The following is a 45,383-nucleotide window of genomic DNA, read 5'->3' as shown; positions in this document are numbered from 1 at the left end:
GCCGCTTTCAATGCCGCTTTCTCAGCTGGGGTTGGGGTATAAACCGTGGTTTTGCCCGATTTCTTCACCGACTCGAGATCACGCAGGTTTTGTTGTTCTGCAATTTGGTTAGCGTATTTCGTTGCATCAACCATTGCACCTTCTAAGGTGGTACGCACATCCGCTGGCAAACCGTCCCAGAATTTCTTATTCACAATCACCGCATAACCCAAATAGCCGTGGCATAACCCAAATAGCCGTGGTTAGACAGGGTCAGGTGTTTTTGCACTTCGTGCATTTTTTGGGTGTAGAAGTTAGAAATTGGGTTTTCGGTGCCATCAACCACGCCAGTTTGCAAGGCTTGGTACACTTCGGAGAATGCCATCACCTGCGGCAAAGCACCCAAGGCGCGCACTTCTTCTTCCAAGACTTTGGAAGATTGAATCCGCATCTTCAGGCCTTTGAAATCAGCAGGGGCTTTCAAAGGTTTGTTGGCGGAGAAGGCTTTGAAACCGTTATCCCAAAACGCCAAACCGGTGATGCCTTTGGTTTGCAATTTACCCAGCAACTGTTTACCGACTGGGCCTTCGGTCACTTTATGCAGGTCTTTGTAATCGTCAAAGATATAAGGCAAATCAAAGACTTCGAATTCTTTCACACCCAATGGGCCGAATTTAGCCAAGCTGGGTGCCAACATTTGCACCGCACCTAATTGCAGGGCTTCCAGTTCTTCTTTGTCCTTATACAACTGGCTGTTTGGGTAGACTTGGACTTTCACTTTACCCTTGGTGCGCTCTTCAGCCAGCTTTTTGAAATGTTCAGCGGCTTTGCCTTTTGGGGTGTCTTGTGCCACCACATGGCTAAATTTGATGACAATTTCAGATGCCATCACCATCGGTGATGCCAACACGCCAACGGCCAAGGCCAGTGCACTTAACTTAAATTTCATCTTGCGTTCTCCTCTGTGAGATTTTGTTGTGCGATGGCTCAACCTTAGCTTGCTCTTGCCATGCTCGCTATTAGGGAATTCCGCATTAGGGAAAACCCTAATTGGGCACTATCGCGATACCGAGAAGCGACAAAATGGGCCATGATAGGCACAGCAATGAAGCACAAGAAGGCAAAACCAGAATGAAAAAGCCGTTAACGGGGCGTTGGTTATGGTGGGGACCAGCCTTCGCCGTGGTGGGGTTGTTGGTGTTATTTAGCTTATTGATTGCATTTAGCTTATTGATTGCACTGATTTATCGCGACACCCAAGACGAACGGCGTGATGGGCTAATTCAAGATATTTTGTGGTTAGAACAAACACTGCGCCTGCATTTTCAAAGCCATCAAGATTGGGCAGCGGCCATCGCACAAGATCTTGCTCGCGACAATATCAATGCCGTGCATTTCAAATCAGCCGCCCGTTTGTTGCTACGGGAAAACCGCGAACTGGTGCAAGTCGATTATCTCGATCCCAAACACCAATTGATTTGGCACGTCAGCCGTGTCAGTGATGAAGTCACCGCCAACGACAGCGCCAGCGAATTTGCCCAACAAGATGCCCTCGACAGTGGCCGTAAAATGCGTGGTGCTGCCTATAGCATTCTTTATTCGCCCATTCATAAACGCCCGTTGGTCGATATGGTGATGCCGATGTATCGCCACGGGGAATATGCTGGCACTGTACGGCTCACTTATGCGCTCAATGGTTTGCTCTACCATCATGTGCCGTGGTGGATTGCACAAAAATATCAAATCAGCATCGTCAATCTCGATGGCGCTGTGTTAGCCAGTAAATTCAATATTGGTGAACGCGCCGCCGCCTTAAGCCATGAAATTGACTTTACCCCCCCGGGGCATGGCCTACGCCTACGCGCCACCGCCTATCGTGTCGGATTGGGATTGAGTTTGCCCTTACTAGGTGGGGGGATGTTGTTATCATTGGTGTTTCTGCTGTTGAGCCTATGGCGCGTGCGGCAACATATCCGCCATCGGCAACAGGTCGAGGCGCATTTACGGGCAGAAATGGAGTTACGCGCTGCCATCGAAGACACCATGCAAAATGGCTTATTAGTCCTAGATGAACAGGGACGAATTGTGCGGGTCAACCGCGCCTTAGGTGATATGCTGGGGTATAGTCAAACCGAGTTGATCGGCGACGCACCGCCTTATCGTTTTGTTCATCCAGAACAATATCCCGCGTGGCACAGCGCGCTGAATGCCATTCAAGCTGGTGAAGTGCCAAAATTTGGTTTTGAATTGCGCTGTCAACATCGGCAAGGCGAGGCACTCGATATTCGTCTGTATGCCGCCCCGCTCCCACCACAAAGCCGTGGCCGAGGGGTGTGGTTGGCGTCGTGTTATGACATCACCGAATTAAAACGTAAACGGGAGGCAATTCAGCTGGCGCATAGTCGGTTAGAAAATACCGCCCGTTTGGTGGCATTGGGCGAAATGGCATCGAGTTTGGCACACGAGCTTAACCAGCCTTTGGCTGCAATCACCACGTATTCCAAAGGTTCGCTGCGGCTATTAGAACAAGAAGCAGGCCATACTAAACTGCGTGAACCGTTGGAAAAAATGGTGGCGCAATCACAACGGGCAGCGGATATGATTCGTGGCATTCGGGGATTTGTGAAAAAACGGGCGCCCCGTTTGCAACTCAGCGAGCCGGCCCGTGTCATTCAATCGGCGTTAACCCTGACCCACTCCTTGCTCACGGAACGAAAAGTGCAAGTTGACACTCGATTGGATGCCGTTCCTGCCTTAGAAATGGATCCGGTGTTAATTGAACAAGTGTTAGTGAATCTATTACGCAATGCCATTGATGCGGTCAGTGCAACAGCACAACAGGAACGGCGGGTGCATGTTGCCAGTTATGTCGAGGCCGACCATTGGCGAGTCGAAGTCGCCGACAATGGCCCAGGTTTGAGCACAGAAGCACGGCAACAGTTGTTTACGCCATTTTTTACCAGTAAAGAAGAAGGCATGGGCATGGGCCTAAATATCTGTCGTTCAATTATTGAACACCATCGCGGCCAATTTGCCTTGTATGACCTTGATTGCCTACCCAACTGTGGTTTAGGCGGGGCTTGTTTTTATTTCACCTTGCCACTACAAGCAAACACCACCGAGCCATGCCAAAGCACAGCAACGGCATGTTAAAATTATTTTTTGCCCACCCCTTTTGGAGTAAAACCTGAATGAGCGCCTCTTTGTTTGCCGCCGTCGAAATGGCCCCTCGCGATCCTATCCTCGGCTTAACCGAAGCGTTTAATGCCGATACCCGCAGCACCAAAGTCAATTTGGGCGTAGGCGTGTATTACGACGACAACGGCAAAATTCCGCTGTTGGCCGCAGTCAAAACCGCCGAAGAAGCGCGTCTGAAAGCCGCCCCACCGCGTGGCTATCAGCCTATCGAAGGCAATGCCGCCTACAACACGGCGGTGCAAAATCTGTTATTTGGTACCGGTTCTGAATTAGCCACCTCTGGCCGTGTGGTGACTGCACAAGCCTTGGGTGGGACAGGTGCCTTGAAAATTGGTGCTGATTTCCTCAAACGCCTGAATGCCGATGCCACCGTGTATATCAGCGATCCTTCTTGGGAAAATCACCGCGCTTTGTTTGAAGCGGCAGGTTTCCCTGTTGATACCTATCCCTACTACGATGCTGAAACTCGTGGTGTGAACTTTGAAGGCATGAAAGCCAAATTGTTGGCGATGGCCCCCGGTTCGGTGGTGATTCTGCATGCTTGCTGCCACAACCCAACTGGCGCCGATTTAAGCGATGCCCAGTGGGATGAAGTGGTTGAGGCTTGCCGTGAGCGTGGTTTGGTGCCGTTCTTGGATATGGCTTATCAAGGTTTTGCGGATGGCATCGATGCAGATGCTGTGGCTGTGCGTGCTTTCTCAGCATCGGGCTTGCAATTCTTTGTCTCTAGCTCGTTCTCGAAGAGCTTCTCTTTATATGGCGAGCGCGTTGGCGCCTTGTCGATCATCACCGCAGACAAAGAAGAAGCCGGCCGCGTGTTGTCGCAGCTGAAACGCGTCATTCGTACCAACTACTCCAACCCACCCATTCACGGTGGTGCAGTGGTGGCTGCGGTGTTGGGTAGCAGCGAACTGCGTCAAATGTGGGAAGATGAATTAGCCGGTATGCGTGATCGTATCCGTGCCATGCGTAGCAGCTTGGTCGAAAAACTGGCAGCTAAGGGCGTGAATCAAGACTTCTCGTTCGTGGTGAAACAACGCGGCATGTTCTCGTACACCGGTTTAACCTCGGCACAAGTCGATGTGTTACGCAATGAATTTGGCATCTATGCCGTCGGCACTGGCCGCATTTGCTTGGCTGCTTTGAATAGCAACAACATCGATGCGGTGGCTGACGCTATCGCCGCTGTCGTGAAATAATTTTTCACTCGCGCAGTCATCACACCGCCGGCATAGTCTGGCGGTGTTTTTTTATGCAAAACAAGGCGACAACGCCGAAAAAATACACTATGTAGAGAAAGGAGCCTTTGTTTAGATTCGCCATTTGCTTTTGAGAGGAGTTGACGCCATGCCTAGTTATTTTTCTCGCCAAGCGTATTTCAACGATACGGTGATGCTCACGCTGACTCATGGCCATGCCAATACGTGGACACTTGATGTCATCCACGCCTTTCAACAGCAGTTAAGCGAGTTACAACACCAGATTAGCGAACCCGATGCACCGTGGCGGGTGTTGATTATTACTGGCGCGGGTGAACGCTATTTCTCGGCGGGTGCCGACCTCGATCAGTTGGCACAACAAAACCAAAGCGAGCGTCAAGCAAGCCATGCCGCTTTTGCTGAGTTATTACAACAACTGTTGCAATTCCCCCTGCCAACGATTGCCGCTATCAATGGCTATGCACTGGGTTGGGGATTAGATTGGGCATTGGCGTGTGATGTCTGTGTTGCAGAAACACCGGCCCGCTTAGGCTATCCCGAAGTCACCCACGGTTTAACGCCCTACTTTGCTTCGGCCTTACTGGCTAGGCGGGTCAGTCCCATTTGGCAACAACGTTTGATGATCAGTGGACAAACAATCAGCAGCCAGATGGCGCAACACATTGGGCTGATTGAAGAGAAAGTGGAGAGCGGGTGCGCCAAAATTGCCGCACTGAGCTTGGCACAAGAATGGCGGCAAGGTGCACCGCATTTACAGCGCCAGCTCAAACAACAATCGCTCAACACCATGCCTGCGTTTCACCTGCTGTTTAATGCGTGGCCTGAATCACCACAAGAGGCAGAACAAGGCCTGCAAGCCTATCAGCAAAGGATGGCACCGTGGTGGCGGGAAACAGACGATTAAAGCCATCACCGCACAAAACAAAAACCCCAGTCAGCAATGACTGGGGTTTGTGTTCTTGGCTCCTCGACCTGGGCTCGAACCAGGGACCTACGGATTAACAGTCCGGCGCTCTACCGACTGAGCTATCGAGGAACAGATGCGTTGCATCGAGGAGGCGAATAATAGAGTAACCCGCCTCCGTTGTCAACAGGGGATCAACAAAAAGTTCATCCCCTTTTTCGCTTAGCCTTGCGTTTCGACTTGCACCAACGGTGTGGCAGTTGTCGCGGCTGCGTTTGGACGCGCCACATCGCGGCGGCGCACCACATTTGCCGGTACAGGCTCAACCATCACCACAGCAGGCGCAACCGAGGTTTCCACTTGCTGCAAGGCAGCAGGCGCACTGGCCGAGGCAGGTGCCGTAAACCACTGTGCTCGAGCTGCACGCCAGCCAGCGGTGGGTGCTGGTGCTGGTGCTGGTGCTGGTGCTGGTGCTGGTGCAACAGGCTCCGGCATTGCCTCAACCGCCGCAACAGCTGCCACAGGTGTATTGACCGCTTCTGGGACCGTCACTGCTGCAACTGTCTCAACCTCCACCACCGGCTGGGGTTCGCTGACCTCGGCAACCACTGATGCCACAGGTTCAATCACCGCAGGTGTCTCCATCACAACCGGCGTGACAACTTCTACCGGAGCCGGTGCGGGAACCGGTGCAGGCAGTGGCTGTTCCACCATTGGGGTAGATTCCACCACCACAGGGGCAGGCGCAACAACAACGGGAGTAGATTCAACTTGCGTTGCCACCGGTGTTGTTTCAATTTGCGCCATCACAGGAGCCGCTACCACAACCGCAGGCGGCGTAGGTTCGACAACCACGGCCGGCGCGGTTTCTACTACCGGCGGCGTTACCACAGGCTCAACCACGGCAACAGGGGCAGGGGCTTCCTCTACTGCTGGGGGTAAATCAGCCGTGGTGCTCATCACCGGTGCCGGTGCTGCAACAACTTCAGCCACAGGGGTAGGGACGGGCACGGGCACGACAACCGGAGCGGGTTCAACCACAGGCGCCACAACGGGTGTTGCGACCACCGGAGCAGGTGCAGGTGCTGCCGGCGCGGCTTCAACCACAGTCGGTGCCACCACTACATTAGTCGGCACAACGGGGGCTGTTGCTACCACCGGCGTTGCCGCAGATTCTTCAGCCGCCACCGTAGTTTGGTTTTGTGCATCGTCACGACGCTCACCACGGCGATTACGACGGCGACGGTTTGGCCGTTCGCGTGTTTCCTCAACCCGTTCTTCATGCTCTGGTGGCAAATCGGCAGTGGTCATGGCCATCATCGGCGCAGGGGCAGGTGTTACCACCGCTTCAGGTGCGGTATTAGCAGCTTGAGCCGCTGGTACAGGGTTAGGCTCACGACGAGGACGACGACGTTCGCGCGGTGCTTCCACCATATCGGCCGCTTCTTGCTCGACTCGTGGCGCGCGACGGTCGGTTTGACGTGGTTCACGCGGCTCTTTGGTCTCTTGCGGCGTACGACTTTCGATAGCAGGAGAAGGTGGCCGACGGCGTGATTCGCGCGTTGGTTCTTCTGCTACTGGCGCAGCGACGGGACGCTCTGGCCGTGGTGGGCGGGCAGCAGGCGCTGGACGACGAGGCTCTCGGCGGGGCGGCGGTTCGCGCTTCACTGGCTCAGCAACCGGCGGTGCAACCACCACCGGCGCCGGCGCGGGGCTACCTTTAAACCACGCCACAATGCGGTCGATCAAACCCATGGGTTGTGGCGCAGGGACGGGAGTCGGTGCAGGGGCAGGCGCAGCAGCAGCCTGATCGCGGCTAGAAATTGGCGCAGGTTGATCGGGAGTAATCCCTTGCACTGCTGCTTGTTGTCGCGCTGGCCGTTCACGCTCTTGGGTATAGCTAGTAGCAAGAGATTCGATTGGCTTGGCGGCACGGCGATAGCTCGGCAGATTGTCTTCCGCCTCGTTCATTTCATCTTGGCGAATGCGCGAGATTTGATAATTCGGTGTTTCCAAATGCATATTCGGAATCAACACCACACTGACGCGCAAGCGTGCTTCAATGCCAAACAATTCCGCCCGTTTTTCATTCAGTAAGAAAGTCGCGACATCCACCGGCACTTGAGCATGCACCGCCAAGCTATGGTCTTTCATCGCTTCTTCTTGAATGATGCGCAGAATGTGTAAGGCAGACGATTCGGTGCCACGAATAAAACCGGTGCCATGACAACGCGGACAAGGCATGTGGCTGGTTTCACCGAGGGAAGGTTGCAGGCGTTGACGCGACAATTCCAGCAGGCCAAAACGGGACAGTTTGCCCATTTGCACCCGCGCCCGATCGGTTTTCAGCGCGTCTTTTAAGCGGTTTTCCACTTCGCGCTGATTTTTTGGGTTGTCCATGTCGATAAAGTCGATCACGATCAAACCACCTAAATCGCGCAAACGTAACTGACGTGCAATCTCTTCCGCCGCTTCCAAATTGGTATTGAGCGCGGTGGTTTCGATGTCGGCGCCTTTGGTTGCCCGTGCCGAGTTGACATCCACCGACACCAAAGCTTCGGTATGGTCAATCACAATCGCCCCGCCAGACGGCAAACCCACTTGGCGCGAATAGGCGGTTTCGATTTGGTGTTCGATTTGGAAACGCGAGAACAACGGCACATCATCATGGTACAAGCGCACCCGTGCCACATTACCCGGCATGACATGGCTCATAAATTGGCGTGCTTGTTCGTACACTTCTTCGGTGTCGATCAAAATTTCGCCAATATCAGGCTGGAAATAATCGCGAATGGCGCGGATGACCAAGCTACCTTCTTGATAAATCAAGAAGGGTGCTGGCTGTGCGCCAGCAGCGCCTTCAATCGCACTCCACAGTTGCAAGAGATAGTTTAAATCCCACTGCAATTCTTCGAGCGAACGACCAATACCGGCGGTGCGGGCAATCAGGCTCATGCCACGCGGCGTGGACAGCTGGCTCATCAACTCGCGCAGTTCGTTGCGCTCTTCGCCTTCAATCCGGCGCGACACACCACCGCCACGCGGATTGTTTGGCATCAACACCAAATAACGACCGGCCAAGCTGATATAGGTGGTCAGGGCCGCGCCTTTGTTGCCACGCTCGTCTTTTTCCACTTGGACGATCAGTTGCATGCCTTCGGATAACACATCCTGAATGCGTGCATCACGACCAGCATCTTGGGTATGGAAATAGGCGCGAGAGATTTCTTTGAACGGTAGAAAACCGTGGCGTTCAGAACCGTAATCGACAAAACACGCTTCTAGCGAAGGCTCGATACGGGTAATGATTGCTTTATAAATGTTGCCTTTTTTTTGTTCTTTGCCGACGGTTTCAATATCTAAATCAACCAGTTTTTGTCCATCGACAATCGCCACTCGCAGTTCTTCTGCTTGAGTAGCATTAAATAACATACGTTTCATCATGTGTTCCTTGCGCGACACACACGCAAGGACGCAGCGAGTATTTGACACGTTCTGTTTCCGTTCAGAACGATAGATCGATCAAAAGATTTTCAGTAACAGACAATAAAGAGCAGGATCGAGGGTAATTTAGCGAGCCGCCAGCCTTGTTCACAGTTTTTTTGGGCTATGGCGCAGGGCTTCAACGCGGGGACTATTCCTATGTTGGGTCAAACTTTGCTGCAATGCCCTTGTCGATTCAAGACAGGGGACGGAAATCTCGTGAGTGCGTGTCGCGTGTAAATGCTTTACCATCGCTGCTTTTCGGTGAGCGAATACAACCGAGAACTGCCTAAACGATCACAATGAAGTTGGCAGGCCAAAGCATCAGGTCGATGAAACCGGAGGGAAAACCACTCTGTCATCGCCGGCTTTGTGTCGAGGTGTCGGCAGTTCTTGCATCATTGTGCATCACCCCAACCGCCAGATCGCGGTTTGCTTTTTTGCCGCGCCAACAGGGCAAAGGCAAGCAAAAGCCAACGAAGTATAAGCAAGATGACCCTCATAAGCAAAGACTCTGTCACATTGTTGACACTTGATGACAACGATGCCGGACAACGCATCGATAACTTTTTACTGCGCCACCTCAAAGGGGTGCCAAAAAGTCATGTCTATCGCATCCTCCGCAGCGGTGAAGTCCGCGTCAATAAAGGCCGAATTGATGCGAGTTATCGTCTCAATGCCGGCGATATTGTCAGAATTCCGCCGGTGCGCGTGGCCGAACGCAGCCAAACTGGCCCTATCGCGCCAGCCCAACAATTTGCCGTGGTTTTTGAAGATGACGCTTTATTGGTCATCAACAAACCAGCCGGCGTCGCCGTGCATGGCGGGTCGGGGGTGTCGTTTGGTGTGATTGAACAATTGCGTTCAGCCCGCCCTGAAAGCCACTTTTTAGAGTTAATCCATCGCCTCGACCGTGAAACTTCGGGTTTGTTGATGATTGCGAAAAAGCGCAGTTGTTTGGTGAAAATGCACGAAGTGATGCGTGGCCCACGCATTGATAAACGCTATTTGGCGTTGGCCTGTGGTCAATGGCCCGCTAAGCTAAAAGATGTGACCTTACCGTTGCATAAGTATTTGCTGCCAGATGGTGAGCGGCGGGTGCAGGTACAGAGTGATGGCAAAGCCGCCCATACCCGTTTTCGGATTGTGCAACCTTATGGTGATTTTACCTTGGTCGAAGCGCAGTTAAAAACTGGCCGTACCCACCAAATTCGGGTTCACATGCAATCCTCTGGCTATCCGATTGCAGGGGATGATAAATATGGCGATTTTTCTCTCAACAAACAGCTCGCCAAACAAGGACTGAAGCGGATGTTCCTTCATGCCGCCCGTCTGCAACTCAAACATCCACTGACTGATGAGCTGTTGGTGCTTGAAGCGCCGCTGCCTGATGATTTAAGCCGTTTCTTAACCGAGTTACAGCCATGATTGCCTCTCAATTTCGCCTTGTAGTGTTCGATTGGGATGGAACCTTGATGGACTCCACCGCCCACATCACCCGTTCGATTCAACTGGCTTGTCAAGATTTAGGCTTGCCCATTCCCTCGCGTGAGCGCGCCAGCCACGTGATTGGGTTGGGATTGGTTGATGCACTACAACATGCTTGCCCCGAACTTAAACCAACACAGTACGCTGAGATGGTCGCAGCGTACCGCCATCATTATTTGGCACGCGATACCGAAGTGGCATTATTTGATGGCGTGGAAGCCGCTTTGGCGCATTACCAACAACAACCAGATATTTTTCTGGCGGTTGCCACAGGGAAAAGCCGGATGGGATTGGATCGCGTGTTAAATAGCACCGGCTTAGACCGCGTGTTTCATGCCACGCGGACAGTGGACGAATGCCAATCTAAACCTCATCCACAGATGTTGTTAGAGTTGATGGCTTATTTCGCGGTTGATGCAACAGAAACGGTGATGATTGGTGATACCACACATGATTTATTGATGGCCCAACACGCGAACACCCACGGTATTGGCATTGCCTCTGGTGCACATCCTGCCGATGCCCTACAACAGACACAGCCACTGGCTTGTTTTTCTTCTTTTGTTGAGTGTGACCAATGGCTACGCCCTCGGCTCAGTGGCTCTGCAGCAGCGACAATCTAAGCGAGGGTGGGCTTGGCGTGCGCTTTGAAGTCGCAGGACAAGCTGCTTTTGCCATTCGCTATCAAGGCCATGTGTATGCCTACTTAAATCAGTGTCGGCATATTCCGGTTGAAATGGATTATCGTGATGGTGATTTTTTTGATTTATCAAAACACTATCTTATCTGTGCGCTACATGGTGCGACTTATCAACCAGACACCGGATTATGTGTGCGAGGGCCATGCCGTGGCAGCCGGTTACACTCGGTCAAGGTTGAAGAACGTGATGGGCAGGTCTATCTGGTACCGCCCGCTTGCAATGGAGAGAATTCGCAATGAATGACCCAAATTGGGAACGCAGTGTATTAGAACGGGTGGCGCTGGCCGCCGTTACCGAACAACGCCGTGCCCGTCGGTGGCAAATTTTCTTTCGTTTTGTGTGGCTGAGTTTGATTGCTTTGCTGGTATTTAGCAGTCTGTTTGGTACCAAACCAGAACACCTTGCCAGCAGCATCAACGGCCACACGGCGCTGATTCGTTTGGAAGGGGCGATTTCCAGCGAAAACCAAACCGCCGACTATCTGATTGAAGGCCTCGACAGCGCCTATCAAGACAGCAACACCAAAGGCATTATCATCCAAGCCAACAGTCCAGGCGGCAGCCCTGTATTGTCAGGCCGCGTCTTTGATGAAATCCGCCGCCAGCGACAAAAACACCCTGAAATTCCAGTGCATGTAGTGGTTGAAGAAGTCTGTGCCTCCGGTTGTTATTACATTGCCAGTGCTGCTGATAAAATTTTTGTGGATAAGGCCAGCATTATCGGTTCGATCGGGGTGTTGTCCGATGGCTTTGGCTTTACTGAAGCGATGGCGAAATTAGGCGTGGAACGTCGCTTGCAAACCGCCGGCAACAACAAAGCCTTGGGTGATCCGTTTTCCCCAAGCAAAGAGAGCGATCAACAATGGCGGCAACAACTGTTAAATGGCATTCACAACCAGTTTATTCAGGCGGTGAAACAAGGTCGCGGCCAGCGTTTACGCAACGATCCTGATTTATTCAGTGGTTTGGTGTGGTTGGGAGAGCAAAGCATTCCGCTGGGATTGGCAGACGGCTATGGCAGTGTACAATCGGTGGCCCGCGATGTGATTAAAGCGGAGGAAGTGGTCGATTTTTCACCTCGTGGTGATTTAGCAGACCGCTTTGCAAAACGCTTTGGTGTCGAATTTAGCAGTGGTGTGCACAGCTATCTAAACCAGCTATTCAGCCCACAATTGCGTTAATCGTTGTTTGAGGAGATCCAACATGGCCCGCCGTCGTCAAAACACGGAAGAACACGAAAACCTAGAACGGTGGATGGTGTCGTATGCCGACTTTGTCACCTTGTTATTTGCGTTCTTTGTGGTGATGTATGCCATCTCCTCGGTCAACGAAGGCAAATATAAAGAATTATCGGCGGCAGTGATTTCAGCGTTTCGTGATGGTTCGATTACCCCGACGGTGCTGCAACAAACCGGACAAGCGGCCAACTCGATGGTGGCGATTGAAGACCCTAAAACCATTGCCGAGCATGTCAAAAGCAATACGGAAATCGAACGCCAAGAGCGCATTGCACGGCTAAACCGTGCGCTGTTAGCCGCCCTCGACCCGTTAGTAAAAACAGGCCAAGTCAAAGTCACTCAAGACAAATTTTCAATCGCGGTAGAAATCAACGACAGTGCGCTGTTTGAATCGGGGCGCGCACTGCCACGCGGCATGTCGGCAGACATTTTAGGGCAAGTCGGGCAAATCCTCGCCAATGACGACCACCCCGTGCGAGTCGAAGGTTTTTCCGACAACATCCCGATCAGCACGGCCTTATATCCGTCGAACTGGGAACTGTCAGCCGCACGCGCCGGCAGTATTGTGCGGCTGTTCCAAGAAAGCGGTGTGCCCCCTGCTCGTTTAGTGGCGATTGGCCGCGCCGAGACACGACCGATTTCGGATAATCAAACGGCAGAAGGCCGCGCTAAAAACCGCCGCGTTGCGATCAGTATTCTGCTCGATCGCCGCAATGACAGCTCGGTGCCGATTGATGCCCTCAGCAGCGTTGACCGCAGTGAATAACCTCTTTTCTTTTTTTTGATTGTATTGCGATGAGCATGCTTTATTCTTTGCTGCGTCCCTTGCTGTTTCGTTTAGATCCTGAGCAAGCGCATGAAGTCAGCCTCAATGGGCTGCGCTTTTGTAATAACTATGGTCTTGACGCCCTGTTTGGTTCACGTCCAGCACCGCTGCCGATTGAAGTAATGGGCATGACTTTCCCTAATCCAGTCGGGATTGGCGCAGGGTTAGATAAAAATGGCGAGTATATTGATGCCTTAGCTGGCTTGGGTTTTGGCTTTATCGAAGTTGGTACAGTGACGCCAAAACCACAGGCAGGGAACGATAAACCACGCCTGTTCCGCTTTCCGGGGGCAGATGCCATCATCAACCGCATGGGGTTTAATAATCACGGTGTGGATGCACTGCTGGAAAACCTGAAAAAGACCCGCTATCGCGGTATTTTGGGAATTAATATCGGTAAAAACGCCACCACGCCGATTGAAGCAGCGGTTGATGATTACCTGATTTGTATGAATAAGGTGTACCCCTACGCCAGTTATATCACCATCAACATTTCTTCACCGAATACCAAAGGTCTGCGCGATCTGCAAAATGAAGCAGCCTTATCGGTGTTGCTGTCTCAGCTCAAAATGCGTCAGTTAGAGTTGGCCGATCAGACGGGCCGTTATGTGCCGTTGGTCGTAAAAATTGCCCCCGATTTGACCACCGAGGCGATTGCAGGGATAGCGAAATTATTTATTGAACATCGGATTGATGGTGTGATTGCCACCAATACCACCTTATCTCGTGATGGTTTAATGCACCTCCCGGGGGCAGAACAACAAGGTGGGATGAGTGGGGCACCGCTGAATAGCAAATCAACACTGGTGATTCGCGAATTGGCATTGCAGCTCGAAGGCGCAGTGCCGATTATCGGTGTCGGCGGGATCACTCGCGGCGGGGATGCGTGGGAAAAAATTGATGCCGGTGCCAGCTTAGTTCAAATCTACAGTGGCTTGATTTTCCGAGGTCCCGTGTTGGTTAACGAATGTGTCGAAGCTGCCCGCCCCTTCTTGGCTGAACTCGAGGCCAAACGACAACAACAACGGGCCCTGTGGCAACACGCCCGCGCCGAGGCAGAAGCAGCACGGCTAGCAGCCGAGGCACAAGCGGCCGCCGAAGCAGAAAAAGCAAAACAACAGACGTCTTCTTAAAACACCCCATCTAGCCGCTGCCAGCGGCCTTGACTGAGACGTTCTAATGGCTGGAAGTTGGTCTTATACGCCATCTTCCGGCATTCCTGCACCCAATACCCAAGATAGAGATAGGGCAAACGCAAGCGGCGGCACAGTTCGATTTGCCACAGTACGTTGTAAGTGCCAAAACTCGCATTCGCTGGTTGAGGATCGAAAAAGGTATATACCGCCGACAGACCATCGTCTAAACGATCAATCAAACTGACCATACGCAAGGTTTGATCTGGCTCACGAAACACTGCCAACCAGCTTTCCATCGTACTTTTCAGAATAAAGTCGCTGTATTGTTGGCGATCGTCTTCCGCCATGCTACCGCCATCATGCCGAGCCTGTTGATAGCGGTTGTAGAGCTGATAATGTTCTTCATCAAAATGCAGATTGTGCAGTTGGGCCTGTAGCGGCTGATGCCGCCGCCACAATTTGCGCTGGGTACGACTGGGTTCAAATTCTGCCACCGGCACCCGCACCGAGATACATTTCACACAGTCATCACAATAGGGCCGGTAAATAAAATAGCCGCTGCGACGAAAACCACTGCGTACCAGTTGGCTATAGGTGTGGACGTCCATGCCATCGCTTGGCACCGCGACTTGTGAACGCGCCATGTGGTCGGCCAAATAGCTGCACGGATAGGGTGCGGTGGAATAAAAATGTAGGCTGGTTAAGCGATCAGGGGCACGATGGGTCATGAGCGAATTCCTTTTCCCACAGGCCAGCAGGCGCTTCCTGTTGTGTGGCAGTCGCAAGATGTTGCAAAAAACTGGCCCGAGGGATTAAACGTCCCCCCATACGGGCTAAATGAGGGGTGTAGATTTGACAATCTATCAACGAAAAACCGGCGTGTTGTAAATGCTCGGCCAGACAAACTAATGCTAGCTTAGATGCGTCTGGTCGCAATGAAAACATCGATTCTCCGTAAAACATGCGCCCAATCGCCACCCCATACAAACCGCCGACACGCTCGCCATCCATCCATGTTTCCACCGAATGGGCATACCCAAGGCGATGCAACTCGGTGTAAGTCGCGATCATCTGCGGGGTAATCCAAGTGCCATCTTGCCCTGGGCGCGGCATTGCGGCACAAGCGCGCATCACCGCCGGAAAGTCGGTATCAAACGTCACCCGCCACGGCCGGTTACGGCGTACTTTAACCAAGGCACGGGATAGATGCAGTTCGTCGGTATACAACACCATTCTTGGATCGGGAGACCACCAAAGAATCGGCTCACCGGCAGAATACCAAGGAAAAATCCCTTGCTGATAAGCGCGCAGTAAAGTCGTAGGCGACAGCGCCCCTCCGGCCGCCAACAAGCCATTTGGCTGTGTTAAAGCCCGCTCGGGCGAAGGGAAAGGCGCCTCAGGCGACAAAAACGGAATCATGTCGCGTTGTTTTGCAAGTGCTCACAGTTGGTCTTGGTACATTCTGCGTACAGATACATCGCGTGCTCTTGAATGCGAAAACCATGCTTAGCCGCGACTTTGTCTTGCAAAGCTTCAATTTCTGCATCAAAGAACTCCACCACACGCCCACATTGCACACAAACCAGATGATCGTGGTGATGGCCTTGATTGAGCTCATATACCGCTTTGCCGGTTTCAAAATGATGTCGAGTTAAGATGCCAGCTTGTTCAAACTGGGTCAGCACTCGATACACCGTCGCTAAACCAACGTCGATATTTTCTAGCAGCAACTGACGATAGACATCTTCTGCCGACATATGACGCAGTTCAGAGGTTTCAAAAAGGTTTAAAATCTTAAGCCGAGGGCCAGTTGCTTTTAAACCAATGTCTTTAAGATGATGAGCTGGGTTCATAACGAGTGTGTCGCAAAGTCAAATCATTCGGTTATGATACAGCCCTTCACCGCCAGTTGCCTAATCACAGGCAGGCGCCCATGCTGTTGCACAGGACTGTCATGCGAATTTTACTTTCTGTTTGCCTTGCCGCTGTACTTGGCGGCTGCAGTATCTCTCAGCTACCTAATTGGTTATCGCCACACGCGATTGATATCCAACAGGGTAATGCCATCACGCAAGACCAAGTTGATAAACTGCGTCCCGGTATGACGCGGCAACAGGTACAAGCGATTGTCGGCACGCCGTTGTTAAAAGATATGTTCCATGCCAATCGTTGGGACTACACCTATCAGCACTATCATAAGCATCAGTTGATTGGCAATGCCCATCTGACTTTGTACTTCAAAGGCGATGTTTTAGAACGGATTGAAGGTCAAGCTTTGCCAGACAACAAAAAGCGTGAAGACACCAACACGCCCCAATCCTGATCTTAATTTTTCTTTTTGAGCTGTGAGAAAATTGTTTATGCAACGTCGTATTGTGATTGCAGGTAGCAGTGGCCGCATGGGACGGACCCTGATTGAAGCGGTATTTAGCCATCCCGAAGCGGTCTTACATGGCGCGTTAGAGCGCAGTGGCAGTGAATTTATTGGTCACGATGCCGGGATGTTGGTCGGTCAACCTTGCGGTGTATTGATTTCTGATGATATTGACGCGGTATTGGCTGGGGCAGATGTCCTGATCGACTTCACTCGTCCCGAAGCCAGTTTGAGCTATCTGGCAGCGTGCCAGCGCCATCAGGTACAGCTGATTTTAGGAACCACTGGGTTTGATGATGCCGGTAAAACGGCGATCCGTGCCGCTGCCGAACAGATTGGCATTGTGTTTGCGCCAAACTTCTCGGTTGGGGTCAATCTGACTTTCAAACTGTTGGAAATGGCGGCCAAGGTATTAAACGAGGGCTACGATATTGAAATCATCGAAGCCCATCACCGCCACAAAGTCGATGCCCCATCTGGCACCGCCCTGCGGATGGGCGAGGTGATTGCTGATACTTTAGGCCGTGATTTGAAAGCATGTGCAGTGTATGGCCGTGAGGGTGTCACTGGTGAACGTGATCCCAATACCATCGGCTTTGCCACCGTGCGCGCTGGCGATGTGGTCGGTGACCACACCGCGTTGTTTGCCACCGTCGGCGAACGGGTGGAAATCACCCACAAAGCATCAAGCCGCATGACCTTTGCCAGTGGCGCTGTCCGCGCCGCACAATGGCTAGCAGATAAGCCGCACGGTTTATTTGATATGCAGGATGTGTTGGGTTTGCGCTGATTGTTCTCTTTGTCTCGCAGTAGGCGCTTTGCCCTTGGCTTGTTGTTATTCTTGCTAATCAACAGTGCCTATTTGCTGCTCATTGATACCGCTTCCCTGCCACGCCATGCTGTCAGCGACATTGTGTGGCAACTACGGCTGCCGCGTTTGCTGACAGCCATCAGTGTCGGGGCGATCTTGGCGGTATGTGGTACTGCCATGCAAGCCCAATTTCGCAACCCATTAGCCGATCCAGGGTTGGTCGGTGTCGCAGGCGGGGCGGGGTTGGGCGCGGCGTTGGCGATTGCCCTGCATAGTCCAGCGGCGGTGGTCGCTATTGCAGCTTTTGCCGGTGCGCTAGGGGCTAATGTGCTGGCACAATTTCTCAACCAACAACAGCAACCGCAGTATCTCCTGTTAGCCGGTGTTGCCATTAATGCCTTGAGTGGGGCAATTTTAGCGGTGCTGTTTAGTCTGGTACCCGATCCGATTTTACGCAGTATCCAATTCTGGTTGTTAGGCAGTTTTGCCTATACCTCATTACCACAAGCGGTGGCGCTATGCAGCCTCAGCTTGGTGGTGGGTGGCTATTTCTTACGCTGCGCCACCGCACTGAATGTGCTGCTGCTGGGCGCAGCACAGGCCTACGCACTCGGTTTGGATGTCAAACGAGAACAGCAGCGACTTAATTTGGTGGTGGCCTGTGGCGTGGGTGGTGCAGTGGCGATGACAGGCATGGTCGGTTTTATCGGGCTGATGGTGCCACACATCCTACGCCGCTGTGGTATCGGACATCACCGCCAGTTAATTCCACTGGCGGCGCTTGCCGGCGCCGGTCTTGCTCTAGCTGCCGATAGTGTGGCGCAGTACAGCGCCCCACCGCTGGATTTACCGGTTGGCGCAATGACCAGCCTCGCCGGTGCGCCGTTCTTTCTCTACCTACTGCGCCAGCAACAACGACCATGCTAAGTTGTCATGCCTTAAGTCTCGATCACCGGTTACATGATATCAATGGCACATGGCCGACCGGCCAAGTGACCGCCATTTTGGGGCGCAATGGCGCTGGTAAATCGAGTTTGTTACATCTGCTTGCTGGGTTGTTAACCCCCACTCGCGGCAGCGTTACCTTGCATCAGCGACCACTACACGATTATCCCTCGGCCACACTGGCACGACACCGCGCACTGATGTTGCAAGATTCGACCCCCATTCTTGGATTAACAGTGGCAGAAGTATTAGAAACCGCCACCTTTGCCACGCGCCGCCCACCTGCGCCGCAACAAATTGACCGCTTACTCACCGAGTTAGATCTCACCCCGCTCCGACAACGTTTACATCAACATCTGTCAGGGGGTGAGCGCGCCAAGGTGGCATTTGCACATGCGGTGTTACAGCTGCGCTGTTCGGATGTTACGCCGCGCTATTTGTTGTTAGATGAACCCTGCGCCGCCCTCGATCTAGCCGCCCAACAACAGCTATTGCAGTATTGTCAGCAACTGGCACAACAAGAACAGATTGGGGTGGTGATGGTGCTGCACGATCTCAACCAAGCCATGCGGCATGCTGATGTAGTATGGCTATTGCAAAACGGTCGCTTAGTCGATACAGGCCCACCGCAAACCTGTTTAACCGCCGCACAAATTCATGCCATTTGGCAACAAGAAGTTGTCCTGCTGCCCCATCCCCACCCACCACACCGGCCAATTATCGTGCCCACACAGACGCTTTCAGCCTAAAAAAGGCGCTGTGCTAAAATGGCTGCCGTATCGTATTCCTAATCATTTGAGGACAACATGGCAGGTCATTCTAAGTGGGCCAATATCCAACACCGCAAAGGCCGTCAGGATGCAAAACGCGGACAAATTTTCACCCGTTTGATTAAAGAGATTACCGTTGCCGCCAAAATGGGCGGCGGTGATGCGGCAATCAACCCTCGCTTGCGTTTGGCTGTCGATAAAGCACTCGATGCCAATATGCCAAAAGATAATATTCAACGGGCAATTGATCGTGGCACCGGCAATTTAGAAGGGGTGAACTACGAAGAAATGCGCTACGAGGGATATGGCATTGGCGGTGCGGCGGTGATGGTAGATTGTCTGACCGATAACAAAACCCGTACCGTAGCCGATGTGCGTCATGCGTTTAGCAAACATGGTGGCAACCTCGGCACCGATGGCTGTGTAGCCTTCCAATTTACCCATTGTGGTTACCTCATCTTTGCCCCTGGTATCAATGAAGACGCGCTGATGGAAGCGGCGTTAGAGGCCGGTGCGGATGATGTGATTAACCATGAAGATGGTTCGTTAGAGGTCATCACTCCACCCTATGACTTTGTCAACATTCGTGAGACATTAGAAAAGGCTGGCTTTAAAGCCGAGATGGGCGAAGTCACCATGCGGGCTCAGAATGACACAGAGCTAGAAGGCGATGATGCTGTCAAAATGCAGAAACTTTTAGACGCCTTAGAAAGTCTGGACGATGTGCAAGAGGTCTATACCTCTGCCGTGTTTGACCAAGCCTAATTGTCGATTGAATTAAACAAGAAAGAAATGCCATGTCTATCGCCCATCCTGCCTCGGTTTATCTTCATCGCCGACAACATCTCTTGCAGCAGGTGGGCGATAGTGTGGTGGTCTTAGCCACCGCACCAGAGCGCCAGCGCAATGCCGATGCCCACTACCCCTATCGCTTTGATAGCAACTTTTACTATCTGACGGGTTTTACCGAACCCGAGGCGGTGGTGGTATTAGATGGCCGGACAGGTAAAAGTATTTTGTTTTGCCGCAGTAAACACGAAGAACGCGAGATTTGGGACGGTTTCCGCTATGGCCCTGCGGCAGCGGCTGAGGAATTTTCGTTTGATGAAGCGCATCCGATCGAGGAATTAGCCAACCAGATGCCAACCTATCTGGCAGACCGACCAGCGATTTACTACCCATTGGGCCAATGTGCCAATTTTGATAAGCAAGTGTTCGATTGGCTAGACCAAGTTCGTAGCAAAGCGCGTTTAGGCATTCAGGCTCCATCGCAGTTGCATGATTTGCAACCTTTGCTGGCAGAAATGCGTTTGTTCAAGGATGAACACGAGCGCACCTTACTGCGCCAAGCTGCCCGTATTTCCGCCCAAGCCCACCGCCTTGCCATGCAAGCCAGCCGCCCAGGGCGCTATGAATATGAAATTGAAGCAGTGTTGCTGCATCATTTCGTGGCCAGTGGCGCACGTTCACCAGCCTATGAATCCATCGTTGCCAGCGGTAAAAATGCCTGTGTCTTGCACTATGTCAGCAATCGCGATCGCCTGCGTGATGGTGAGTTGTTGCTGATTGATGCGGGGTGTGAATACCACGGTTACGCCGGCGATATTACGCGCACCTTCCCAATCAATGGCCGTTTCACTGCCGCGCAACGAGCGGTGTACGACATTGTGTTGGCTAGTCAGCAAGCAGCGATTGCCGCGTGTCAGGTTGGAGCAAGTTGGGATACCCCAGCCAATGCCGCCCTCACCATTTTGGTACAGGGCCTGATCGATTTAGGCTTATTACAAGGCAGCGTTGACAGCAATATCGAAAACGAAAGCTACAAACGTTTTTATATGCACCGCATCGGCCATTGGCTGGGCTTGGATGTCCACGATGTTGGAGCGTATAAGCAACAAGGGGTATGGCGACCGCTACAAGCAGGGATGGTAACCACCATCGAACCAGGCTTATATATCCGAGCTGGCGACGGTGTACCTGCTGAATTCGCCAATATTGGCATCCGTATTGAAGACGATGTGTTAATCACCGAACAGGGACATGAAGTGCTGACGGCCGAAGTTCCGACTGATCCGGTGGCGATTGAGACATTGATGGCAACCACGAAGGGATAACCCATCATGCAAACGATAAGTCATGACTTTGATGCCATCATTATCGGGGCTGGCCCAGTGGGTACCGTCCTTGCGCTACAGTTGGCAAAGCAAGGGCGACGGGTGGCGGTTGTTGAAGCCCGTGCCAGCCGTCCCAATACCGACAGCGCGGCACAAGACCCGCGTATTTTGGCACTTTCGCGCTTGAGCGTGGACTTGTTACAACAAGCCGGCATCACCCTCCCCCCCGACCAACTGACGGCAATTCAACAAGTCCACGTCAGCCAAGCAGGGGCCTTTGGCCGTACTTTACTCAGTGGGGCCGATATTGGTGTCAGCGACTTGGGTTATACCATCGCCTATCACGATCTCGACCAAGCGGTGGGACAGGCACTCAACCAAGCGCCCATCCACTTGTTTCAAGGTTGGCGTGGGGAAAAAATTGGTAATCTCGCCACCTATACCAGCTTAACCATTCAACACCCCGAACACGGTCAACAACTGTTGACCAGCAAACTACTGATTGCCGCCGAGGGCGGCAGTGTTTTACAGCAACTCCCCAGTCTGCACCATCATGTGCACGACTATGAACAATCGGCTCTATTGTGCCGTTTAGCCCTCGCCGAGGGTTATCAACACCAACATATCGCTTATGAACGCTTTGCCGAAGGTGGGCCCTTTGCTTTACTGCCAGTTGGGCAAGACATGATGTTAGTGTGGACACGCCGCCATGCTGCAGCCGAAGCCTTGCTCAATAGCTCGCCAGCTGAATTTCTTGATGCGTTGCATCAAATTTGCGGTCATAAACTGTGTTTTGCCGCCTGTGTCAGCCCACCACAGGCCATTCCCCTGCGCTTAAAATTAGCGAACAAACTGCATGCCGGACGGGTGGTATTGGTGGGAAATGCAGCGCAAACCCTACACCCAGTGGCAGCACAAGGGTTAAACCTTGGCTTGCGTGATGCGGATACCTTATTGCCATTATTAGCCAATGTCCGCGACATCGGCGCACCGGCATTGCTACACCGCTACCAACGCCAACGTCAACGCGACCGTCTGACCATTACCGCTTTTACCCACAGTCTGATTGGTCTATTCGATCATCACGACCCTATCAGCCGTTTGGGACGCGGCATTGCGCTGTCGGCTTTGGACATGCTGACCCCACTACGGCAGCGATTTACGCATAAATTAGTCTTTGGCTTGGAGCGTTAAGCAATGAATACAGCCCATTATGATGTGGTAATTCTGGGTGGCGGCTTAGTCGGTGCTAGCTTAGCATTAGCGTTGTCCCGCAAAGGATTACACATTGCGGTGATTGAGCCGCATCCTCCCAGCGAACGGCAAACCACACTGGATGATGACAACGAGTGGGATGCACGAATTTATGCCATCAGTCCAGCCAATCGCCAATGGTTAGAACAATTGGGCGCGTGGCCACAGGAACACCGAATTGGTAATGTCCACGCCATGCAGGTAAAGGGCGATCACGGTGGCGAAATTATGTTCGATGCCCACGACGCTAAACAAAAACGGCTGGCATCGATTGTCGAAAACCGTTGGCTGTTGCATAGCATTTGGCAGCAGTTGTTGGTGTCCGAAGTCTCGCTTTATACCCCCGCCCAAGTCAGTGCTTTGGTTCGTGAACCAGATCGAGTGCTGCTCACCCTACAGGATGGCAGCCAGCTCGAAGCGGCTTTGCTGGTTGGATGTGATGGTGCCAATTCATGGGTGCGTGAACAAATTGGCATCAAGGCAAAAATCAAACCCTATGGTCAATCGGGCGTAGTGGCAAATTTCCATTGCCAATACTTACACGGGGACATTGCCCGTCAATGGTTTGTCGGTGACAGTATTTTGGCGTGGCTGCCGTTGCCACAACAGCGCATTTCGATTGTCTGGTCTCATCCCAACCCCGATACCTTACTGTCATTATCCGCCGAAGTATTAGCCGAAAAAGTTGCCGCTGCAGGCCAACATGCCCTCGGGCATTTCACCACCCTCACCCCCGCGCAAGCCTTCCCACTGCGGTTAATTCAACCCGAACACATGATTAGCCAACGGGTGGTACTCGCTGGCGATGCCGCCCACACGGTGCATCCTCTCGCCGGACAAGGTGTCAACCTAGGGTTTGGTGATGCCCGCGAATTAGAACGCTTATTGGGCAATGCCAAGGGCAGCGATGTAGGCGAATGGCTATTATTGCGGCGCTATGAACGTGCCCGCCGTGAAGCCGTGCTGGCAATGCAACTCGGATGTGATGCACTGCATCAGTTGTTCCATACCCAACTACCGTTATCGCGTTGGGTACGCAACACCGGACTCAACCTCACCAACCATATTGGCCCAGTCAAACGCCAGTTGGCACGTTACGCCATCGGCTTTTAAGGAGTGTATTTTGTTTGCTATTCCCCGCCGCTTTTTGCGCACCACTACGTTACTGACCCTGAGCGCAACCCTGCTCGCCTGCCAAGCGCAAGCCGCCGATGAAAGCCAAACGGTCAAAAAATTGTTTAGCCAAAAGTTTCCACAACGTGAAGTGGTGCAGGTACAAGCCAGCCCAGTCAGTGGGGTGTATGAAGTGGTGTTAGCTGGACGGCAGGTCGTCTATACCGATGCCAAAGTTGCGCACATGTTTGTTGGTGAGTTAATCGATATTGAAGGCCGAGTGAGCCTCACCGAGGAACGGGTGGCAGAACTGTCCCGTGTCGATTGGAAAACCTTACCCCTCCAGCACGCCATTCAAGATAAACGTGGTAACGGTCAGCGGAAAATCGCGGTGTTTTCTGATCCAGATTGCCCGTTTTGCAAGAAGTTAGAAAAAGAAGGCCTCGCCAAGCTCGATAATGTCACGATTTACACCTTTCTCTATCCATTAGAGCAATTACATCCGGATGCAATGCGTAAATCGGCACAGATTTGGTGTTCAAAAGATAAGCTACAGGCGTGGGCACAAACCATGCGCAATAACCAAGCCACCAGTGGCAGCGGCGATTGCAAAACACCCTTGGCCGAGATTCAAGCCTTAGGCCAGAAATTGGGCATTCAGGGCACACCGGCGTTGATTTTTGAAAGCGGTAAGTTGGTTGCTGGCGCAATTCCAGCGGAAGATATTGAAAAACTGTTGAACCAGAAAAAATAATCAAACGACTGTTTGACAGCATCGATAACCACTGGCACAATCAGCCCATCTCCTGATTTCCACCAAGGGAAAGATACGATGTCTGATTTGGCCTCTTTGTTTGCCCAAGCTCAAGCCGATGTGAAAACACTGGCAGAAAAGCCAGACCCACAAACCCTGTTGCAGCTGTATGCCTTGTTTAAACAAGCTAGCAGTGGTGATGTCAGTGGCGAACGCCCAGGGATGATGGATTTCATCAATCGCAGTAAGTACGATGCTTGGGAAAAGTTAAAAGGCCAATCTTCAGATAGCGCAATGCAAGCGTATATTGACTTGGTCAATCGGTTGTTAGGTAAGTGATTTCTGCTTCTCTCTCTTCACCCGCACAATGTGCGGGTTTTTTTATAGTTTTTAATGCAGATTTATTTACATACATTTCAATCAAAGAAAATCTAATTTTTTATATTTACCTCTATCTAGAAAATCAATCTTTCCTGCATCTCTAAGAATTTGTAATTGCTGTCTAATTTTTGGCTTGATATTCTTATTTTTTGGAAAAAGGATTTTCAGTTTTTCTTCATATTTATAAATATCAGACAATGAAAAATTAACCGCAAGCTCTCTGATAATATTTATTATTTCATTACCCCAATCTTTCTTGCTGATATTTTTAGATTTTTCTATAGCAAAGAGTATATTTTGAATTGAAACAAACTGTGATTCTTCATAAATTGTAATCATGGCCTCCAGCGGGATATGGTCAATTAGTAAATTGTACCCTGTCCAACCAGCCCTACGCGCATCAACAGAAAGAGGCTTCCTTTTTTCAACAACATCTTCTGTAATAAATTCCTTTGCAATATAAATAACTCTGTTAACAAAAAAATGATCAGCAACAATACTATATTCTAATATCAAAAAATTTGGGCAATTGTTATTTTTTATTGCGTTAACAAAGGAATAATATTCCGAACCAAGCAGCTTCCTTGTTATTTTTTTAGAAGTTGATTTGAGCTGGTAAGTTTCATCACAACAAGCGCACCTAAAATCAAATACTTTTGTATTCGCCTTTTCTGCCATAAAAGCCACACTACACTTTGGACAAAAAAGATTTGCTAATGCCCAATTTTCAGTTTCGACTCTAGCTAGCTGAGATTTGTTTTTATAAATCATTTTTACAATCCACCAAACAATATGTAATTCTTAATACAGAAAAGTGAGCAAGTATGGTTCATTTTTTATTCTAAACAAGGGTAATTTTTCCAATAATTTTTTCCTCTAGTTGCTTAGCAATACCTAATGCTAAATGGACTTTATCAGTAGCTTCAGATAATTCTGTTGGTGTACGTTGAACTCTAGCAAGATCAGCAACCTCAAAGCAAAGATCAAAGAATGTTTGAAATTGCTTTGCAATTTCTGAAGAGAAATAAAACTCTGCTTCTTTTGCTGGGTAATAAAATTTAGACACCTCTGACATTTCAGCAGATATACTTTTCATAATCATATGCATTCTCAACTCAAGGAACGCATCATATATTTTTTTCTGGTACACATGAAGATTAATATCATTTGCTTTTTTAGCTGCATTGCTAGTTATTTTAGCAAAGACAGCAGATGCTATTGATACTAAAAAGGATGCTACTGATACAAAAGGAGCAATACATTCTATTATTTTTGAAATTTCCGAAGACTCCATGAAAAACAATCTCCTTCTTATCTTATATCTAAAAGTTAGAAAACATGCTATGGATTATACTGCTAATTTTTTCAAAAAATTGAACTAACAAACAATATCATACCCACATTGGGTTACTTGTAACCATACCTACCTACCGATTTACTATGCACATAAAAAAACAGCCTCTATCACTAGAGGCTGTTCAAGTAGAGCCACACCCAATTTGACTGCACTACACAGATCACACCTTAGAAAGCAAAGTGATCTTCTTCCAAATCCATCAACGGCTTAGCGCCTGCTTTCAACGTCACAATCAAGCTATGAATCTCAGGGAACAGCTTGCTGAAATAGAACTGCGCTGTTTTCACCTTCGCCTCATAGAAGCCCGTCTCAGCACTACCAGCGTCCAACTTTTCAAGCGCGACTTTTGCCATCCACGCCCAGAAATAACCATACGTCAGATGACCCACCAAGCGCAGATAATCCGTTGCCGCCGCGCCAGCTTCATCTTTATTCATCATCGCACCCATGCCAATTTGCATGGTGATTTCGGCCATTTGCTTGTTCAAACCGTTTAAAGGTTCGAGGAATGGTGTCAAACGGCTGTCGGCGCTGTTTGCTTCGCAGAATTTGTGGATGCGCTTAGTAAACTTACGCAGCTTCTGTCCCTGATCCATCAACACCTTACGGCCTAACAGGTCAATCGCTTGAATTCCGTTGGTGCCTTCATAAATTTGCGAGATACGGCAATCGCGCACCAACTGCTCCATCCCCCATTCGCGGATAAAGCCATGACCGCCAAACACTTGCATCCCTAAATTGGTTGCCAGATAACCATTGTCGGTCATAAAGGCTTTTGCCACTGGGGTTAACAAGGCCACCAAATCTGCCGCTTCTTGGCGGGCTTCGGCATCAGGCGATTTTTCTTCAATGTCCAACTGCAAGGCCAAGAAAGCAGTAAAAGCACGACCGGCTTCGGTATAGGCCTTTTGGGTCAACAACATACGACGGACATCAGGATGCACGATGATTGGATCAGCAGCTTTTTCTGGTGCTTTTGGCCCATTCAATGCACGCATTTGCAAACGCTCTTTAGCGTATGCCAACGCACCTTGGAACGCTGCCTCACCCAAACCTAAGCCTTGCATACCACACCCTAAACGCGCAGCGTTCATCATGGTGAACATACATGCCAAGCCTTTATTGACCTCACCAATCAGATAGCCTTTTGCACCATCTAAGTTAATCACTGCAGTAGCATTGGCTTTAATGCCCATTTTATGTTCCAGCGCGCCACAGCTCACTGGATTACGCTCGCCTAACGAGCCATCTTCGTTAATCAGGAATTTCGGCACGATAAACAGCGAAATCCCTTTCACATCTTTCGGGGAGTCAGGCAAACGTGCCAACACCAAGTGAATGATGTTGTCGGACAAGTCGTGTTCACCTACCTGCCGAGATAAAAATTTTGGTACCAGTAATCAGATAACTGCCATCCCCAGCCGGTTCAGCGCGGGTTTTTAATAAACCCAAGTCAGTACCGCAATGTGGCTCAGTTAAACACATGGTGCCAGTCCATTCACCGGACACCAATTTAGGCAAGTAAGTCGCTTTTTGTTCTGGGGTGCCGTGAGCATGGATGGCAGAGTAAGCACCATGACTCAAACCTGGGTACATCGACCATGCAACGTTAGCAGAACACTGCATTTCCATGATCGGGAAACCGAGGGTTTTTGGCATCCCTTGACCACCATATTCGGGATCACAATCCAAGCCAGTAAAGCCCAATTCGCAGAATTGTTGGTAAGCCTCTTTAAAACCAGCAGGCGTAGTCACCGATTTGGTAGCAGGGTCATAAGCACAACCAGCCTCGTCGGCAGCACGGTTAATAGGTGCTAATTCATTTTCACAAAACTTGGCACCGGCCTCGAGATAAGACGCAAATACATCGGCAGTGGCTTCTTCATAGCCAGGCAAGGTTGGAATGATATTTTGGACTTCAATCAACTCGTTGAGCACAAAGTCGAAATCGCGTAGAGGGGCTTTGTAAGCAGGCATGATGTTTCTCCGATCCGTGGGTCAGGACTGTGTCGTCCTGTTAGCAGTTAAGCAACGGGGTGAAGCGTATCGCCCTTTTTTGTAGAACGCAACGATTTTTCAAACGATTGTTTGGAACAGTTGTTTGTTGCATGGCAACAACGCAACGAAAAAGTGGCTTGAACAACATCGAAAAATCTGTCTTACGACACCACTTCAAGGCTACGACGCACCAATAGGAAAACAGTTCATGTCCCGCAAATGGTTAAAAGCCAATCTTCCTAGTGCAGAACATATTTCACAAAATCGCTATTTACGCTGGATGCAACCTTGGTTAGCAGGCCATTATCTTTGGACGCTACACCGGCGCAATATGGCGCGGGCGGTAGCAATTGGCTTGTTTGCTGGCCTGATGCCCGGGCCAACACAGATGTTAACCGGCGGGGTTATGGCCTTGTTATTACGGGCAAATTTACCCCTCACTTTATTTGTTACGCTCTATACCAACCCACTCACTATCGTACCTCTATATTTATTAGCCTATCGCTATGGCGCATGGTTGTTAGGCACTGACACACAAGCCAATATCAGTATGGCACCCGATTTTTCACTCGCCACGTTTGGCAGTTGGCTAGCACAAATGGTAGATTGGGCGGTTTCTTTAGGCCCTGCTTTATTGGTAGGTTTGCCGGCCTTGGGTTTGTCATTTGCCGTTGTCGGTTATCTATTGGTCATCATCGCGTGGCGGGGATTTATCGTGTATTTATGGCATCGTCGAAAGGTGCAACGTGCAGCTCGCTGAACAAACGCTGGCTTCCTCCATCCTTGCCCAAGGGCATTTTCTGACCCTTAAACGCGACACGGTGGTACTTCCTAATGGTCAACAGGCGGAACGTGAATACCTTGAACACCCAGGTGCAGTGGCTGTATTTGCCTTTACTGCGCCGGACACGGTGTTATTGGTCGAACAATTTCGTTATCCCCTCCATCGGACTTTTCTCGAAGTACCGGCTGGAAAAATTGATGCTGGGGAAACACCACTCGCCACAGCACAACGCGAGTTGCAAGAAGAAACCGGCTATCAAGCAGCAAATTGGTATGCCCTTGGTGAGGCACATCCGTGCATTGGTTATTCCAATGAACGAATTATGTATTTCGTGGCAGAAGATCTAACGTGGGTTGGGCAAAATTTGGATGAGGGGGAGTTTTTGAACGTCAAACCCTACTCGATCAACACCCTACAACAACTCGCCTTGCAAGCAAAAATCAGTGATAGCAAAACCATCACTGGCCTATTTTGGTTAAATGCGTTTTTATCTGGAGCATTAGCACGTGAGCGCCTTTGAACGCCATCGCGATCGCCGAGGGGAACTTCGTGTCCCTGCCCATTGTCCAGCACAAGTGCGAGTGTTGTTGACTCAAGAGACTTTTGAAGCGCGCTGCTTTAATGTCAGTGCAGGAGGAATGGCGCTGTTTTGCACTTACGTCCCTCGCTTTGAAGAACAACTCGAGGTGGTAGTGATTCCTCCCTCAATCGGTGGCCGTAACACAGAACCACTGCGCGCCCGCGTTGAAGTCAAACGCTGTGAACGGCTTGAACGTGGTGATCTTTATGAAATCGGTGTCAGTATCGTCGAAGTTTTGCCGTATTACTGAACACTCATCCACCGCTTTTCGACCTGTTTCCCCTCATATCCGCTGTTTTTTGCCCTTAAAAATCTAAAAGCATACAATTTATTCATTTTTTAGCCTATCGGCGAAATTTATTGTGCTATACCAAAAGTGCGGCCCGTTGACATCACACCGCCCATTGGCCTTACGAAGGAGCACCATGATGAATGCCGATATCTTTAGTCGTTTCTCTGCCCGATACGATAAGTCGCGTGAAGAAGAGTTCTCCTTGCAGGAGTATCTGGAGATTTGCAAAAACGATCCCAGCGCGTACGCCACTGCAGCAGAACGGATGTTGACTGCCATTGGGCAACCAGAGCTGCTCGACACACGCAATGACCCACGCCTGTCACGCATCTTTGCCAACAAAGTCATCAAACTCTATCCCGCTTTCCGCGAGTTCTATGGCATGGAAGAAGCTATCGAACAAGTGGTGGCCTATTTCCGGCATGCCGCCCAAGGATTGGAAGAGAAAAAGCAAATTCTTTATCTGCTTGGGCCAGTTGGTGGCGGTAAATCCTCGATTGCAGAAAAACTCAAAGAGTTAGTTCAACACGTTCCCTTCTATTGTCTGAAAGGGAGTCCAGTTAATGAATCGCCACTGGGACTATTTAACGACCAAGAAGACGGGGCGTTATTGGAAGAGGAATACGGCATTCCGCGTCGTTACCTACGCACCATTCCCAGCCCTTGGGCGGTGAAACGTTTGCACGAATTCAACGGTGACATCAATCAATTCCGTGTAGTGAAACGTTATCCCTCGGTTTTGAAACAATTGGCCGTTGCCAAAACAGAACCCGGTGATGAAAACAACCAAGATATTTCGTCTTTGGTTGGTAAGGTTGATATCCGTAAGCTGGAAAAATACGCACAAGACGACCCCGATGCCTATAGCTATTCGGGTGGGCTGTGCTTGGCGAACCAAGGGCTGCTCGAATTTGTTGAAATGTTCAAAGCACCGATTAAGGTGTTACATCCACTGTTAACCGCAACACAAGAAGGCAATTTCAAAGGCACTGAAGGCTTTGGCGCTATTCCATTTGATGGAATTGTTCTAGCGCACTCAAATGAATCGGAGTGGAAGCAATTCCGTAACAATAAAAATAACGAGGCTTTTTTAGATCGTATCTATATTGTCAAAGTGCCTTATTGCCTACGGGTCAGTGATGAAATCAAGATTTACGAAAAATTGATTCGGCACTCCTCACTTACCCAAGCCCCATGTGCCCCTGGCACTTTAAAAATGATGGCACAATTTGCCATTCTGTCGCGCCTTAAAGAGCCAGAAAACTCAAACTTATTTAGCAAAATGCTGGTATACGATGGTGATAACCTAAAAGACACCGATCCAAAAGCAAAATCGATTCAGGAATACCGAGATTTTGCAGGGGTTGATGAGGGGATGACCGGCTTATCCACTCGTTTTGCCTACAAAATTTTGTCGCGTGTTTTTAATTTCGACCACACCGAAGTCGCAGCCAACCCTGTTCATTTGTTGTATGTACTCGAGCAACAAATTGAACGTGAACAATTTCCACAAGAAGTAGAGCAAAAATATTTAACCTTCTTAAAAGAGTATTTAGCACCCAAATACGTAGAATTTATTGGTAAAGAGATTCAAAAGGCGTATCTGGAAAGCTACTCTGAATATGGTCAAAATATCTTTGATCGGTATGTCACCTTCGCTGATTATTGGATTCAAGACCAAGAATATCGCGACCCAGACACCGGAGAAATTTTTGACCGTAACTCGCTTAATAGCGAATTGGAGAAAATCGAAAAACCAGCCGGTATCTCCAATCCAAAAGACTTTCGTAACGAAATCGTCAACTTTGTGCTGCGGGCGCGAGCCAATAATGCAGGACAAAACCCACATTGGACAAGTTACGAGAAATTGCGGCAAGTTATCGAGAAGAAAATGTTCTCGAATACAGAAGAACTACTGCCTGTGATTAGCTTTAATAGCAAAGCAAGCGCAGAAGATGTGAAAAAACATGAAGATTTTGTCAATCGCATGGTAACCAAAGGTTATACACCGAAACAGGTCCGGCTATTGTGTGAATGGTACCTCCGCGTACGTAAATCTTCTTAAAGCAGTCTTGGCGCGTCCTCTTTGCCTCATTTTATCTGGAGTTGACCATGGCCCATTTAATAGACCGCCGTCTAAACGGAAAAAATAAGTCAGCCGTCAACCGTGAGCGTTTTTTGCGTCGTTTTAAAGCACAAATTAAACAATCGGTTGCAAAGGCGATTAAAGGACGCGCCATCACTGATATTCAAGCGGGTGAGAAAATTTCCATTCCATCAAAGGATATTTCTGAGCCAGTGTTCCAACATGGTTCAGGAGGCATCAAGGAAATTATTCACCCAGGCAACCAAGATTTTATTCGAGGTGATCGTATCGCACGCCCACAGGGCGGTGGTGGAGGGGGCGGGGGCGGTAAAGCCAGTAATCAAGGCGAGGGAGAGGATGATTTTGTCTTTGAACTAAGCCGAGAAGAATTTATGAAAGTCTTTTTTGAAGACTTGGCCTTGCCTAATTTAGTCAAAACGCAGTTGCTTGGCACTCAAGAAATGAAAAGTGTGCGGGCGGGTTTTATCAACGATGGTACACCGACCAATATCAATATTGTTCGCTCATTACGCGGGGCGCTTTCTCGACGTATCGCCCTATCGGCCCCGATCTTATCCGAGCTTACCCAAGCAGAAGAAGAATTGGATGAGCTGCTTGAACTTGCCGAGGAAGATTCTTTTCGGGTGAGAGATTTAAGGGAAAAAATTCGTCATTTACGCAGCAGGCTTTATACCATTCCTTTTATCGATCCCTTTGACTTAAGGTATAACAACCGTGTTAAACGGCCTTTCCCGACCAGTCAGGCAGTGATGTTTTGCATCATGGATGTCTCTGGCTCAATGGATGAAAACAAAAAAGATATTGCTAAACGATTTTTTATTTTGCTATATCTTTTCTTAGAAAAACAATACGAAAAAATAGAGCTGGTTTTTATTCGACATCACACCAGTGCGACAGAAGTTTCTGAACATGATTTTTTCCACTCTCGTGAATCGGGCGGAACAGTCGTGTCTTCTGCCCTAACACTCTGTTCGGAGGTTATTCAAAAACGCTACCCAACCGAAGATTGGAATATTTACGTCGCGCAGGCATCTGATGGCGATAACTGGGACAGTGATTCTAGCCAATGTAGTTCTATTTTATTAGAGAAGATTTTACCCTGTGTGCAATATTACGCTTATATTGAAATCACACAGGGTGAGCCACAAAACCTATGGCATGAATATCAGAAAATTGCCGAACAAATTAAACATTTTGCCATGCAAAAAATAAGAACGGCAGCAGATATTTATCCGGTTTTCCGTGAATTGTTCAAAAAACAACCTCATACTGTTACCTAACTGGCAGTATCGGAAAAGGACTTCTGGCCATGAAACCGACACCTATTTCAACTTCGTCAGAATGGTCTTTTGATCTAATTGAAAAATATGACCGAGAGATTATGAAAATTGCCTGTGGTGAATATCACCTTGATATTTACCCAGTGCAACTAGAAATTATCACTGCCGAACAGATGATGGATGCCTATTCGTCTGTGGGGATGCCGGTTAATTACCATCACTGGTCTTTTGGCAAACAGTTTGTTGCAACAGAAAAAAGTTATAAACGTGGTCAAATGGGTTTAGCCTATGAGATTGTAATTAACTCTAATCCTTGTATTGCTTATCTAATGGAAGAAAATTCCATGATGATGCAAGCATTAGTCACAGCTCATGCGGCTTACGGCCATAACAGTTTTTTTAAAGGCAATTATTTATTCAGAACTTGGACAGACGCAGAAGCAATTATTGATTATTTAGTTTTCGCAAAAAATTATCTTGCCGATTGCGAAAGAATGTATGGTATTGATGCGGTTGAGGATTTATTAGATTCATGCCATGCCTTGATGAATTATGGTGTCGATCGTTACAAGCGGCCACAAAAATTGTCATTGGCAAAAGAAAAAATCCGTCAAAGTGAGCGTGAACATTATCTTCAATTGCAAGTGAATGACCTGTGGCGAACCATTCCTCGGCGAAATACCGATATGGAAATTAATGCCCCAATTCGTTTTCCGGCAGAGCCACAGGAGAATATCCTTTACTTTATCGAAAAATCAGCACCTTTATTAGAACCGTGGCAACGTGAAGTTATTCGAATTGTACGAAAAATCGCCCAATACTTTTATCCACAGCGCCAAACTCAAGTCATGAATGAAGGGTGGGCAACTTTTTGGCATCACACCATTTTAAACCGACTATATGAAAAACAGTTGGTTACCGATGGTTTTATGATGGAGTTTCTACAATCTCACACCAATGTTGTGCTACAACCGCCGGTACATAGTCATTGGTACTCGGGAATTAATCCCTATGCCCTTGGATTTGCGATGTATCAAGATATTTGCCGGATTTGTCGCGAACCAACAGATGAAGACAGAGCATGGTTCCCTGAATTAGTCGGCAAAGATTGGCGGGAAAGTATTGAATTTGCTATGCGCAATTTCAAAGATGAAAGTTTTATCTCACAATATCTTTCACCAAAAGTGATTCGTGATTTTCGATTGTTTGCCGTAAGAGATGACGACAAGGACGATAAACTGTTAATCCCTGCCATTCATGATGAAACAGGATATGCTGAAATTCGCCGTACTTTATCCGAGCAATATAATTTAGGTTCAAGAGAGCCCAATATTCAGGTATGGTCGGTGAATTTGCGCGGTGATCGCAGTTTAACCTTGCGCCATTTTATGCATCAAAGACGGCCGTTAGGAAAAACAACGGAAGAAGTGTTGAAGCATGTGTGCCGATTGTGGGGGTTTGATGTGCGCCTAGAATCCGTTGACCAACAGGGGCAGGTTATACAAACCAGTGAATGCAAAGCCCCCGAACACAACAGTTTATTTTAATTAACTATTCCTTTTTCACACCTTAGCCTCATGGTTAAGGTGTTTTTATTGTTGTGAGTAATTGCAACATTGCCTGAATATTTTGCTCATAAATTTCACCGATCACATGAGCAAATGCAGGAATAGAGAAATATAAGGCAATAAAACCAATCGTCAGTGTTAGGGGAAAACCAAAGGTAAAGATATTAAACTGTGGCGCAGCGCGAGTCATCACACCAATTGCCAAGTTAGTAATCAGCAAAGCACCAACAACGGGAATAGATAATAAAAATCCTAGAGAAAATATCTTAGCACCCCATTCAGCCAATACTTTAAAACTGGCTTTAGGAATTGACTCTAAACCAACGGGTAATATGCGGAAACTATCGACCAATGCAGAGATTAAAACCAAATGGCCATCCATCGCTAAGAAAAGCAAGAAGACAAAGGTGGATAAAAATCGGGAAAGCGCAGGAACTTGTGCGCCAAATTGTGGATCAAAAAACATTGCAAAACCCAGACCCATTTGCATACTCATCAGCATACCAGCCATTTCCACTGCAGCAATTACCAATCGCATCACCATACCCATTGCTGCGCCAATAATGACTTGATAAAAAATATTGGCAAGCCCTTCAGCAGAAATAACCGGTGCTTCTGGCATCGCAGGTAATAGCGGTGCAATAATAATAGTTAATGCAATAGCGGTAGCAACACGAACTTGTCGGGGAATCGTTCGTGTACCAAAAAACGGATCAACCATAATAAAACCGGCGATACGGCAGAATGGCCAAAAAAAACCTGATAACAGTAATGCAATCTCTGTATCAGAGATTTCTACCATACCCATATTTTGGCCTTTACTCAACCAATCATATTTGGAATACCACTAATCAAACGAACGGTGAATTCCATCATTGTTCGCAGCATCCAAGGACCGGCTAAAATAAGCACCACGAACATAGCTAACAACTTTGGAATAAAAGTTAAGGTCATTTCGTTAATTTGAGTTGCGGCTTGTAAAACACTCACTAGCAAACCAATGACTAAGGCAACAGCAAGTAATGGTGCTGAAACAATAATTAAAATAAACAGTGCATTTTGAATTAAGTTAATGGCAAGTTCTGGGCTCATAATTTCTCCTAAGAAACATAAAAACTTTGTACCAAAGACCCCATCAATAGAGTCCACCCATCCACTAGCACAAATAGCATTAGCTTAAAAGGGAGTGAGATAATAATTGGCGAAACCATCATCATACCCATTGACATCAAGACTGTTGCTACAACTAAGTCAATAATTAAAAATGGAATAAAAACAAGAAAACCAATTTGAAAAGCAGTTTTGATTTCACTAATCACGAAAGCAGGTACTAAGGTTTTTAAACTAATATCTTCTGGTCCATTGGGTTTTGGACTACGAGAAATTTCAATAAAAAACTCTAGATCTTTTTCTCGAGTTTGTCTCATCATAAACTCTTTGAATGGTTTACTTCCTCGCTCAAAAGCCTGATCCATAGTCATTTTATCTTCAGCAAACGGCTGCCAAGCATTTTTATAGGCGTCATCAAACACAGGTGCCATGATAAAAAAAGTTAGAAACAATGCTAATCCCAATAAAACCTGATTTGGTGGTGATTGCATTGTCCCGAGGGCTTGTCGCAGTAAGGCAAGCACAATCACAATACGGGTGAAAGAAGTCATCATTAATATCGCTGCAGGGATAAATCCTAATGCAGTGATAAACACCAACATTTGTAATGAGAGTGAATAATTAGTGCCTCCACCCGCAGTTGGCGTGCTATTCATCAATGGAAATGAAGGTGCAGCAAAGGCAAATCCAGCTAACCCAAATAATAAGGGTAAACAGAATAAGAATGCTTTTTTATTCATGAGAAGAACGATTCTGATCTTGGGCATGTGCAGCCTGCCCTTTGACGTGAGTAAGCGCAGTACGCAAACGCTCAGCGAAAGAGACAGGAGCGATGGTATCTGCATCGGCAGGACGTGGTAAGGTGTGTAATAAATTTACTCCCCCTTGCGCCACCCCCAATACTAGCCAAGATTGGTCAATCTCAACGATCACCACACGCTCACGAGGCCCCACCATTAAATTTCCCACTACTTTGGCATGAGCAGGTAAACCAAAACCAGATTGCCCACCTAACTTTTTGAGTGCCCACGCCATCAAAAAAATCAAACCAAGCACAACAACAAGGCCAAATGCAGCCTGAGCAAACTGGGAAACGGGCGAGGTCAACAGTGGCGAGGCTGGGGCATTATCTTGTGCGGCCAAGGCAATGGAAGAGAAAGATGTAAACAGAAGCGCTGCCACGAAGGACAGCGCTTTGTTGAACCAACAACCGACAGCATGTATCACTTCTGTAACCGACGTAAACGTTCAGCAGGCGTAATAATATCGGTTAAACGAATACCAAATTTATCGTTCACCACCACCACTTCACCTTGGGCAATCAAACAGCCGTTAACCAATACATCCATTGGTTCGCCAGCCATCCCATCCAACTCAACCACCGATCCTTGAGCCAATTGCAACAGGTTCCGGATTGCAATTTTTGTTCGACCAAGCTCAACCGTCATATTCACAGGAATATCGAGAATCATATCCAGATTACCGCCTGCAGCGGTTATCGGATCAGAAGGGGCGAGTTCTTGGAACAGGCCGGTAGCCAAAGTGGGCCCAGATTGAGCAGGTTCTGCAGGCGCAGATTCGTGATCGGAATCAGTTGATTCCTGTTGTTCCGCCATAGCGGCTGCCCAATCATCCATACTTACTGGTTCGTCACTCATTTTAAATTACCCACAAAAAATTGGCCTTGGCGGTGACTTGTATTCGTCACCTGACACGCCATCCAAGTTTAAATAGCATCGCTTCCTAAGCTGCTGACATCGCTGATTTCTTGAGCACCAGCGAGTACTCGATCCACCTTCAGCGCGTACTGTCCGCCTACAACGCCATATTTACACTGTAAAACGGGAATACCAGAGACATCAGCAACAATCGTTTCTGGTATTTCTAACGGAATGATGTCACCTTCTTTTAGGGTGAGGATATCACGCAGCGTGATTTCTGTTTCCGCCAAATTTGCCACCAATTCAACTGCAGCAGTTTGCACTTGGCGGGACAACAAATTTACCCAGCGGTTGTCCACCTCGGTACGGTCGGCAGCCATCGTACTCGATAACAAGTCACGAATCGGTTCAACCATCGAATATGGCATACAAACATGGAAATCACCACCACCAGCCCCGAGTTCAATCCGGAACGTCATCGAAACAACCACTTCCGTCGGTGTTGCGATGTTAGCGAACTGAGTGTTCATTTCTGAACGAATGTAGTTGAATTCTATTTCATATACCGGCTGCCAAGCTTTTTGGTATTCCAAAAAGACGACATCTAAAAGACGACGAATAATACGTTGTTCAGTTGCCGTAAAATCACGGCCTTCGACTCGAACGTGATAACGACCATCCGAACCAAAAAGATTATCGACAATTAGAAATACTAAATCGGGGTCGAAAATCAGCAGGGCAGTCCCACGCAGGGGTTTGACATGGCAGAGGTTGAGGTTGGTGGGTACAACTAGATTGCGAATAAACTCACTATATTTTTGTACTTTAACAGGACCAACAGAAATTTCTGCATTACGACGGATAAAGTTAAACAAACCAATCCGGAGATTACGAGCAAAACGCTCATTGATAATCTCCAGCGTTGGCATCCGACCACGAACAATGCGCTCCTGACGACCAATATCGTAGTTACGTACTGGGGTCCCCCCCAGTCGCGCCTCGTCATCATTGTCGTCCCCAGTTACCCCGCGCAGCAGGGCATCAACTTCTTCCTGGGAGAGAATATCGTCTGCCATATTCGCCCGTTACTGATTCTGTACGATGAAAGAAGTGAAGACAACGCCAGTGACCGGTGCAGAAAGACCTGAGTCTGACACAGATTCATTAATAACTTGGCGAATCTGATTTTTTAATTTTGCCTTACCTTCTGGGGTAGCAAGTTCTTCACTGGTCTTAGAAGAAAGCAACATAATCAATGCACTACGAATTTTTGGCATATAGGCTTTAAGGACTTGGGCATGGCCACCATCAGCCAATTCTGCTTGGAACTCAATTTGAAGCATCCCGCCGCTACCGGCTAGATTGACGACAAAGGTATCAATTTTCTCGAAGACTGGTAGTTCAGACGCTTTTTTCGGTGCAGCGCCCCCGTGACCTTCCTCTTTTTTACCTAAAAACAAATAGGCAACGGCACCAGCCAGCGCTAACACGACGACTAATAAGCCAGCAACCAGAATGACCATTGTTTTTTTGTTACCGCTAGGTGCTTTTTCTTCTGACATAACTTTACCCATGCAATTTGAAACAGAATCTTAAAAGGCCACTCTTTACAACACAAAATGCACCTTTGCCAAATAGCAGAGGACATTTTAGAGAGAGGGCCATTTGTTCACAACAAAGGCCCTCAATATCGGCTGCCACCAGATATTACCCCAAAAGCGAGGGTTCCGAACATTACGCGTAAACACTCAGTTGATCATCACCATCAACAGATTTCACCGCAGCAGGCAGTACAGGCTCGGAGACAGGTGCAGCAATTGGCATCCCATGAACAGAGAATTTAGGAGCCGATTCATCTTGGCGAGAAGATTGATTTTGTTGCATAAAGGCCATCTGAGCCGCTTGGCGCTCTTGTGAATCACCAGAAGAAACTTGCGCGCCATTCAACTGAATACCGTTATCTGACAGCATGGCAGCCAAACGGGGTAGATGTTGTTCTAAGGTATCCTTAGCCTGTGGTGTTGCTGCAACAAACAGAACGCTCGCTTGATCTTGATGTAAACGGAGAGAGACTTCAATTGGCCCCAAATTCGGTGGATTCACCTGTATTTGAGCCACATCCATCTTGGTATTAACCATCATCAATAAATTTTGGCCTAATTCCTTACCCCATTTCGGATCAGGTGACATTGGTGCATGAACGTGTAGCACCTTAGCTGCCTCTGGCGACTGCATATGAGATTTTTCTTGAGGACCCAGCAGAGATGTCACCACATTTGGGGCAACAGGGGTGGAAGCAGTTTCATCGGCAAGTGCCGGCAAAATATTCTCTGTCAACGGCAAATTTTTGCCGAGTTCGAGCATACGATCAGGACGAGCTGACTTTGAGGAGATTGCTTCAGCAATGGGAGATCCTGCTGCTATGGCAGTATGTTGATCAGTAGCTAGTTCTGTCGGTGTTAGCTTGGCATTAGAGTGGATAGCAACAGGTAAAGGTTCAAATAACTTCGGTTCTGTACCCAGACTAGGCTCAAGATCATCTGAGGATATAGATTCTTTATCCGATGATTTTGTAAGTTTGGTTTCTTCTTGTACCATCACCGCAGAGTTAGCACGAATAGCAGAGGGAGAATTTAAAGCAAGTAAACTGGCTAATAAATTCTCAGCATCCTCAGATTCTTTTTTTTGATCTAGCGAAAAATTCTCTTGTTTATCAAAGCCTGTATCCTTGATTTTATTTGTTTTAGATGTAGGAAATAGCACAGGGGAGGAAAGCTCAGCAGTCTGTATTTCCTCGTTTTGCATCGTCAACTCAGAACTAACCTGCAAAAGTTTGGAAAAAACATCCGCGCTCTCGGGTCCTTGACCTGATGGCATTAAACCCGTGGATGAGTCTGGGACAGAGGGTGCACTGCTGACGACAGTAATCGCCATAATCAGCTCCTGAGAAGAAAGAGACAAGTGACAAAGTAAAGCAACTTTTACACCATGCTCTTTTCACGAAATTAGTTACTGGGACAGCGAACGGACAGTGAAAGCTCGCGTTGCTAACTCATCAGTCTGTTTTTGCTCACGCCGCATTTGTTGCTGCAACAAGCGTTGCTGTTCTGCCGTATGCAAAGTTTCCATTGCCTTGAGGTGTTGGCGGGCAGTCTGCCATAGCTCTCGTGTTTCTGCATATATCACTTCACACGTTTTCACTTCTTGTAGTTGGACTTCGACCGCAGACTCTAAACGCTCTAAAAAACGTTGGTAATCCAACCACTGCGCCACACCAATCCCAACCGCACCTCTTTCTATGCGACGGTTGCGGTACTCAGCCAAAAATGATTCAACCTGTTGTAACTTACGTTGGGCAGTCGATAAGCTTTGCTGTGCCATGCCCATGCGATTCGCTGCGGCATCAAGTTTTTCTTGTGCTAAGCGAATCAAAAGTTGGTACTTACTGGGGGGAGGCATCAGTTGGCTCCATTCACCAGTTGAAACAGATGACCAATACTTTCTTGGTAGTCATGAGATTGCCGCATTTCTTGCATTAAAAATTCTTGCATCACAGGATGCAATTGAATGGCTTTGTCCAACATTGGATCAGAACCACTCATATAAGCACCGACATTGATTAAATCACGATTGCGCAAGTAGCGTGAGTAAAGCTGTTTAAAGTAGCGAGCAGCTTGCAGTTGATCACGTGACACAATGTCATTCATCACCCGACTAATCGATTGTTCAATGTCGATTGCAGGATAAACCCCAGATTCAGCAATTTGCCGAGACAAGACAAAGTGACCATCCAAAATAGCACGGGCCGAGTCGGCAACAGGATCTTGCTGATCGTCACCTTCAGATAACACAGTATAGAAGCCCGTGATTGAACCACCACCGGCTTTACCATTACCCGCCCTCTCGATTAACTGTGGTAATTTGGCAAACACCGAGGGAGGATAGCCTTTGGTTACCGGCGGCTCACCAATCGCCAAGGCAATTTCACGCTGAGCCATTGCATATCGAGTAACCGAGTCCATCAACAATAAGACGTCTAAACCTTGATCGCGAAAATATTCTGCTAAAGTTGTGGCGTAGGCAGCACCGTGCAATCGCATCAGCGGCGGCATATCAGCAGGTGCGGCAACCACAACCGAGCGAGCGAGCCCCTCCTCGCCAAGAATTTCTTCAATAAAGTCCTTTACCTCACGACCCCGTTCACCAATTAAACCCACTACAACCACATCCGCTTTGGTGAAGCGTGCCATCATGCCAAGCAATACCGATTTACCAACACCAGAACCAGCAAATAACCCCAAACGCTGACCACGACCGACAGTCAAAAGGCCGTTGATTGCACGCACACCGACATCCAACACATCTCGCACTGGCGTACGATCAAGTGGATTGATTGGCTGGCTATACAAGGGGTAAAAATCATCTGGCTCTAGAGGGCCAGCATCATCAAGGGGGCGGCCCAGTGAATCGAGGATTCGTCCAAGCAATTTGTGTCCCACCGGGACTTGTCGGCCATACGGCCCTTGCGGACAAACGGCCACATTTTGCTGACCATAACGTGGGGGGTGATAAGGACGTAATGGGGCCACTGCCGTACCAGGTACTAAACCCTGTACATTGGATACCGGCATCAAGTACATATTATCTGCAGAGAAACCGACAACCTCCGCTTCAACATGTCGTCCTTCCGGCAACTCAACAACACAGGCACTGCCTACCGGTAGGCGAACTCCGACAGCCTCCATCACCATACCGGTTACCCGTGTCAGTCGCCCTTTAATCAACCATAACGGGGAATGTGCAATGGTCTGTTGGCACAAAGACAGATAATCCAACCATGGTTTAATTGGTGCTGACATTGTCAATTCCCAAAGCATTGGATAGTGCTTGCCAACGCTGCTGTAAAGACAAGTCGATACTAAGCACAGGACTATCTAACAAACACCCTCCACGCTCCAATGCGGCATCCGGAATCAGTTGCCATGATTGGGATAAGCGCTCTTCGCTCAGATAATGTTTCATCGCTTCAATATCATCTGGATGAAGCCGCAATTTAGCCTGTTGAATCGAGTCGGGAAGCGTCGAGAGGGCTTGTTTTAACACATCCAATACAGCGTCTTGTTTGATTTGAATATGCGAGGCAACGATCTTTTGTGCACAGGATAAGGCGAGTTGTAATAATGCCGGTGCGATGGTTTGGTCAACCTCCGTCACCGACACCTGTAGGCGCTGTTGAATATCAAGGAACTGTTCATAAGCTTGGTTGAACTCAGTGCTTGCTTGAGTGTGGCCAGCTTGCCAACCTTCTTTATGTCCTGCTTCAAACCCTGCGGTTTTGCCGGCCTCAAAGCCCGCCTGAAAGGCTTCTTGATGGATAGCTTCGATTTCTGCTGCTGTGGGATAAATACGAGCGGGCTCGATCTCAACAGTTTCGACAACAACCGGGTCTGAATCTTCTTCAGTAGGAGAATCCGAGGCGTATTCTGAGATCGATGCATCAGGGACACCCTCACTGGCCGTGGTCGGTGCGGTGGCAACAGCCTCTTCAAGTTGATGTAAAGGCGATAAGGCCCAAGGCGTCCATTGGACACCTTCTTGGGCAGAAATAATCTTACTCGACAACGCCTTCCTCTCCAGCCTTCGTCAACACAATCTGGCCTTCGTCGGCCAATTTGCGCACAATTTTCAGAATTTCTTTCTGTTCTGCTTCAACCTCAGAGACTTTCACTGGACCTTTGGCTTCGAAGTCATCTTTCAACATTTCAGCAGCACGCTGAGACATATTCTTGAAGATTTTTTCTTTGAGTTCCTGACTGGTACCTTTAAGCGCAATGATAAGAGATTCGGAAGAAATCTCGCGCATAATGACCTGAATAGAACGGTTGTCCAATTCGATAAGATTTTCGAATACAAACATCTTGTCCTGGATACGTTGCGCCAACTCGGGGTCGTACTCGCGAATAGCGCCCAAAGCCGAGGTTTCAACACCGCTACCCAAGAAGTTAAGGATTTCAGCAGTAAGCTGTTCACCACCCATCGCGCTTTTCTTAACACGATCAGAGCCAGACAACAGCTGCGTCAGAACTTCATTCAATTCACGCAACGCCTGTGGCTGCACGCCTTCTAAGGTAGCAATCCGCAATAACACGTCATTGCGCAGACGTTCGGTGAAATGCTGCAAAATCGCGCTGGTTTGGTCTGGTTCTAAATGGACAAGGATGGTCGCGATAATCTGGGGGTGTTCATTGCGAATCAGATCTGCTGCATTCGATGGATCCATCCATTTCAGGCTTTCAATACCTGCGTGGTCATTCCCCTGCATAATCTTATCAAGCAGGTTAGCGGCCTTATCTTCACCTAAGGCCTCTGTTAACACATTACGCAGGTATTCATCAGATGCACCGACAGAAGCACGCATTTGTGCTTCCTCACGGAACAAATTGACGGCTAAATCAATTTCATCAAAACTCAAATTTGAGATTTGTGTCATGACAGTACTAATGAGATTTGTGTCATGACAGTACTAATTTTTTGTACTTCTTTTGGGCCAAGGTATTTGAATACCTCTACAGCATCGGTTTGTCCCAAACTAAACAGCAGCACTGCGCTACGACGAACACCGGCATCACTCATCGCCACTCACCCATTCTTTAATGATTTGTGCCGCCATACGTGGGTCATTTCTCACGATTTGACGTGCAGCCTCAAGGTTGGCCTCATACAGACGTCGTTGAATTTCGCGTTCATCCAATGGTTCGCCGGTAATTTCATCTTTCGGCGCAGCTCCTGTCTCTTCCGATCCCTCCATACCAGGTAGAGGAGGCGGTGGATTGAGAATGTCTCGTACAATTGGACGAACAATCCAGAACAACAGATAGAGTAACAATAGACCGATCAAGACATATTTGATCAGACTTTCTGCATTCTCTGTCGCATAAGTGATAACGCGATCTTGTAAGGTTTGTGTATCTAAGTTTTCTGCAAAAGCAGTATTGACCACATTTAAGGAATCGCCACGATCTTGGCTATACCCCATGGCTTCACGGACCAGGTTATTGATTTGTTGCAGTTCGTTGGCGCTCAAAGGTACAAATTTGGCATTACCTTCGGCATCAACCTGACGCTTGTAATTAACCACCACCGCCGCAGACAGACGTTTTACTGTCCCTACAGGTGATTTGGTATGTTGAATAGTGCGATCGACCTCAAAATTAGTGGTTGTTTCACGGTTTGACGCCACCGGAGGCGCATTGCCCGCTTGTTGACCACCAGGCAACAGACCTGCCTGAGTACCAGGGGGTAACTGAATCGGAGCAGCAGCGGCATTCGGTGGTTGATTAGCCAAAGCACCTGGCACACCACCAACTTGATCGGTGTCGCGTTTTACACTTTCAGCCGTTTGTTGACTACGAATGGCAGACTGGTTCGGCGGTGAGTTAGGGGTATAGATTTCTGCCGTTTGTTCAACCTCAGAGAAATCGACAGCTGCCGTCACTTCAGCACGAACATTTTCCTTACCAAAAATAGGCTCTAAGATAGTTTGAATACGCTTAACAAAATCTTGCTCTATTTGTCTGACATAGGCTAACTGGCGTTTATTTAAACCAGAATTGTCGTTGTTAATATCCGACAAGTTGGATAGTAAATTGCCTTCTTGATCAACAATAGTAATGTTTTTAGCAGGCAATCCGGGGACACTGGAAGTTTTTAGCAGGCAATCCGGGGACACTGGAAGACACCAAATTAATCACACCAGAGATTTGACCTGCATCGAGCACACGACCAGGAAACAGCGACACCATGATAGAAGCAGTGGGCTTTTGTTGTTCACGCAAAAAGACACTATTTTTTGGTATAGCGAGGTGAACACGAGCCGACTCAACGACGTTGAGAGATTCAATCGTGCGGGCCAACTCACCTTCAATCGCACGTTGGTAATTGATTTGTTCTGCAAACTG

General features: G+C 48.7%; 46 protein-coding genes, 1 tRNA gene and 3 pseudogenes. 25 read left to right on the top strand and 25 right to left on the bottom strand.

Annotated elements, in window-relative coordinates:
- A pseudogene (locus G465_RS16460) lies at window positions 1–194 on the bottom strand (C4-dicarboxylate ABC transporter); the annotation flags it as partial.
- Between the two features lie 2 nt (window positions 195–196).
- A complete protein-coding gene (locus G465_RS13375; RefSeq protein ID WP_373277220.1) occupies window positions 197–928 on the bottom strand; it encodes a DctP family TRAP transporter solute-binding subunit in 732 nt (243 codons plus the stop codon).
- Window positions 929–1,062: 134 nt separating this feature from the next.
- On the opposite strand from G465_RS13375, the gene G465_RS0103850 reads away from it, so the two are divergent.
- The 3 genes from G465_RS0103850 to G465_RS13370 all read left to right on the top strand — a co-directional run bounded on the left by G465_RS0103850 (window position 1,063) and on the right by G465_RS13370 (window position 5,301).
- A complete protein-coding gene (locus G465_RS0103850) occupies window positions 1,063–3,132 on the top strand; it encodes a sensor histidine kinase (protein ID WP_022653168.1) in 2,070 nt (689 codons plus the stop codon).
- A 38-nt stretch (window positions 3,133–3,170) separates the two neighbouring features.
- On the top strand, window positions 3,171–4,376 hold the full coding sequence (locus G465_RS0103845) for an amino acid aminotransferase (RefSeq protein WP_022653167.1): 1,206 nt from the start codon (window positions 3,171–3,173) through the stop codon (window positions 4,374–4,376).
- Window positions 4,377–4,524: 148 nt separating this feature from the next.
- Complete coding sequence (locus G465_RS13370; protein WP_022653166.1) at window positions 4,525–5,301, top strand: enoyl-CoA hydratase-related protein; 777 nt, start codon at window positions 4,525–4,527, stop codon at window positions 5,299–5,301.
- A gap of 56 nt (window positions 5,302–5,357) precedes the next feature.
- Here G465_RS13370 and G465_RS0103835 read toward each other — a convergent pair.
- Window positions 5,358–5,433, bottom strand: a tRNA-Asn gene (locus G465_RS0103835).
- A 90-nt stretch (window positions 5,434–5,523) separates the two neighbouring features.
- Window positions 5,524–8,742, bottom strand: a complete 3,219-nt coding sequence (locus tag G465_RS13365) for an Rne/Rng family ribonuclease (RefSeq protein ID WP_022653165.1) — start codon at window positions 8,740–8,742, stop codon at window positions 5,524–5,526.
- Window positions 8,743–9,276: 534 nt separating this feature from the next.
- Here G465_RS13365 and rluC point away from each other — a divergent pair.
- The 6 genes from rluC to G465_RS13360 are packed head-to-tail and all read left to right on the top strand — an operon-like array spanning window position 9,277 to window position 14,169.
- A complete protein-coding gene (gene rluC / locus G465_RS0103825) occupies window positions 9,277–10,212 on the top strand; it encodes a 23S rRNA pseudouridine(955/2504/2580) synthase RluC (RefSeq protein ID WP_022653164.1) in 936 nt (311 codons plus the stop codon).
- Entirely contained in the window at window positions 10,209–10,895 is a 687-nt protein-coding gene (locus G465_RS0103820) for an HAD family hydrolase (protein ID WP_022653163.1), read from the top strand. The genes rluC and G465_RS0103820 overlap by 4 nt, the downstream gene beginning before the upstream one ends.
- Window positions 10,850–11,212, top strand: coding sequence for a Rieske (2Fe-2S) protein (locus G465_RS0103815; protein ID WP_022653162.1), 363 nt, complete (start codon window positions 10,850–10,852; stop codon window positions 11,210–11,212). Before G465_RS0103820 ends, G465_RS0103815 begins: the two co-directional genes overlap by 46 nt.
- The gene (locus tag G465_RS0103810) at window positions 11,209–12,153 is read left to right on the top strand and encodes a S49 family peptidase (RefSeq protein WP_022653161.1); all 945 of its coding nucleotides are present in this window, start codon (window positions 11,209–11,211) and stop codon (window positions 12,151–12,153) included. The genes G465_RS0103815 and G465_RS0103810 overlap by 4 nt, the downstream gene beginning before the upstream one ends.
- 22 nt (window positions 12,154–12,175) lie before the next feature.
- Window positions 12,176–12,976: a flagellar motor protein MotD gene (motD, locus tag G465_RS0103805; protein ID WP_022653160.1), complete on the top strand. Its 801-nt coding sequence runs from the start codon at window positions 12,176–12,178 to the stop codon at window positions 12,974–12,976.
- 35 nt (window positions 12,977–13,011) lie between these two features.
- On the top strand, window positions 13,012–14,169 hold the full coding sequence (locus G465_RS13360; protein ID WP_022653159.1) for a quinone-dependent dihydroorotate dehydrogenase: 1,158 nt from the start codon (window positions 13,012–13,014) through the stop codon (window positions 14,167–14,169).
- On the opposite strand, the gene G465_RS0103790 is transcribed toward G465_RS13360, so the two are convergent.
- From G465_RS0103790 to fur, 3 genes are read right to left on the bottom strand one after another with little or no spacing between them, the layout of a single operon-like run.
- Window positions 14,166–14,900: an arginyltransferase gene (locus tag G465_RS0103790; protein WP_022653158.1), complete on the bottom strand. Its 735-nt coding sequence runs from the start codon at window positions 14,898–14,900 to the stop codon at window positions 14,166–14,168. The genes G465_RS13360 and G465_RS0103790 overlap by 4 nt on opposite strands.
- Window positions 14,881–15,591, bottom strand: a complete 711-nt coding sequence (gene aat / locus G465_RS0103785; RefSeq protein ID WP_022653157.1) for a leucyl/phenylalanyl-tRNA--protein transferase — start codon at window positions 15,589–15,591, stop codon at window positions 14,881–14,883. Before aat ends, G465_RS0103790 begins: the two co-directional genes overlap by 20 nt.
- On the bottom strand, window positions 15,588–16,025 hold the full coding sequence (fur, locus tag G465_RS13355) for a ferric iron uptake transcriptional regulator (RefSeq protein ID WP_022653156.1): 438 nt from the start codon (window positions 16,023–16,025) through the stop codon (window positions 15,588–15,590). Before fur ends, aat begins: the two co-directional genes overlap by 4 nt.
- Before the next feature lie 101 nt (window positions 16,026–16,126).
- Here fur and G465_RS13350 point away from each other — a divergent pair, with 101 nt between their 5' ends.
- The 10 genes from G465_RS13350 to G465_RS0103730 all read left to right on the top strand — a co-directional run bounded on the left by G465_RS13350 (window position 16,127) and on the right by G465_RS0103730 (window position 24,646).
- Window positions 16,127–16,495, top strand: a complete 369-nt coding sequence (locus G465_RS13350; protein WP_022653155.1) for an outer membrane protein assembly factor BamE — start codon at window positions 16,127–16,129, stop codon at window positions 16,493–16,495.
- Window positions 16,496–16,532: 37 nt separating this feature from the next.
- Window positions 16,533–17,336, top strand: a complete 804-nt coding sequence (gene dapB / locus G465_RS0103770; RefSeq protein ID WP_022653154.1) for a 4-hydroxy-tetrahydrodipicolinate reductase — start codon at window positions 16,533–16,535, stop codon at window positions 17,334–17,336.
- Between the two features lie 9 nt (window positions 17,337–17,345).
- Window positions 17,346–18,284: a FecCD family ABC transporter permease gene (locus tag G465_RS13345; RefSeq protein WP_162138805.1), complete on the top strand. Its 939-nt coding sequence runs from the start codon at window positions 17,346–17,348 to the stop codon at window positions 18,282–18,284.
- Window positions 18,278–19,051 (top strand): ATP-binding cassette domain-containing protein, encoded by a 774-nt coding sequence (locus G465_RS13340; RefSeq protein WP_022653152.1) that lies wholly within the window; start codon window positions 18,278–18,280, stop codon window positions 19,049–19,051. The genes G465_RS13345 and G465_RS13340 overlap by 7 nt, the downstream gene beginning before the upstream one ends.
- Before the next feature lie 57 nt (window positions 19,052–19,108).
- Window positions 19,109–19,837, top strand: a complete 729-nt coding sequence (locus tag G465_RS0103755) for a YebC/PmpR family DNA-binding transcriptional regulator (RefSeq protein WP_022653151.1) — start codon at window positions 19,109–19,111, stop codon at window positions 19,835–19,837.
- Window positions 19,838–19,869: 32 nt separating this feature from the next.
- A complete protein-coding gene (pepP, locus tag G465_RS0103750; protein WP_022653150.1) occupies window positions 19,870–21,186 on the top strand; it encodes a Xaa-Pro aminopeptidase in 1,317 nt (438 codons plus the stop codon).
- Between the two features lie 6 nt (window positions 21,187–21,192).
- Window positions 21,193–22,380, top strand: coding sequence for an FAD-dependent oxidoreductase (locus tag G465_RS0103745; protein WP_022653149.1), 1,188 nt, complete (start codon window positions 21,193–21,195; stop codon window positions 22,378–22,380).
- 3 nt (window positions 22,381–22,383) lie between these two features.
- Window positions 22,384–23,553: a UbiH/UbiF family hydroxylase gene (locus tag G465_RS0103740; protein WP_022653148.1), complete on the top strand. Its 1,170-nt coding sequence runs from the start codon at window positions 22,384–22,386 to the stop codon at window positions 23,551–23,553.
- Between the two features lie 10 nt (window positions 23,554–23,563).
- Window positions 23,564–24,307, top strand: a complete 744-nt coding sequence (locus tag G465_RS0103735) for a DsbC family protein (protein ID WP_022653147.1) — start codon at window positions 23,564–23,566, stop codon at window positions 24,305–24,307.
- Window positions 24,308–24,385: 78 nt separating this feature from the next.
- On the top strand, window positions 24,386–24,646 hold the full coding sequence (locus G465_RS0103730; protein WP_022653146.1) for an acyl-CoA-binding protein: 261 nt from the start codon (window positions 24,386–24,388) through the stop codon (window positions 24,644–24,646).
- An 81-nt stretch (window positions 24,647–24,727) separates the two neighbouring features.
- Here the strand turns inward: G465_RS0103730 and G465_RS0103725 are convergent, their stop codons facing one another.
- The 4 genes from G465_RS0103725 to G465_RS16315 all read right to left on the bottom strand — a co-directional run bounded on the left by G465_RS0103725 (window position 24,728) and on the right by G465_RS16315 (window position 28,022).
- Window positions 24,728–25,459 (bottom strand): DpnI domain-containing protein, encoded by a 732-nt coding sequence (locus tag G465_RS0103725; protein ID WP_022653145.1) that lies wholly within the window; start codon window positions 25,457–25,459, stop codon window positions 24,728–24,730.
- Between the two features lie 70 nt (window positions 25,460–25,529).
- The gene (locus G465_RS0103720; protein WP_022653144.1) at window positions 25,530–25,982 is read right to left on the bottom strand and encodes a hypothetical protein; all 453 of its coding nucleotides are present in this window, start codon (window positions 25,980–25,982) and stop codon (window positions 25,530–25,532) included.
- 230 nt (window positions 25,983–26,212) lie between these two features.
- Window positions 26,213–27,400, bottom strand: coding sequence for an acyl-CoA dehydrogenase C-terminal domain-containing protein (locus G465_RS13335; protein WP_281166771.1), 1,188 nt, complete (start codon window positions 27,398–27,400; stop codon window positions 26,213–26,215).
- A 7-nt stretch (window positions 27,401–27,407) separates the two neighbouring features.
- Window positions 27,408–28,022, bottom strand: coding sequence for an acyl-CoA dehydrogenase family protein (locus G465_RS16315; RefSeq protein WP_281166770.1), 615 nt, complete (start codon window positions 28,020–28,022; stop codon window positions 27,408–27,410).
- A gap of 229 nt (window positions 28,023–28,251) precedes the next feature.
- On the opposite strand from G465_RS16315, the gene G465_RS0103710 reads away from it, so the two are divergent.
- The 6 genes from G465_RS0103710 (at window position 28,252) to G465_RS0103685 (ending at window position 34,633) form a co-directional block, all read left to right on the top strand.
- Window positions 28,252–28,803, top strand: a complete 552-nt coding sequence (locus G465_RS0103710) for a DUF2062 domain-containing protein (RefSeq protein ID WP_022653143.1) — start codon at window positions 28,252–28,254, stop codon at window positions 28,801–28,803.
- Window positions 28,790–29,347, top strand: a complete 558-nt coding sequence (locus G465_RS0103705; RefSeq protein ID WP_022653142.1) for an NUDIX domain-containing protein — start codon at window positions 28,790–28,792, stop codon at window positions 29,345–29,347. The genes G465_RS0103710 and G465_RS0103705 overlap by 14 nt, the downstream gene beginning before the upstream one ends.
- Window positions 29,334–29,657, top strand: coding sequence for a PilZ domain-containing protein (locus tag G465_RS0103700; RefSeq protein WP_022653141.1), 324 nt, complete (start codon window positions 29,334–29,336; stop codon window positions 29,655–29,657). Before G465_RS0103705 ends, G465_RS0103700 begins: the two co-directional genes overlap by 14 nt.
- A 178-nt stretch (window positions 29,658–29,835) precedes the next feature.
- Window positions 29,836–31,764, top strand: a complete 1,929-nt coding sequence (locus tag G465_RS0103695) for a PrkA family serine protein kinase (RefSeq protein ID WP_022653140.1) — start codon at window positions 29,836–29,838, stop codon at window positions 31,762–31,764.
- Window positions 31,765–31,811: 47 nt separating this feature from the next.
- Complete coding sequence (locus G465_RS0103690; RefSeq protein WP_022653139.1) at window positions 31,812–33,086, top strand: YeaH/YhbH family protein; 1,275 nt, start codon at window positions 31,812–31,814, stop codon at window positions 33,084–33,086.
- Between the two features lie 29 nt (window positions 33,087–33,115).
- Window positions 33,116–34,633, top strand: coding sequence for a SpoVR family protein (locus tag G465_RS0103685; RefSeq protein WP_022653138.1), 1,518 nt, complete (start codon window positions 33,116–33,118; stop codon window positions 34,631–34,633).
- A 34-nt stretch (window positions 34,634–34,667) separates the two neighbouring features.
- Here G465_RS0103685 and fliR read toward each other — a convergent pair whose 3' ends face one another.
- The 14 genes and pseudogenes from fliR to G465_RS16140 all read right to left on the bottom strand — a co-directional run.
- Complete coding sequence (fliR, locus tag G465_RS0103680) at window positions 34,668–35,462, bottom strand: flagellar biosynthetic protein FliR (RefSeq protein WP_022653136.1); 795 nt, start codon at window positions 35,460–35,462, stop codon at window positions 34,668–34,670.
- A gap of 14 nt (window positions 35,463–35,476) precedes the next feature.
- Window positions 35,477–35,746: a flagellar biosynthesis protein FliQ gene (gene fliQ / locus G465_RS0103675; RefSeq protein ID WP_022653135.1), complete on the bottom strand. Its 270-nt coding sequence runs from the start codon at window positions 35,744–35,746 to the stop codon at window positions 35,477–35,479.
- Window positions 35,747–35,754: 8 nt separating this feature from the next.
- The gene (gene fliP, locus G465_RS0103670; protein ID WP_022653134.1) at window positions 35,755–36,504 is read right to left on the bottom strand and encodes a flagellar type III secretion system pore protein FliP; all 750 of its coding nucleotides are present in this window, start codon (window positions 36,502–36,504) and stop codon (window positions 35,755–35,757) included.
- Window positions 36,497–36,946 carry a flagellar biosynthetic protein FliO gene (gene fliO, locus G465_RS13330; RefSeq protein ID WP_155846485.1) on the bottom strand — a complete coding sequence of 150 codons (450 nt, stop codon included), beginning with the start codon at window positions 36,944–36,946 and terminating at the stop codon, window positions 36,497–36,499. The genes fliP and fliO overlap by 8 nt, the downstream gene beginning before the upstream one ends.
- Window positions 36,947–36,987: 41 nt before the next feature.
- The gene (gene fliN, locus G465_RS0103660) at window positions 36,988–37,422 is read right to left on the bottom strand and encodes a flagellar motor switch protein FliN (protein WP_022653131.1); all 435 of its coding nucleotides are present in this window, start codon (window positions 37,420–37,422) and stop codon (window positions 36,988–36,990) included.
- A 68-nt stretch (window positions 37,423–37,490) separates the two neighbouring features.
- Entirely contained in the window at window positions 37,491–38,501 is a 1,011-nt protein-coding gene (gene fliM, locus G465_RS0103655) for a flagellar motor switch protein FliM (RefSeq protein ID WP_022653130.1), read from the bottom strand.
- A gap of 9 nt (window positions 38,502–38,510) precedes the next feature.
- Entirely contained in the window at window positions 38,511–38,987 is a 477-nt protein-coding gene (locus G465_RS0103650) for a flagellar basal body-associated FliL family protein (protein WP_245556743.1), read from the bottom strand.
- Between the two features lie 172 nt (window positions 38,988–39,159).
- Window positions 39,160–40,359: a flagellar hook-length control protein FliK gene (locus tag G465_RS14960; protein WP_081642682.1), complete on the bottom strand. Its 1,200-nt coding sequence runs from the start codon at window positions 40,357–40,359 to the stop codon at window positions 39,160–39,162.
- 75 nt (window positions 40,360–40,434) lie between these two features.
- Complete coding sequence (gene fliJ, locus G465_RS0103640; RefSeq protein WP_022653127.1) at window positions 40,435–40,884, bottom strand: flagellar export protein FliJ; 450 nt, start codon at window positions 40,882–40,884, stop codon at window positions 40,435–40,437.
- Window positions 40,884–42,284: a flagellar protein export ATPase FliI gene (gene fliI, locus G465_RS0103635; protein ID WP_022653126.1), complete on the bottom strand. Its 1,401-nt coding sequence runs from the start codon at window positions 42,282–42,284 to the stop codon at window positions 40,884–40,886. Before fliI ends, fliJ begins: the two co-directional genes overlap by 1 nt.
- A complete protein-coding gene (locus G465_RS0103630; protein WP_022653125.1) occupies window positions 42,268–43,047 on the bottom strand; it encodes a flagellar assembly protein FliH in 780 nt (259 codons plus the stop codon). Before G465_RS0103630 ends, fliI begins: the two co-directional genes overlap by 17 nt.
- Window positions 43,037–44,058, bottom strand: a pseudogene (gene fliG, locus G465_RS13320) (flagellar motor switch protein FliG). Before fliG ends, G465_RS0103630 begins: the two are co-directional and overlap by 11 nt.
- Window positions 44,051–45,112, bottom strand: coding sequence for a flagellar basal-body MS-ring/collar protein FliF (gene fliF, locus G465_RS13315; protein ID WP_052165372.1), 1,062 nt, complete (start codon window positions 45,110–45,112; stop codon window positions 44,051–44,053). The pseudogene fliG and the gene fliF overlap by 8 nt, the downstream one beginning before the upstream one ends.
- Window positions 45,102–45,383 (bottom strand): annotated as a pseudogene (locus G465_RS16140) (flagellar basal-body MS-ring/collar protein FliF); the annotation flags it as partial. The pseudogene G465_RS16140 and the gene fliF, both read right to left, overlap by 11 nt.

Origin of the sequence: Aquaspirillum serpens DSM 68, assembly GCF_000420525.1 — a bacterium.
GTDB lineage: Bacteria > Pseudomonadota > Gammaproteobacteria > Burkholderiales > Aquaspirillaceae > Aquaspirillum > Aquaspirillum serpens.
This window is presented reverse-complemented; position numbering and strand designations above follow the sequence as displayed.

What these genes read in the sequence shown, in the direction of transcription:
- G465_RS13375 (WP_373277220.1), bottom strand. Translation starts at nt 928, where the DNA reads ATGAAATTTAAGTTAAGTGCACTGGCCTTGGCCGTTGGCGTGTTGGCA.
- G465_RS0103850 (WP_022653168.1), top strand. Translation starts at nt 1,063, where the DNA reads ATGGGCCATGATAGGCACAGCAATGAAGCACAAGAAGGCAAAACCAGA.
- G465_RS0103845 (WP_022653167.1), top strand. Translation starts at nt 3,171, where the DNA reads ATGAGCGCCTCTTTGTTTGCCGCCGTCGAAATGGCCCCTCGCGATCCT.
- G465_RS13370 (WP_022653166.1), top strand. Translation starts at nt 4,525, where the DNA reads ATGCCTAGTTATTTTTCTCGCCAAGCGTATTTCAACGATACGGTGATG.
- G465_RS13365 (WP_022653165.1), bottom strand. Translation starts at nt 8,742, where the DNA reads ATGAAACGTATGTTATTTAATGCTACTCAAGCAGAAGAACTGCGAGTG.
- rluC (WP_022653164.1), top strand. Translation starts at nt 9,277, where the DNA reads ATGACCCTCATAAGCAAAGACTCTGTCACATTGTTGACACTTGATGAC.
- G465_RS0103820 (WP_022653163.1), top strand. Translation starts at nt 10,209, where the DNA reads ATGATTGCCTCTCAATTTCGCCTTGTAGTGTTCGATTGGGATGGAACC.
- G465_RS0103815 (WP_022653162.1), top strand. Translation starts at nt 10,850, where the DNA reads ATGGCTACGCCCTCGGCTCAGTGGCTCTGCAGCAGCGACAATCTAAGC.
- G465_RS0103810 (WP_022653161.1), top strand. Translation starts at nt 11,209, where the DNA reads ATGAATGACCCAAATTGGGAACGCAGTGTATTAGAACGGGTGGCGCTG.
- motD (WP_022653160.1), top strand. Translation starts at nt 12,176, where the DNA reads ATGGCCCGCCGTCGTCAAAACACGGAAGAACACGAAAACCTAGAACGG.
- G465_RS13360 (WP_022653159.1), top strand. Translation starts at nt 13,012, where the DNA reads ATGCTTTATTCTTTGCTGCGTCCCTTGCTGTTTCGTTTAGATCCTGAG.
- G465_RS0103790 (WP_022653158.1), bottom strand. Translation starts at nt 14,900, where the DNA reads ATGACCCATCGTGCCCCTGATCGCTTAACCAGCCTACATTTTTATTCC.
- aat (WP_022653157.1), bottom strand. Translation starts at nt 15,591, where the DNA reads ATGATTCCGTTTTTGTCGCCTGAGGCGCCTTTCCCTTCGCCCGAGCGG.
- fur (WP_022653156.1), bottom strand. Translation starts at nt 16,025, where the DNA reads ATGAACCCAGCTCATCATCTTAAAGACATTGGTTTAAAAGCAACTGGC.
- G465_RS13350 (WP_022653155.1), top strand. Translation starts at nt 16,127, where the DNA reads ATGCGAATTTTACTTTCTGTTTGCCTTGCCGCTGTACTTGGCGGCTGC.
- dapB (WP_022653154.1), top strand. Translation starts at nt 16,533, where the DNA reads ATGCAACGTCGTATTGTGATTGCAGGTAGCAGTGGCCGCATGGGACGG.
- G465_RS13340 (WP_022653152.1), top strand. Translation starts at nt 18,278, where the DNA reads ATGCTAAGTTGTCATGCCTTAAGTCTCGATCACCGGTTACATGATATC.
- G465_RS0103755 (WP_022653151.1), top strand. Translation starts at nt 19,109, where the DNA reads ATGGCAGGTCATTCTAAGTGGGCCAATATCCAACACCGCAAAGGCCGT.
- pepP (WP_022653150.1), top strand. Translation starts at nt 19,870, where the DNA reads ATGTCTATCGCCCATCCTGCCTCGGTTTATCTTCATCGCCGACAACAT.
- G465_RS0103745 (WP_022653149.1), top strand. Translation starts at nt 21,193, where the DNA reads ATGCAAACGATAAGTCATGACTTTGATGCCATCATTATCGGGGCTGGC.
- G465_RS0103740 (WP_022653148.1), top strand. Translation starts at nt 22,384, where the DNA reads ATGAATACAGCCCATTATGATGTGGTAATTCTGGGTGGCGGCTTAGTC.
- G465_RS0103730 (WP_022653146.1), top strand. Translation starts at nt 24,386, where the DNA reads ATGTCTGATTTGGCCTCTTTGTTTGCCCAAGCTCAAGCCGATGTGAAA.
- G465_RS0103725 (WP_022653145.1), bottom strand. Translation starts at nt 25,459, where the DNA reads ATGATTTATAAAAACAAATCTCAGCTAGCTAGAGTCGAAACTGAAAAT.
- G465_RS0103720 (WP_022653144.1), bottom strand. Translation starts at nt 25,982, where the DNA reads ATGGAGTCTTCGGAAATTTCAAAAATAATAGAATGTATTGCTCCTTTT.
- G465_RS16315 (WP_281166770.1), bottom strand. Translation starts at nt 28,022, where the DNA reads ATGCCTGCTTACAAAGCCCCTCTACGCGATTTCGACTTTGTGCTCAAC.
- G465_RS0103710 (WP_022653143.1), top strand. Translation starts at nt 28,252, where the DNA reads ATGTCCCGCAAATGGTTAAAAGCCAATCTTCCTAGTGCAGAACATATT.
- G465_RS0103695 (WP_022653140.1), top strand. Translation starts at nt 29,836, where the DNA reads ATGAATGCCGATATCTTTAGTCGTTTCTCTGCCCGATACGATAAGTCG.
- G465_RS0103690 (WP_022653139.1), top strand. Translation starts at nt 31,812, where the DNA reads ATGGCCCATTTAATAGACCGCCGTCTAAACGGAAAAAATAAGTCAGCC.
- G465_RS0103685 (WP_022653138.1), top strand. Translation starts at nt 33,116, where the DNA reads ATGAAACCGACACCTATTTCAACTTCGTCAGAATGGTCTTTTGATCTA.
- fliR (WP_022653136.1), bottom strand. Translation starts at nt 35,462, where the DNA reads ATGGGTATGGTAGAAATCTCTGATACAGAGATTGCATTACTGTTATCA.
- fliQ (WP_022653135.1), bottom strand. Translation starts at nt 35,746, where the DNA reads ATGAGCCCAGAACTTGCCATTAACTTAATTCAAAATGCACTGTTTATT.
- fliP (WP_022653134.1), bottom strand. Translation starts at nt 36,504, where the DNA reads ATGAATAAAAAAGCATTCTTATTCTGTTTACCCTTATTATTTGGGTTA.
- fliN (WP_022653131.1), bottom strand. Translation starts at nt 37,422, where the DNA reads ATGAGTGACGAACCAGTAAGTATGGATGATTGGGCAGCCGCTATGGCG.
- fliM (WP_022653130.1), bottom strand. Translation starts at nt 38,501, where the DNA reads ATGGCAGACGATATTCTCTCCCAGGAAGAAGTTGATGCCCTGCTGCGC.
- G465_RS0103650 (WP_245556743.1), bottom strand. Translation starts at nt 38,987, where the DNA reads ATGTCAGAAGAAAAAGCACCTAGCGGTAACAAAAAAACAATGGTCATT.
- G465_RS14960 (WP_081642682.1), bottom strand. Translation starts at nt 40,359, where the DNA reads ATGGCGATTACTGTCGTCAGCAGTGCACCCTCTGTCCCAGACTCATCC.
- fliJ (WP_022653127.1), bottom strand. Translation starts at nt 40,884, where the DNA reads ATGCCTCCCCCCAGTAAGTACCAACTTTTGATTCGCTTAGCACAAGAA.
- fliI (WP_022653126.1), bottom strand. Translation starts at nt 42,284, where the DNA reads ATGTCAGCACCAATTAAACCATGGTTGGATTATCTGTCTTTGTGCCAA.